The organism is Tenacibaculum sp. AWR4_210 (assembly GCF_056160945.1).
In genome coordinates, this window is the sequence record NZ_JBSWYF010000001.1 from 576,713 (window position 1) to 634,383 (window position 57,671).

General features: G+C 39.0%; 55 protein-coding genes (1 of these 55 cut by a window edge). 26 read left to right on the forward strand and 29 right to left on the reverse strand.

What is annotated here, in order from left to right; all coding sequences use genetic code 11:
* The first annotated feature begins 21 nt into the window (after positions 1-21).
* From pyrR to ACXAG7_RS02565, 5 genes are read left to right on the forward strand one after another with little or no spacing between them, the layout of a single operon-like run.
* Entirely contained in the window at positions 22-561 is a 540-nt protein-coding gene (gene pyrR, locus ACXAG7_RS02545; protein ID WP_408043959.1) for a bifunctional pyr operon transcriptional regulator/uracil phosphoribosyltransferase PyrR, read from the forward strand.
* A 41-nt stretch (positions 562-602) separates the two neighbouring features.
* On the forward strand, positions 603-1,535 hold the full coding sequence (locus tag ACXAG7_RS02550) for an aspartate carbamoyltransferase catalytic subunit (RefSeq protein ID WP_408043960.1): 933 nt from the start codon (positions 603-605) through the stop codon (positions 1,533-1,535).
* A gap of 4 nt (positions 1,536-1,539) precedes the next feature.
* Positions 1,540-1,872 carry a hypothetical protein gene (locus ACXAG7_RS02555; protein WP_408043961.1) on the forward strand — a complete coding sequence of 111 codons (333 nt, stop codon included), beginning with the start codon at positions 1,540-1,542 and terminating at the stop codon, positions 1,870-1,872.
* A 32-nt stretch (positions 1,873-1,904) separates the two neighbouring features.
* Positions 1,905-2,225 (forward strand): T9SS type A sorting domain-containing protein, encoded by a 321-nt coding sequence (locus ACXAG7_RS02560; protein ID WP_408043962.1) that lies wholly within the window; start codon positions 1,905-1,907, stop codon positions 2,223-2,225.
* Positions 2,225-3,166: a ribonuclease Z gene (locus ACXAG7_RS02565; RefSeq protein ID WP_476665853.1), complete on the forward strand. Its 942-nt coding sequence runs from the start codon at positions 2,225-2,227 to the stop codon at positions 3,164-3,166. The genes ACXAG7_RS02560 and ACXAG7_RS02565 overlap by 1 nt, the downstream gene beginning before the upstream one ends.
* On the opposite strand, the gene ACXAG7_RS02570 is transcribed toward ACXAG7_RS02565, so the two are convergent.
* Entirely contained in the window at positions 3,163-3,525 is a 363-nt protein-coding gene (locus tag ACXAG7_RS02570) for a CoA-binding protein (protein ID WP_408043964.1), read from the reverse strand. The two genes, ACXAG7_RS02565 and ACXAG7_RS02570, sit on opposite strands and share 4 nt — an antisense overlap.
* 95 nt (positions 3,526-3,620) lie before the next feature.
* Between ACXAG7_RS02570 and ACXAG7_RS02575 the strand changes: the two genes are divergently transcribed.
* On the forward strand, positions 3,621-6,089 hold the full coding sequence (locus ACXAG7_RS02575; protein ID WP_476665854.1) for a TonB-dependent receptor: 2,469 nt from the start codon (positions 3,621-3,623) through the stop codon (positions 6,087-6,089).
* Between the two features lie 188 nt (positions 6,090-6,277).
* Entirely contained in the window at positions 6,278-8,668 is a 2,391-nt protein-coding gene (locus tag ACXAG7_RS02580; RefSeq protein WP_476665855.1) for a TonB-dependent receptor domain-containing protein, read from the forward strand.
* Positions 8,669-8,731: 63 nt separating this feature from the next.
* Here ACXAG7_RS02580 and ACXAG7_RS02585 read toward each other — a convergent pair whose 3' ends face one another.
* Positions 8,732-9,739, reverse strand: coding sequence for a 3-oxoacyl-ACP synthase III family protein (locus ACXAG7_RS02585; protein ID WP_408043967.1), 1,008 nt, complete (start codon positions 9,737-9,739; stop codon positions 8,732-8,734).
* Positions 9,740-9,927: 188 nt separating this feature from the next.
* Here ACXAG7_RS02585 and htpG point away from each other — a divergent pair, with 188 nt between their 5' ends.
* The 3 genes from htpG to ACXAG7_RS02600 all read left to right on the forward strand — a co-directional run bounded on the left by htpG (position 9,928) and on the right by ACXAG7_RS02600 (position 13,513).
* Complete coding sequence (gene htpG, locus ACXAG7_RS02590) at positions 9,928-11,838, forward strand: molecular chaperone HtpG (protein ID WP_476665856.1); 1,911 nt, start codon at positions 9,928-9,930, stop codon at positions 11,836-11,838.
* Positions 11,839-12,052: 214 nt separating this feature from the next.
* On the forward strand, positions 12,053-13,006 hold the full coding sequence (locus tag ACXAG7_RS02595; RefSeq protein WP_476665857.1) for an OmpA family protein: 954 nt from the start codon (positions 12,053-12,055) through the stop codon (positions 13,004-13,006).
* 18 nt (positions 13,007-13,024) lie between these two features.
* The gene (locus ACXAG7_RS02600) at positions 13,025-13,513 is read left to right on the forward strand and encodes a hypothetical protein (protein ID WP_408043970.1); all 489 of its coding nucleotides are present in this window, start codon (positions 13,025-13,027) and stop codon (positions 13,511-13,513) included.
* 29 nt (positions 13,514-13,542) lie between these two features.
* On the opposite strand, the gene ACXAG7_RS02605 is transcribed toward ACXAG7_RS02600, so the two are convergent.
* On the reverse strand, positions 13,543-13,767 hold the full coding sequence (locus ACXAG7_RS02605) for a hypothetical protein (protein ID WP_408043971.1): 225 nt from the start codon (positions 13,765-13,767) through the stop codon (positions 13,543-13,545).
* The gene (locus ACXAG7_RS02610) at positions 13,754-15,151 is read right to left on the reverse strand and encodes an MATE family efflux transporter (RefSeq protein WP_408043972.1); all 1,398 of its coding nucleotides are present in this window, start codon (positions 15,149-15,151) and stop codon (positions 13,754-13,756) included. The genes ACXAG7_RS02605 and ACXAG7_RS02610 overlap by 14 nt, the downstream gene beginning before the upstream one ends.
* A 225-nt stretch (positions 15,152-15,376) precedes the next feature.
* Between ACXAG7_RS02610 and tpx the strand changes: the two genes are divergently transcribed.
* From tpx to ribB, 6 genes are all read left to right on the forward strand, one after another.
* Positions 15,377-15,874, forward strand: a complete 498-nt coding sequence (gene tpx, locus ACXAG7_RS02615) for a thiol peroxidase (RefSeq protein ID WP_476665858.1) — start codon at positions 15,377-15,379, stop codon at positions 15,872-15,874.
* An 8-nt stretch (positions 15,875-15,882) separates the two neighbouring features.
* A complete protein-coding gene (locus ACXAG7_RS02620; protein ID WP_476665859.1) occupies positions 15,883-16,263 on the forward strand; it encodes a diacylglycerol kinase family protein in 381 nt (126 codons plus the stop codon).
* Between the two features lie 27 nt (positions 16,264-16,290).
* A complete protein-coding gene (locus ACXAG7_RS02625; RefSeq protein WP_476665860.1) occupies positions 16,291-18,798 on the forward strand; it encodes an FtsK/SpoIIIE family DNA translocase in 2,508 nt (835 codons plus the stop codon).
* A 34-nt stretch (positions 18,799-18,832) separates the two neighbouring features.
* A complete protein-coding gene (lolA1, locus tag ACXAG7_RS02630) occupies positions 18,833-19,486 on the forward strand; it encodes an outer membrane lipoprotein periplasmic chaperone LolA1 (protein WP_408043976.1) in 654 nt (217 codons plus the stop codon).
* Positions 19,487-19,568: 82 nt separating this feature from the next.
* Positions 19,569-21,014: an LptF/LptG family permease gene (locus ACXAG7_RS02635; RefSeq protein WP_476665861.1), complete on the forward strand. Its 1,446-nt coding sequence runs from the start codon at positions 19,569-19,571 to the stop codon at positions 21,012-21,014.
* Between the two features lie 3 nt (positions 21,015-21,017).
* On the forward strand, positions 21,018-22,160 hold the full coding sequence (ribB, locus tag ACXAG7_RS02640; RefSeq protein WP_408043978.1) for a 3,4-dihydroxy-2-butanone-4-phosphate synthase: 1,143 nt from the start codon (positions 21,018-21,020) through the stop codon (positions 22,158-22,160).
* A gap of 47 nt (positions 22,161-22,207) precedes the next feature.
* Here the strand turns inward: ribB and ACXAG7_RS02645 are convergent, their stop codons facing one another.
* Entirely contained in the window at positions 22,208-24,652 is a 2,445-nt protein-coding gene (locus tag ACXAG7_RS02645; protein WP_476665862.1) for a CHAT domain-containing protein, read from the reverse strand.
* A 25-nt stretch (positions 24,653-24,677) separates the two neighbouring features.
* A complete protein-coding gene (locus ACXAG7_RS02650) occupies positions 24,678-25,907 on the reverse strand; it encodes a S8 family peptidase (protein WP_476665863.1) in 1,230 nt (409 codons plus the stop codon).
* A gap of 130 nt (positions 25,908-26,037) precedes the next feature.
* Here ACXAG7_RS02650 and ACXAG7_RS02655 point away from each other — a divergent pair, with 130 nt between their 5' ends.
* Together ACXAG7_RS02655 and ACXAG7_RS02660 are read left to right on the forward strand one after the other, a co-directional pair.
* On the forward strand, positions 26,038-26,577 hold the full coding sequence (locus ACXAG7_RS02655) for an RNA polymerase sigma factor (protein WP_476665864.1): 540 nt from the start codon (positions 26,038-26,040) through the stop codon (positions 26,575-26,577).
* Between the two features lie 13 nt (positions 26,578-26,590).
* A complete protein-coding gene (locus ACXAG7_RS02660; protein WP_476665865.1) occupies positions 26,591-27,370 on the forward strand; it encodes a hypothetical protein in 780 nt (259 codons plus the stop codon).
* A gap of 41 nt (positions 27,371-27,411) precedes the next feature.
* Here ACXAG7_RS02660 and ACXAG7_RS02665 read toward each other — a convergent pair whose 3' ends face one another.
* The 4 genes from ACXAG7_RS02665 to ACXAG7_RS02680 form a co-directional block, all read right to left on the reverse strand.
* Positions 27,412-28,347, reverse strand: a complete 936-nt coding sequence (locus ACXAG7_RS02665) for an NAD(P)H-dependent flavin oxidoreductase (RefSeq protein ID WP_476665866.1) — start codon at positions 28,345-28,347, stop codon at positions 27,412-27,414.
* 85 nt (positions 28,348-28,432) lie between these two features.
* Positions 28,433-30,049: a S8 family serine peptidase gene (locus ACXAG7_RS02670; protein WP_408043984.1), complete on the reverse strand. Its 1,617-nt coding sequence runs from the start codon at positions 30,047-30,049 to the stop codon at positions 28,433-28,435.
* A gap of 44 nt (positions 30,050-30,093) precedes the next feature.
* Complete coding sequence (gene mnmA, locus ACXAG7_RS02675) at positions 30,094-31,290, reverse strand: tRNA 2-thiouridine(34) synthase MnmA (RefSeq protein WP_408044636.1); 1,197 nt, start codon at positions 31,288-31,290, stop codon at positions 30,094-30,096.
* Between the two features lie 180 nt (positions 31,291-31,470).
* Positions 31,471-32,166, reverse strand: coding sequence for a toxin-antitoxin system YwqK family antitoxin (locus ACXAG7_RS02680; RefSeq protein ID WP_408043985.1), 696 nt, complete (start codon positions 32,164-32,166; stop codon positions 31,471-31,473).
* A 45-nt stretch (positions 32,167-32,211) separates the two neighbouring features.
* Here ACXAG7_RS02680 and ACXAG7_RS02685 point away from each other — a divergent pair, with 45 nt between their 5' ends.
* Positions 32,212-32,781, forward strand: a complete 570-nt coding sequence (locus ACXAG7_RS02685) for an adenylosuccinate lyase (RefSeq protein ID WP_476665867.1) — start codon at positions 32,212-32,214, stop codon at positions 32,779-32,781.
* On the opposite strand, the gene ACXAG7_RS02690 is transcribed toward ACXAG7_RS02685, so the two are convergent.
* Positions 32,778-33,629 carry a sterol desaturase family protein gene (locus tag ACXAG7_RS02690; protein ID WP_476665868.1) on the reverse strand — a complete coding sequence of 284 codons (852 nt, stop codon included), beginning with the start codon at positions 33,627-33,629 and terminating at the stop codon, positions 32,778-32,780. The genes ACXAG7_RS02685 and ACXAG7_RS02690 overlap by 4 nt on opposite strands.
* A gap of 73 nt (positions 33,630-33,702) precedes the next feature.
* Complete coding sequence (locus tag ACXAG7_RS02695; protein WP_476665869.1) at positions 33,703-34,203, reverse strand: YkgJ family cysteine cluster protein; 501 nt, start codon at positions 34,201-34,203, stop codon at positions 33,703-33,705.
* A 180-nt stretch (positions 34,204-34,383) separates the two neighbouring features.
* Between ACXAG7_RS02695 and argS the strand changes: the two genes are divergently transcribed.
* Both argS and lpdA read left to right on the forward strand, forming a co-directional pair.
* The gene (argS, locus tag ACXAG7_RS02700) at positions 34,384-36,159 is read left to right on the forward strand and encodes an arginine--tRNA ligase (RefSeq protein WP_476665870.1); all 1,776 of its coding nucleotides are present in this window, start codon (positions 34,384-34,386) and stop codon (positions 36,157-36,159) included.
* Positions 36,160-36,187: 28 nt separating this feature from the next.
* Entirely contained in the window at positions 36,188-37,576 is a 1,389-nt protein-coding gene (gene lpdA, locus ACXAG7_RS02705) for a dihydrolipoyl dehydrogenase (RefSeq protein WP_408043990.1), read from the forward strand.
* A gap of 33 nt (positions 37,577-37,609) precedes the next feature.
* On the opposite strand, the gene ACXAG7_RS02710 is transcribed toward lpdA, so the two are convergent.
* A complete protein-coding gene (locus ACXAG7_RS02710; protein ID WP_476665871.1) occupies positions 37,610-38,488 on the reverse strand; it encodes a DUF5694 domain-containing protein in 879 nt (292 codons plus the stop codon).
* A gap of 209 nt (positions 38,489-38,697) precedes the next feature.
* On the opposite strand from ACXAG7_RS02710, the gene ACXAG7_RS02715 reads away from it, so the two are divergent.
* Together ACXAG7_RS02715 and ACXAG7_RS02720 are read left to right on the forward strand one after the other, a co-directional pair.
* On the forward strand, positions 38,698-39,744 hold the full coding sequence (locus ACXAG7_RS02715) for a sensor histidine kinase (protein WP_476665872.1): 1,047 nt from the start codon (positions 38,698-38,700) through the stop codon (positions 39,742-39,744).
* The gene (locus ACXAG7_RS02720; protein WP_476665873.1) at positions 39,741-40,451 is read left to right on the forward strand and encodes a LytR/AlgR family response regulator transcription factor; all 711 of its coding nucleotides are present in this window, start codon (positions 39,741-39,743) and stop codon (positions 40,449-40,451) included. Before ACXAG7_RS02715 ends, ACXAG7_RS02720 begins: the two co-directional genes overlap by 4 nt.
* Here ACXAG7_RS02720 and ACXAG7_RS02725 read toward each other — a convergent pair.
* Genes ACXAG7_RS02725 through ACXAG7_RS02735 form a run of 3 tightly spaced genes read right to left on the reverse strand, consistent with a single transcriptional unit; the run spans position 40,448 to position 44,324 of the window.
* The gene (locus ACXAG7_RS02725) at positions 40,448-40,972 is read right to left on the reverse strand and encodes a hypothetical protein (protein ID WP_476665874.1); all 525 of its coding nucleotides are present in this window, start codon (positions 40,970-40,972) and stop codon (positions 40,448-40,450) included. The two genes, ACXAG7_RS02720 and ACXAG7_RS02725, sit on opposite strands and share 4 nt — an antisense overlap.
* A 2-nt stretch (positions 40,973-40,974) precedes the next feature.
* Positions 40,975-42,150, reverse strand: coding sequence for a PilN domain-containing protein (locus ACXAG7_RS02730; protein ID WP_476665875.1), 1,176 nt, complete (start codon positions 42,148-42,150; stop codon positions 40,975-40,977).
* The gene (locus tag ACXAG7_RS02735; protein WP_476665876.1) at positions 42,150-44,324 is read right to left on the reverse strand and encodes a type II secretion system protein GspD; all 2,175 of its coding nucleotides are present in this window, start codon (positions 44,322-44,324) and stop codon (positions 42,150-42,152) included. Before ACXAG7_RS02735 ends, ACXAG7_RS02730 begins: the two co-directional genes overlap by 1 nt.
* 166 nt (positions 44,325-44,490) lie before the next feature.
* Between ACXAG7_RS02735 and ACXAG7_RS02740 the strand changes: the two genes are divergently transcribed.
* A complete protein-coding gene (locus ACXAG7_RS02740) occupies positions 44,491-44,901 on the forward strand; it encodes a type IV pilin protein (RefSeq protein ID WP_408043997.1) in 411 nt (136 codons plus the stop codon).
* On the opposite strand, the gene ACXAG7_RS02745 is transcribed toward ACXAG7_RS02740, so the two are convergent.
* Genes ACXAG7_RS02745 through ACXAG7_RS02775 form a run of 7 tightly spaced genes read right to left on the reverse strand, consistent with a single transcriptional unit; the run spans position 44,902 to position 50,408 of the window.
* Positions 44,902-46,035, reverse strand: coding sequence for a type II secretion system F family protein (locus ACXAG7_RS02745; protein ID WP_476665877.1), 1,134 nt, complete (start codon positions 46,033-46,035; stop codon positions 44,902-44,904). It abuts the gene before it with no gap.
* 3 nt (positions 46,036-46,038) lie between these two features.
* Entirely contained in the window at positions 46,039-46,503 is a 465-nt protein-coding gene (locus ACXAG7_RS02750) for a prepilin-type N-terminal cleavage/methylation domain-containing protein (protein WP_476665878.1), read from the reverse strand.
* On the reverse strand, positions 46,490-46,831 hold the full coding sequence (locus ACXAG7_RS02755) for a hypothetical protein (protein WP_476665879.1): 342 nt from the start codon (positions 46,829-46,831) through the stop codon (positions 46,490-46,492). The genes ACXAG7_RS02750 and ACXAG7_RS02755 overlap by 14 nt, the downstream gene beginning before the upstream one ends.
* Positions 46,819-48,066 (reverse strand): hypothetical protein, encoded by a 1,248-nt coding sequence (locus ACXAG7_RS02760; RefSeq protein WP_476665880.1) that lies wholly within the window; start codon positions 48,064-48,066, stop codon positions 46,819-46,821. Before ACXAG7_RS02760 ends, ACXAG7_RS02755 begins: the two co-directional genes overlap by 13 nt.
* Positions 48,066-48,521 carry a hypothetical protein gene (locus tag ACXAG7_RS02765; RefSeq protein WP_476665881.1) on the reverse strand — a complete coding sequence of 152 codons (456 nt, stop codon included), beginning with the start codon at positions 48,519-48,521 and terminating at the stop codon, positions 48,066-48,068. Before ACXAG7_RS02765 ends, ACXAG7_RS02760 begins: the two co-directional genes overlap by 1 nt.
* Positions 48,522-48,525: 4 nt before the next feature.
* Positions 48,526-49,938, reverse strand: a complete 1,413-nt coding sequence (locus ACXAG7_RS02770; RefSeq protein WP_476665882.1) for a GspE/PulE family protein — start codon at positions 49,936-49,938, stop codon at positions 48,526-48,528.
* Entirely contained in the window at positions 49,938-50,408 is a 471-nt protein-coding gene (locus tag ACXAG7_RS02775; RefSeq protein ID WP_476665883.1) for a prepilin peptidase, read from the reverse strand. The genes ACXAG7_RS02770 and ACXAG7_RS02775 overlap by 1 nt, the downstream gene beginning before the upstream one ends.
* Before the next feature lie 126 nt (positions 50,409-50,534).
* On the opposite strand from ACXAG7_RS02775, the gene ACXAG7_RS02780 reads away from it, so the two are divergent.
* Entirely contained in the window at positions 50,535-51,578 is a 1,044-nt protein-coding gene (locus tag ACXAG7_RS02780; protein WP_476665884.1) for a hypothetical protein, read from the forward strand.
* 73 nt (positions 51,579-51,651) lie between these two features.
* Here the strand turns inward: ACXAG7_RS02780 and ACXAG7_RS02785 are convergent, their stop codons facing one another.
* The 4 genes from ACXAG7_RS02785 to ACXAG7_RS02800 form a co-directional block, all read right to left on the reverse strand.
* On the reverse strand, positions 51,652-52,518 hold the full coding sequence (locus tag ACXAG7_RS02785; protein ID WP_476665885.1) for a pirin family protein: 867 nt from the start codon (positions 52,516-52,518) through the stop codon (positions 51,652-51,654).
* Between the two features lie 74 nt (positions 52,519-52,592).
* A complete protein-coding gene (locus tag ACXAG7_RS02790) occupies positions 52,593-53,030 on the reverse strand; it encodes a MarR family winged helix-turn-helix transcriptional regulator (RefSeq protein WP_408044007.1) in 438 nt (145 codons plus the stop codon).
* 150 nt (positions 53,031-53,180) lie between these two features.
* Positions 53,181-53,726, reverse strand: a complete 546-nt coding sequence (locus ACXAG7_RS02795) for an NADPH-dependent FMN reductase (RefSeq protein ID WP_476665886.1) — start codon at positions 53,724-53,726, stop codon at positions 53,181-53,183.
* A 34-nt stretch (positions 53,727-53,760) separates the two neighbouring features.
* The gene (locus ACXAG7_RS02800) at positions 53,761-54,117 is read right to left on the reverse strand and encodes a DoxX family protein (RefSeq protein ID WP_408044009.1); all 357 of its coding nucleotides are present in this window, start codon (positions 54,115-54,117) and stop codon (positions 53,761-53,763) included.
* A 157-nt stretch (positions 54,118-54,274) separates the two neighbouring features.
* On the opposite strand from ACXAG7_RS02800, the gene ACXAG7_RS02805 reads away from it, so the two are divergent.
* Positions 54,275-55,225, forward strand: a complete 951-nt coding sequence (locus ACXAG7_RS02805; RefSeq protein WP_476665887.1) for a bifunctional helix-turn-helix transcriptional regulator/GNAT family N-acetyltransferase — start codon at positions 54,275-54,277, stop codon at positions 55,223-55,225.
* An 86-nt stretch (positions 55,226-55,311) separates the two neighbouring features.
* Here the strand turns inward: ACXAG7_RS02805 and aceA are convergent, their stop codons facing one another.
* Both aceA and aceB read right to left on the reverse strand, forming a co-directional pair.
* A complete protein-coding gene (gene aceA, locus ACXAG7_RS02810; protein ID WP_408044011.1) occupies positions 55,312-56,589 on the reverse strand; it encodes an isocitrate lyase in 1,278 nt (425 codons plus the stop codon).
* A gap of 86 nt (positions 56,590-56,675) precedes the next feature.
* A protein-coding gene (aceB, locus tag ACXAG7_RS02815) for a malate synthase A (RefSeq protein WP_408044012.1) crosses the window boundary here: on the reverse strand, positions 56,676-57,671 show its 3' portion. 600 nt of this gene lie beyond the right edge of the window; 996 of the gene's 1,596 nt are visible here — the last part of the coding sequence; its start codon lies off the right edge, out of view; it ends in the stop codon at positions 56,676-56,678.

Here is a 57,671-nt window from a genome sequence, read left to right on the forward strand (position 1 = left end):
TCAAACAAACTTGGTAGCAACATGAGCAGAAAAATATTACTTACTTCCAAAGAAATTGAAATCATTCTGCATCGATTAGCGTGTCAGTTAATCGAAAATCACAACGATTTTTCAAATACTGTATTGATAGGACTACAACCTAGAGGTTCGTACTTGGCAAAGCGCTTGGCTGATTTATTGCAGAACACGTACCAGATAAACGAGGTACAACTAGGACTACTCGACATTACATTTTACAGAGACGATTTTCGAAGACGTGAGGAGCCTCTCGAGGCCACCACTACTGAAATTGACTTTCTCATCGAAGGGAAACAAGTCGTTTTTATTGACGATGTTTTATTTTCGGGTAGAAGCGTTCGTTCAGCACTCACAGCAATTCAATCGTACGGGCGTCCAGAAAACATCGAATTACTCGTTCTTATCGACAGACGATTTAGCAGGCATCTTCCCATTCAACCCGATTATCGCGGTAGACAAGTAGACGCCATTAATCAAGAAAAAGTTGTAGTACACTGGCGTGAAACCCACGAACAGGACACCATTTACATAGAAACCAAGTAAGCAGACTTGAAGTTAATTATGATTCAACCAAATTATCAAAAATGAAGCAGTTAAGCGCAGAACATTTATTAGGAATTAAATATCTAAAAAAGGAAGACTTAGATCTTATTTTCGAAACTGCTACTCATTTTAAAGAGGTCATCAACAGACCGATTAAAAAAGTTCCTTCTTTACGAGACATCACCATTGCCAATTTATTTTTTGAAAATAGTACCCGAACAAAATTATCGTTCGAACTTGCTGAAAAAAGACTTTCTGCCGATGTCATTAATTTTTCAGCAGGGCAATCATCTGTAAAAAAAGGGGAAACACTCATCGACACCGTTAACAACATTTTATCGATGAAAGTCGATATTGTGGTTATGCGACATTCTAATGTAGGCGCAGGTATATTTTTATCAAAACACGTAGATGCGAAAATAATCAATGCTGGTGATGGTACTCATGAACACCCTACCCAAGCGCTATTAGATAGTTTTTCTATGCGTCAGGCTTTAAATAGTGAATTGAAAGGCAAAAAAATTGTCATTGTCGGTGATGTATTGCACTCACGAGTAGCACTGTCAAACATTTTTGCTTTGCAATTGCAAGGAGCCGAAGTAAAAGTTTGTGGTCCGACCACCTTAATACCAAGGTATATAAGCTCACTAGGGGTAACGGTAGAGACCGATTTAAAGAAAGCTTTGGAATGGTGTGATGTAGCCAACGTACTTCGCGTACAGCACGAGCGTATGGACATCAAGTACTTCCCTTCTACCAGAGAGTACACACAACTCTTCGGGATCAATAAACAACTACTCGACAGCATGGATAAAAAAATCGTTATCATGCACCCGGGACCTATCAATAGAGGTGTTGAATTGACAAGTGATGTAGCAGATAGCAACCAATCAATCATACTCGACCAAGTAGAAAATGGAGTCGCTGTCCGCATGGCGGTTATTTATCTACTAGCGCAACAAATTAAACGCTAAGACCATGACTATTGACTTAAAAGACAATTATCAACTCATTCGTACCGAGGCGAAAGATTTTGACAATTTCATAACACTTTTCAGAAAAAACTACGAGAATATCAAGGATTCGCACATTATCCTTGATATTTCTCATGAAAATAATTTTACCGAACAGAATATTTTAGTATTTTTGGAATACGCTGATTTACAAAGAGAAAATGGCATGTCTTTTGTAGTAATTACTACGAAAGTAGATGTTGACCATTTTCCGGAACGCTTTAACATCGTTCCCACTCTCGTCGAAGCAGAGGATGTTATTGAAATGGAAGACATACAGCGTGACCTAGGTTTTTAACCTAGAATTCATAACCCCTAATGAATGTATATATGGCAAAAAAATTACTCATAATTCTATTTTTTCTGATTGGAACAACGGCATTTGCACAGTTGAAATCTGTCGACCAATTGAAAGCGTCACCCAACCCGTTTTCGAATCAGACTACTATTTATTTTCAATCACAACTCGACCAACCGGTATTAGTAACCGTGCGCAATGTTCTCGGTAAAACTGTTTACAACGAAAAACTACAAGTTAAAAAAGGCCAAAATACCTTCTTGTTTAAACGCAATGACCTTGCGGCAGGAATGTATATTTACGCTATCCAAACCAACAAAGAAGTGGTATCAAAACGATTTGTAATTAAATAATGAGTTTGAAACTTACGATTTTAGGATGTCATTCCGCTACTCCACGCGTGAATGCCCACCCTACTGCACAGTACTTAGAAATAAACAACCGTCATTTCTTAATTGATTGTGGGGAGGGAACACAACGCCAAATGCGAAAATACAAAGTTGGTTTTTCAAAAATCAACCATATCTTTATATCCCACCTTCACGGAGATCATTTTTTTGGATTAATCGGACTGATAGCTACATTCGGCATTCTAAACCGAGAAAAAGAATTACATATATACGGTCCTAAAGGAATTAAAGAAGTAACTGTACTACAATTAAAGCTCTCGAAATCTTGGACCAAGTACCCCATTCGATTTCACGAGTTAGAATCAAAAGAAAGTGAGCTTATCTTTGAAGATGACAAGGTTAGTGTCCGCACAATACCGCTAGATCACCGCGTGTATACCAACGGTTTTTTATTTACGGAAAAAGCCCAACCTAGAAAGCTCAATATTGACGCCATACGTCAGTACAATGAAATAGATATTTGCGATTACCAGAACTTAAAGTCGGGCAAAGACTACCGACTGGAAAACGGTGAAATCTTACCTAATGAAGTACTCACCTTCCCTCCACCTCCTGCAAAGAGCTATGCCTTTTGCAGTGACACCACGTACAAACCTGACATCGTACCGATAATAAAAGACGTAGACCTGCTATACCACGAGGCTACCTTTTTGAAAGACAGAGAACACCTCTGTGAAAAAACAAAACATTCGACAGCAGAACAAGCAGCGCGCATTGCTGCACAAGCAAATGCCAACAAGTTAATTGTCGGACATTATTCGAGCAGGTACAACGACATAACGGCCTTTAAAAAAGAAGCTCAGGAAATATTTGAGTGTGTTGAACTCGCTGAGGCGGGCAAACAATACTCCCTAAACTCCTATCCTATTGAAGTACTTAATTAGTATTGTTTCGTAGTTAAAAGTACCAGCGTACAAGCTAAAGTTGTTTCAATTCCATGTTCGTTTAGTTTCGTTTCTAACGAACTGTTTTCTGTTCCCGGATTGAATATGACACGTCTGGGTTTGAGCTCGAGTAAATAGGTTTCAAAAGAAGCCTGTAAACTAGGTCGTAAATACAAGGTAACGGTATCTACATCTGAATACTTTACCCGTTCCGTTTCGATACTGATTCCTGCAACTTCCCCAGCTGTTCTTCCATGTGCTAAGGTCGGTACCCCGTTCGCGACTAGGCGCTTAATTGCTTTGTTAGAGTAACGTTCAGCATTCAAAGAAGCACCAAGAACTAAGGTTTTATTTTTCATATTTGTTAATTATAAGTTAAAGAAAGTTAATTGGGGTAACAAAGTCACCCTTTGATGAGTCTACTAATTATCAAAGACAATTCAAAAATAACAAAATGAAAAAAATACTACTGTTACTATTAACCATCATTAGCGTAAACACCTACGCACAGATGTCCAAAAGCTACCTTCCTAAACCTGGCTCCATTACAGGAAAAGTCATAGATCAAGGTACTAAAGAGCCCTTACCCTATGTAAACATTGTAGTAAAAGATGCTGCAAACAAACTTATTACAGGAGGGATTACTAACGACGCAGGAACCTTTAAAATTTCGAATCTTCCATTGGGAAAGAGCATCGTTGAAATTCAATTTATCGGCTACAAAACGATTAACCGACCTATAAACATCGCTCGTAAGAATAAAAAAATTAACCTAGGGACTATTGAGCTAGCAGAAGATTCATCAGTGTTAGAAGAAGTAGAAGTTAGAGCAGAAACCTCTTCCGTAACTCAAAAAGTAGATCGTAAGGTAATTAATGTAGGAAAAGACTTAACCTCTGCAGGAGCTACAGCCTCTGAATTATTAAACAACGTACAGTCTGTAAGTGTAGACAGCCAATCGGGGAACATCAGTTTACGAGGAAATGAAAATGTACGTGTCTTAGTAGATGGAAAACCAACCAACATTCCAGCTGCTCAGTTATTAAAGCAACTTCCATCATCTGCTATTAAAAGTGTAGAATTAATCACGAACCCTTCCGCTAAATACAATCCAGAAGGGATGAGTGGTATTATCAATATCATCTTAAACAAGAACGCCAACATGGGCTTTAACGGATCTCTTAATACAGGTGTTGAAGCCGGACATTACGTTCGTTACAACGCTTCGACCAACATGAACTACAAAACGGGGAAGGTGAACTTCTTTATGAACTACGGGTTCAACGGAGGAGATCGTTACAACTTCGGTTTTGTTAACAGACCGGGATCAAGTTTTCAAGATTTTGTATTCAAAAATGACAACGAATCTCACTTAGTAAAGTTTGGTGCAGACATCTATTTAGATGATAAGAACACCATTTCATTGTATACTACTCAAAACTGGTTTAACAGCTTAGCCACCGGTAGAACATTGATTAAAGACACGTCTGGAACCATCACGAGCAATGCTCCTAACTCTCAAGATTCAGAAAGTAAAAACCAAGTGTACAACTTTAACTATAAGCACGATTTTGATAAAGACGGGCACAACATCGAATTGGAAGCTACTTATTCGCAAAACAAGGCTCCAAACTTCTTGCGCAATCAAGATCTTACCTTAGCGAGTACAGATAGAGACTATAAACTATTGAACTATTTTAACGATATTAATAACGACGGTAAAAACCTATTGTTAAACCTCGATTATACGAACCCAATTAGTGAAAACGGAAAATTAGAGTTAGGGTTAGAATACCGAACTAACCGCACGGATAACACCAACATTACCGATCAAGAGCGTCATACTTTTACAGGAACTACTATTACGGGTACTACCCCTATTGGAAACTCTCAATTCGATTACGATAGAAAAATCTATTCAGGGTACGCCAACTACGGACACAAATTTGGAAAAGTGACTATGCAACTTGGGGCGCGTATAGAGCAATACAACATCGAAGGAAATTTCACAGGTAAAAACGACAATGGTGTGGTAGAGACCAAAAAAGTGACTGATGATATTTTCACAATCTATCCTTCAGCATTCTTTACCTTTAACCCGAATGACAAGGATCAATTTCAATTGAGTTATAGCAAGCGTGTAGACAGACCTAACATCCAACAAGTAAATCCAATTAGAGAGTGGAGTACTCCGTTAATCACCTCAGTAGGAAACGAAAACTTAGTTCCTCAGTTCACCAACTCTATCGAGTTTAACTACACTAGAAAAATTAAAGGAGGATCGATAACTTTTGGAAGTTTCTACAGAAACATCACGGATGTAATTTCAAGGGTAACCTACAAAGATCCTACAGATGTGAGTAATACGAGACAAATTTTAACCTTCCAAAACTTCGACGATACCAATGCCTACGGTTTAGAGCTTTCTGCTAGCTACCGAATTGCAAAGTGGTGGAGAGCGAATGCAAGTATGGATGTATACGCACAAAAACAGTTTGGAACTACCGATTTAAGCAATCCAAATGCACCTAAAATTGAAGTAAAGAACGAAGTTTTTAACGCGCGTATTAGTAATAGCTTTACCCTTTCGAAAAAACTTCGCCTTCAATTATTTGCGATGTATCGCGGTGGTAACCAAGACATTCAATGGAAAGTTGACCCAATGGCGATGGTTAACTTAGGCGCGAACTACAGCGTATTAAAAGGAAAAGGAAATATTACATTCCGTGTCAATGACATTTTCAATACGATGAAGTTCCAGTTTGACTCATCAAATCCATTTACTCAAAATGGACGATTCAGATGGGAAAGCCGTACGAGTTATATCGGGTTTAACTACCGATTTGGAGGTGGTAAAAACCGAGCGAAATCGAGAAGAAGACGCGATGACAATGAAAAACAAGGTGGTGGCGGATTTATGTAATCTTTAACACCTAAAATGTGAAAAGTCTAGATATTTTTTTAATATCTAGACTTTTTTTTTATACTTGCACTTGCATACTACTGCAATTTAAAATGAATCGGCTATTTTACCAATAAATACATTTGCTATTTGTTCGTATTTACAACTACCCAACTTGTCCCAACAACCCCAGAATTAATTAACCATTGATGAAAAAATTATATTTTTTCTTAGTCCTTTTATTCCCCATAATTACCTACAGCCAAACTTCTGGCTTCTCTTTGCGTGGAAACGTTACAGCTGTGAGCACAAAGCAAGCGATTCCCGATGCAGAGGTATTGATCATTAATAAAAAGAATGCCGTGATAGCAAAAGGATTGACAGACGTCAACGGTCAATTTGTTATTCACAAACTTCCATTGAACCAAAATTTACAAATTAGCATTCATCATTTAAGCTTTCAGTCAACACTTTTGAAGCTAGCAGCGGCAACGACCAAAACAACCAAAGAATTACACATCAAGCTCACTGCCAACAATACGGTTTTAAACGATGTGAGCATCACGGCTCAAAAAAAAGTAAGTACGTATAGCACAAAGCAGCACAAACACATTATTAATGTCACCGATGATCTCTTGGCAAACGGTGGAAACTCGCTTCAATTATTGCAAAATTTGCCCGGAATCGATGTGAACTTGCAAAGTGGTGCTGTAAGCCTTCGAGGTAGTGCTAATGTCACAGTACTCATCAACGGAAAACCGAGTAACCTCAGTACCCAACAATTGCTTCGTCAAACGCCGGCGAACATGATTAAACAGGTGGAAATAATCACTTCACCATCTGCTAAATACATTGCTGATGGTACCAGCGGACTCGTCAATCTCATTTTAAAAAAACAGGAAGCCAAAGGATTTAATAGCTCCCTTGTATTAGGTGTTGAACATTCAAAAAACACACGACCAAGCTCTTATATCGATGTAAATTACCGCAAAGGCAATACGAATATCTACGGAAATTTTAATTTTGATTTTGGTAAAACGGCTACCTTACAAGAACTGAATAGAAGCGACCAGAGTATCCGACAACAATTCGATTTTCTACACGACTACAAGAATTACAGTTTTAAACTAGGTAGTGATTTTGTGTTGGATGCCGACAATACCATTTCACTGTACACCTATCAAAGTATCTCAAATTCCACGCTTACTACTAATGGGACCACTGAAATGCAGCCCACTAATTTAGTTGTCATCAACAACTCGCATTACAGAGAATCAGAACAAGTATACAATTTTGACTACCTCGTAAAACTTCCGAAAGAAGGTGCTGAGTTTGAAATGGAAATGAACTACAGTATCAGTAAGAACCCCGAAGATTCATTTAACCGCTTCCCTCAAAATCCATCAGATAAGCGCTATGAATACACGAATGATATAGCTGGGACTACCCAAGCTTGGCTTGCAAACGCCGATCTTACGTATCCCCTAACCAATACGTCGACCCTGGAATACGGAATTGAATTTCGATCACAAAACAACAGTAGCTCCATAGTTACCGACCAACAAGTATTACAAGGAACTCCTCCTGTAATCAGAGACCGAGGAACTACAGAGTTCGATTATTTTAGATCTATGACTTCCATGTATCTCAATTATCAGTACGAATTACGAGACGTTTACATTGAAGCGGGAGCCCGTATCGAGTATTTCCACTCCAAAGGAACTTTTAGCAATAGCCTTGAAGGAAAAAGACATACTAAAGACGATCTTTTTAGTGTGTATCCCTCGCTCTCAGTAAACTGGGACCTCGACAAAAAGAACAGCCTCCAAATGGCTTTTAGTCGAAGAATTGACCGTCCTTCTATGTATCAATTGAGCCCGATTCAAGAATGGGTTTCTCCTTTGACGACCTCTGAAGGAAATACTGCTTTAAAACCTCAGTTTAGCAATTCTATTGAGGCCAATTACACCCGCTCTATAAAAAAAGGGAATCTTAGAATTGGAAGTTTTTATCGTCGCATTGACGATTTAATCGGTCGCAGTATGACCTTAGACCCCAACAACTCGCTGCGTCAGTTGTTTTCCTTTGTCAATTATGACTATAGTGAAAACTACGGATTGGAAGTACAGCTAGGCTATCGCCCTTACAAATGGATACAATTACAATCGCGTGCTGAAGCATACATCCAAGAAACCAAGGGCCTCATCAATCAGCGTTTAGAAAACATTCAAAATACGCTGTATAAATTCATGATCAACAGCAACGTAACGTTGAGTGAAAAGCTCAGTGGGCAACTGGGAATATATTACCGTGCCAGAAGTAAAAACATCCAATTTACGGTAGCACCTTTTACCAATATAAGCGCCGGCTTAAACCTCTCTGTATTAAAAGACCAGGGTTCGATATCACTGCGATTCGTAGACCTCTTAAACGACATCAATTACGATTACAGTACCGAAAATCCCTTTCCTCAAGTTGGGAATTACAACCTGGAGTTAAACAGCGTTTACCTCGGATTCAATTACACTTTTGGAAGCGAATACGAAACGAGAGCTCGAAAAGAAAGAGCCTTACGAGAAACGGAAAAGGCCATGTTTTAAAAAATAAAATCGGGAGTGATAATTATCACTCCCGATTTTTTATTTTATACTAGCTGTTGTTTATTACCAGCGAATAACTACAGATCCCCAAGTAAATCCACTACCGAAAGCAGCCAATACTACTAGGTCACCCTCGTTAATTTTTCCTTTCTCCCAAGCTTCAGTCAATGCTATAATTACAGATGCCGCTGTAGTATTACCGTACTTCTGAATATTATTATACACCTTATCATCTGCCAATTGGAATTTCTTTTGAATAAACTGCGCAATTCTGAGGTTCGCCTGATGAGGAATTAACATATCGATATCCTCTTTTTGAAGGTTGTTTGCCTGTAACCCTTCTACGATCGCCTCTGAAAAACGCACCACAGCGTGTTTAAAAACAAACTGACCATTCATATATGGGAAATACGAAACATCGTCCGGATCATTTGCTTCTAAAATCTCCGGTACCCATCTACTTGTAGACGGTCCTACCAAGGCCAACTCCTTCGCGTGTTTTCCTTCAGAATGCAAGTGTGATGAAAGAATTCCTTTCCCTTCTTCTTCGCAACGCGACAATACGGCAGCTCCAGCTCCATCACCAAAGATTACGGTTACCCCTCTTCCTCTCGTCGATTTTTCCAATCCTCCTGAATGATTTTCAGAACCGATAACCAAGATGTTTTTATACATACCCGTTTTGATAAACTGGTCTGCTACTGACATAGAGTAGATAAAACCAGAACACTGATTACGTACGTCTAAGGCACCAATCGTAGGCATGTCTAATAAATCCTGTACACGCACTCCTCCACCTGGGAAATACATGTCTGGACTCAAAGTAGCAAAAATAATGAAATCGATATCATCTTTCGTCAATCCAGCTCTTTCAATAGCAATCTCAGCAGCTTTTGCTCCCATAGTAGAAGTATCTTCTCCTGATTTAGGATCAATCCAACGACGTTCTTTAATCCCTGTTCTCTCCTGAATCCATTCATCACTAGTATCCATAAACTGGGTTAGATCATCATTAGTAACCACGTTGTCAGGCACATAATACCCTAATCCTGTAATTTTTGAACTATACATAATTTTTTATGTTATTTTTTTACTTGTCTGCAAATTTTGAGCCTCCAAAACTACTAATTTTTAACTTTTTATACAAAACTAATGTAGCGTCGCTTGAAAGTATGCCATCTTGTCACAATATCAAATTTGGTATTTTTTTTGACCTACAAGGGCAAATACAATATAAGACAAAAAAACACAATAATATTATGAGTAAAGGAAACATTAATGTATCGGTAGAAAACATTTTCCCTCTGATTAAAAAATTCTTGTATTCTGATCACGAAATCTTTTTACGTGAGCTTATTTCAAATGCCACAGATGCTACCACGAAGTTGAAGCATCTTATTTCAATTGGAGAGGCACAAGTAGAACTTGGAAATCCAAAAATTGAAATCGCCATTAACAAAGACGACAAAACTCTTAGCATCAAAGACCAAGGTTTGGGTATGACTGCTGAAGAAGTAGAAAAATACATCAACCAAATCGCCTTTTCTGGAGCAGAAGAGTTTTTAGAAAAGTACAAAGACGACAAGAACGAAACTGGTGTTATCGGACACTTCGGACTTGGGTTCTACTCTGCATTTATGGTTGCCGACAAGGTTGAAATCATCACCAAGTCATTTAAAGAAGAAGCAGCTGCGCATTGGACCTGCGACGGATCACCACAGTATACCTTAGAGGCTCATGACAAAACCGACAGAGGAACAGAAATTATTTTACACATCGCAGAAGATTCATTAGAATTTTTAGAAGAAGGTAAAATTCGAGGATTGCTTACCAAGTACAACCGTTTTAATCAGGTGCCTATCAAATTTGGTACTAAGCAAGTAAACGACCCTGATTTCACACCACAAACTATCACTGACGAGGAAGGAAAAGAAACCAAGGAACCACACAGACAGATAGAAATTGATGACATCATCAACAACACCGATCCGGCTTGGACCAAAAAACCTAGCGAATTGGAAGCGGAAGATTACAGTAACTTCTACCGTGAATTGTACCCAACGCAATTTGAGGAATCTCTATTCCACATCCATTTGAATGTCGACTATCCATTTAACTTAACAGGAATCTTATTCTTTCCGAAGTTAAGTCAGAACTTAGACATGCAAAAAGACAAAATCCAATTGTATCAAAACCAAGTTTTTGTTACGGATAATGTTGAAGGAATAGTTCCTGATTTCTTACAAATGCTAAAAGGGGTAATCGATTCTCCAGACATTCCTTTAAATGTATCGAGATCGTATTTGCAAGCTGATGGTGCAGTAAAAAAGATTTCTGGATACATTACTAAAAAGGTAGCCGACAAACTCAGTTCCTTATTCAAAAATAACCGTGAAGACTTTGAACAAAAGTGGAATGACATCAAGGTAATTATTGAGTACGGTATGCTTTCAGAAGAGAAGTTCTTCGATAAAGCAAAGAAATTTGCCCTGTACCCTACCGTAGATAACAGCTACTTCACTTTCGATGAATTAGTTGAAAAGACGAAAGACGCGCAAACAGATAAAGACGGTAACCACATTATTTTATACGCTGCCAATAAGGACGCACAGCACCCTTATATCGAAGCAGCGAAAGCAAAAGGATATGAAGTATTACTTTTAGATTCTCCAATAGTTTCGCATTTAATGCAAAAACTAGAGACTTCTGGAGGAGATACTAAGGTGCAGTTCACACGTGTTGACGCAGACCATGTTGACAATTTAATTAAGAAAGACGATACTGTAATTTCTAAATTGAGCGATGAGGAAAAAGAAACCTTAAAGCCAATCATCGAAGGAGCTATCAAAAAAGAGAGCTATACAGTACAATTGGAAGCAATGGACTCATCAGCTTCGCCATTTTTAATCACTGTTCCGGAATTCATGAGAAGAATGAAAGAAATGAGTGCTACCGGTGGCGGTATGATGGGAATGGGTAATTTACCAGAAATGTACAATCTCGTGGTAAACACCAACCACCAATTAATCACTGATATTTTAGCAGCAGATGCTGAAAAACAAGAACAATTAGTATCTCAGGCATTTGATTTAGCCAAGTTATCGCAAAACCTACTTCACGGTGAAGAGCTGACGAACTTTATCAAGCGTAGTTACGAATTAATCAAATAACATTTTTCTAAAAGTCCATCCATAGCGATGGACTTTTTTTTACCCTCTCTACTCACAACACAAAGCTCGCAGCTTACTTCTGGCAATAGGCATTATCAGTACGCTCCCAGCGTTATCCTATACTTTCTTTTTCAAATTCTGTTCACTCTGAATTTGTTTTCCAAAAAGAAATTCCTATTTTTAGAGCTTTAACCAATCTACTACCCCCTTAAGTATGAGAAACTTTCTACAAGCTTTTCTCGTTTTTCTATGTTGGGCAGCACTTGCCTACTTTATGAATTCGACTTCTGACAAAGAAGTAATGAACGAGTCCCCTACTCTTAAAATGAAACCAACAAGTACCGTTTCAACGACAACTGTTGACAATACCAAGATCAAAACCGACACCGACAGTACCAAAATGACAGCTGGGCAATCGGAAAAAAAAGCGGAAGTCAAAATTTCGAACAAAGAGACGAGCTCCTCTCCGAAACCTTTTCGCTTTAAACACAAGTTTATAACGCACAACGAACACGGTAGAGTTTTATTCCCCAAAGAATTTTCGTATTTTAAGGATAGCATTTATCAATTCTTAAATACACATCAAGATCGTGAAATTCTTATCGAAACACTGTATTTAACCGATGGTCGCTATAAGGAAACAGAAGGTTTAGGAATGGCACGCGCTCAGTACCTCAAAGAAAAACTCATAAGAAACGGCGTAAATCCACTTCGCATCAAAACGCAAACTAAAGGAGCTGTTTTCGAATATGACCCAGAAGGATATTACGCAGAAGGAGTTCAAGTACTTCACAGAGGATATTCCTCTAAAACGCGAACTGAGCTAAGTAACAACTTGCAAAAACAAGTATGGCAACCCACAGTATCAAAAGATAAAATCATTGCCGACAATGCTTTGAACGCCTATGTATGTGAAGTTGCAGCGTACCTAAAACAACACCCGGAAAAACAACTGATCATTACAGGACACACTTTTTCTTCTGGCATAGCAGAAGCAGATATGGAAAAAGGACTGAAACTCGCCAATGCAATGGCTGATGTTTTTAAAAGCCGAGGAGTGCAACCCTCTCAAATAAAAACTCTTACTAAAGGTGCTTCCGAACCTCTAGTTGCTAATAATAAAAGAACTAAAAAGAAAAACAAACGTATTGAAATAGTAATCAACTAATAAACCCCCTTAAGTATTATGACACTCTTAATAAGCAGCAGCATTTCTGGTTTCCTCAATCTCTTTATTTGGATGCTAGGCTCGTTTTTAATCGGTTACTTTTTTGCTTGGAACTACTACAAGAGCAAGTACAAGCATCAACTGCACGAACGAACGGAAACCATACAAGAACTCCGTACTGAAATGCAATCGACCATTAGAGCTAAAAAGACAGTAGAACGCGGAGGTATTGAAATCAAACAACCCAAAGAACTCAATTTCGAAACCCTTGGAAACGCCAGCGAAGAACAGAAAGACGATTTAACGCAAATTAATGGCATCGGAAGTTTTATAGAAAAAAAGCTGAACAGTATTGGTATATACACCTATGAACAGCTCAGCAAACTGAATACCAATGAAATTGAAACCATTACCGACCTCATTCAGTTTTTTCCAGGTAGAATTGTTCGTGATCAATGGAAAGAGCAAGCTATCGCGCTATTGAAAACAAAAGAAAACGAGGCATAAAAAAAAGAGTACTGTATTGTACCCTTTTGCTATTCGTATCCCTCCATCTCAGCGTCGTAGAAGCTGCCTGCAGCTTCTATAAGCTTTTCCATCTCGTTGGCTAGCTCCTGCTCATTTTCTCCCGACACATCTTCAAACCACTCAATTTCATCGTCTTTTAAGTTAATGAGAAATCGAGGGTACTCCGTGTGTAGTACAAAAATATCTTCTGGATGACTGCTATTATCAGCTAGTAAAAATTTAGGTAAGTTCATGATGTTTTATTTTGATCAATTTTTTTGTTAGTATATTAAAGCGAATGTAAAGTAATACGGCTGCTGTTGAAAGTCCTCCTAGGAGTCCTAACCAAATTCCAAAACTTCCCAAGCGATCTGCATTCCCAAAATAGTAACTTATAGGGAATCCGATAAACCAATAAGAAATAAAGGTTATCAACGTAGGTATTAATACATCTTGTAAGCCGCGTAAGGCTCCCAGTACCATTACCTGAATACTGTCACTAATTTGGAAAATCGCCGCTGCAATTAACAATTTTGAGGCTATTTCAACCACCTCTAAGTTGTCGGCATAATTCACCTGATCCTTAAAATCGACATATAAATTCGGAAGTATTTCATTGAGTGCGAAAAACAGTATGGCAAAGCCCAACGCCAGCAACAAGCCCATCAAGAAAATAGAGTACGCTATTCTTCTCAACTCGACAAATGCTTGAAGCCCTCTTTGATTTCCAATTCTAATCATGGCGGTTACACTTAATCCGGTTGCAACCATAAAGGTCATAGATGACAAATTCAGGGCTATTTGATTGGCAGCTTGGGGGTTTTTACCCAGTAATCCACTCAACCAAATGGCCGCAGTAAAGATCCCTACTTCAAAGAGCATTTGCATGGCACTTGGTGCTCCTAAACTAATTATTTTGCTAACGTGATTCGCTTCTAGTTTCCAAATATTGATGTTCGTGACAATTCTTTGAGAGCGTTCCTTTTTCGCCAAGATCCACCAAATAAATGCCACCATTACTACACGTGATACTAAGGTACCATAGGCTGCTCCAACAATTCCCATTTCCGGAAATCCAAACTTCCCAAATATGAGTAAATAATTGAGCAATACATTGGTTACATTCGCCAACAACGTCGCATACATCGGGTACTTAGTCATCGACATCCCGTCACTAAACTGCTTAAACGCCTGAAATACAATCATCGGAATCAGTGAAAATGCCACTAAATCTAAATACGGTAAAGCCAAGCGAACCACTTCTTCGGGTTGTCCCATGCTGTACAGTGCAGATTTCGAAAAATACACGGTTAAAAACATCACCAATCCTAAGGTCAAACACAACACTAGTCCGTGTTTAAAAGTGGCTTTGGCTTTATCAAACTCGTTAGCAGCATCGGCTTCAGCTATTAACGGAGTAATTGCTGTAGAAAAACCAATTCCTAAAGACATGGCAATAAAAATAAAACTGTTCCCCAAGGAAACTGCGGCAAGCTCAGCAGTCCCCAGCTGTCCTACCATAATATTATCGATAAAGCTCACAAAGGTATGTCCCAACATCCCGAGCATAACAGGTGCTGCCAACTTCCAATTATAGGCAAACTCCTTGGTGTATTGATGTAAATTTAATGCAGTCATGGTACTTCTCTTAGGAACTGCGAAGATACTCCTTTTTTACCGAGTCCACTTCATTTTGGGAGATGTCTTGGAATACAAGCTAGGAAATTCATCCTTAGGACTTCTGCCTATTTCACTCCGAAGAGACTCCTCTTTTTTCCCTAGCATTTTCACTCCTTCCTCCTTTTCCCCCTTCATTTTCTTAAAATTTTAACTACCTTTGAATTCGACTAAAATCTAAAAAAAATGGCAAAAATAACTTTACAAGGAAATCCTTTTGAAACGCTAGGGACACTTCCGAATACAAATCAAAAAGCTCCTGATTTCGCACTTACTGCTGGAGATTTAAGCGTAAAATCACTCACAGATTTTTCTGGATCTCGATTGATTTTAAACATCTTCCCAAGTGTGGATACCGGTACTTGTGCTACTTCAGTGCGCGAATTCAACAAAAAAGCTGCAGCTTTGGACAACACCAAAGTATTGTGTATTTCAAGAGATTTACCTTTTGCTCAAAGTAGATTTTGCGGTGCCGAAGGAATCGAAAATGTGCTTATGTTATCTGATTTCAACGAAGGTCAATTCGGAAAAGATTACGGATTAGAAATTAACGACGGGCCTTTAAAAGGATTGCACTCTCGTTGTATCGTTGTCATTGATGAAAACGGAACGGTTACCTATACAGAACAGGTGCCAGAAATCGCTGACGAACCAAATTACGAAGCAGCTTTACAAGCCTTATAATTTACTGTATGAAGAACCCAAATGATGGTTTTATAAAGGGTAGACTACGAAGTGTTAAGTTCGCCCTCAAAGGAATGTGGCTACTAATCACCACAGAAGATAGTATAAAAGTTCAGACCAGTATTGCACTCATTGTGACGGCCATGGGTTTCTATTTTGAAATTTCATCGGTTGAATGGATGTTGCAATTGCTAATAATTGGTCTCGTGTTGGTTGCAGAAGCAATGAATACGGCTATTGAAAAGGTAGCAGATTTTATACACCCAGACTATCATGAAAAAATAGGGTTCATCAAAGATATTGCAGCAGGTGCTCCGGCATTTGCTGCTCTCGTTTCAATAATTATTGCAAGTATTATCTACGTTCCTAAAATTATCCTTTTATTTTAGCGTTTAGAGTATTGTTAATTTATTTTTATGGCAAAAAAGAAAACTACCGTTAAGAAAACTAAAAAACCATCACCCCTACTCCCCAAGCTTAAAGATTTTTTTAAGAATCGACAGAATCAAACGATTTTTGGTGCTTTTTTAATTTTATTTTCAGTCTTTTTAACCGTTGCCTTTATCTCTTTCTTTTTTACATGGCAAGCAGATCAAAGTATACTCAATCACTATAGTGACCGCAGCGAACAAGCGTCAAATTTACTAGGTAAATTGGGTGCAGAGCTCAGTCATGTTTTTGTGTATCGCGGATTCGGAATTGGTGCATTTTCACTGAATTTAGTGCTGTTTTTAACCGGTGCTCGAATCGTTTTACAAACCAATTTAAAAAAGGTGATCAGTTCGTGGAACTGGGGATTGTTAAGCATGCTATGGCTGTCTACAAGTTTGGGATTTGTAAACAGTAAGTACGCAGTACTTTCTGGTACTGTTGGTTTTGAAATTAACGAATACCTTCAGACGTTTATAGGAAAAACAGGATTGATAATACTCCTTCTCTTCTTTTTGATATCCTTTTTGATCATCCGATTTAGTATCGATCCCGATAGTATAGTCGAAAACTTAGAGACTAAAAAACAAGAAAAACTCGCTGCCCAAGAACGCGCTGCTGTTGCGGAAGCTGAACGTGCTGCTGCCCAAACGGCGGAAGAAGACTCGGTAGTACCGGATGAACAACCGGTAGACATGACTACCTCTTCGACAACGAATACCCCTGAAATGGAGCCTACGACGGTAACTGAGTCGCCATCTTATTCAAGCACAGTAGAAAACTTACAGCCTACCATTACCCACCACTCCGAGGTAACTCCTCAAGAACAGCAACAAACGACTAAAGATATACCTCTTGACAACGTGGTAACTCCTGAACAGGAAGGACCTTCAAAAGAAACAATTCAAGAAGTAGAAGTAGCCATCGAAAAAATTAATGAAGAAAAGAGTGTTGGCGAAAATCTTTCAGACCAATTACTGAAAGACTTCGGGGAGTTTGACCCAAAACTCGAATTGGGCAACTTTAAATTCCCAACATTTAACCTACTAAAGGAGTACAACGAAAGTATTTCTGTTGATCCAACAGAACTCGAGGCCAACAAAAATCAAATTGTTGAAACCCTCAAACATTACAAAATCGGAATTTCTCAAATCAAAGCAACCGTCGGTCCTACCATCACCCTCTATGAGATTATACCTGAGGCCGGTGTGAGAATTTCGAAAATTAAAAACTTAGAGGATGACATTGCGCTCTCATTAGCAGCCTTAGGAATCCGTATTATCGCTCCTATTCCAGGAAAAGGAACCATCGGTATTGAAGTGCCGAACAAAAAAGCGACCATCGTATCGATGCACTCGGTAATTTCTTCGAAAAAATTCCAAGAATCACCGATGCAATTACCTATTGCCTTGGGTAAAACTATTTCTAATGAAACCTTTGTGGTCGATTTAGCAAAGATGCCTCACCTTCTGATGGCTGGTGCCACAGGACAAGGAAAATCTGTTGGTTTAAATGCTATTTTGACCTCTTTACTCTATAAAAAACATCCGGCAGAAGTCAAATTTGTATTGGTAGACCCTAAGAAGGTTGAATTGACCCTGTTTAATAAAATTGAACGTCATTATTTAGCGAAACTTCCCGATGCTGAAGAGGCTATCATCACAGACACCACCAAAGTTGTCAACACGTTAAATTCCTTGTGTATTGAAATGGACAATCGCTATGAGCTCTTAAAAAACGCAATGGTTCGTAACATTAAGGAATACAATGCCAAATTCAAAGCTCGTAAACTTAATCCTGAAAACGGACATCAATTTTTACCGTATATCGTTTTAGTCATTGATGAATTTGCCGACTTAATTATGACCGCCGGTAAAGAAGTTGAAACTCCTATTGCCCGTTTGGCGCAATTGGCACGTGCTATTGGTATCCATTTGATCGTCGCAACACAAAGACCTTCGGTAAACGTTATTACTGGTATCATCAAGGCCAATTTCCCTTCGCGTATAGCCTTTAGGGTTACCTCAAAAATTGATAGTAGAACCATCCTCGATGCTCCAGGAGCAGACCAATTAATTGGTCGAGGTGATTTACTCTATTCAGGAGGAAATGATATCACTCGTATACAGTGTGCTTTTGTCGATACTCCCGAAGTAGAAAAAATCACGGATTACATCGGATCACAGCGCGCATATCCCGAAGCACATATCCTACCGGAATACGTTGGTGAAGAAGCTGGCACAGATATTGATGTAGCAATCGAAGATCGCGATAAATTATTCAAAGAAGCCGCTGAAGTTATTGTCACAGCACAACAAGGATCGGCCTCTTTACTCCAGCGAAAACTTAAATTGGGATACAACAGAGCAGGACGCTTAATTGACCAACTCGAAGCCGCAGGAATTGTAGGTCCTTTCGAAGGCAGTAAGGCCCGACAAGTATTAGTCCCTGATTTAGTAGCGCTGGAACAATTATTAGAAAACGAACGAAAATAAATATAAATTTCACCCTTAATTGACATACAAACAAATGAAAAAAATCGGATTATTTTTTATAGGATTAATGATTACAGCAAATTGCTTTGCGCAGAATTCTTCTGCACAAGCCAAGCAATTGTTAGATGAAGTATCATCAAAAATGGGTGCGTATAAAAACATGGTGATAGGCTTTACCTCAACGCTAGAAAACAAAGAGGCTGGTATCACCAATGACCCCCCAATTAGAGGACATATTACCCTATCGGGAGAAAGGTACAACTTGGAATACCTAGGTAACAATTTTTTATTCGATGGTAAACGATTGGCGGTAATCAATCACGAAGAAAAAGAAATCAACCTTACAGAAGGAGATTTAGATGAAGAGGACGGATTTATCTATCCATCGAAATTGTTGACTTTTTATAACGAGGGCTACAACTATACCATGGGAAAACTCGTTAACAACCGTGGAAGAAAAGTACAGTACATCGATTTAACTCCTATCGACAGTAATTCTGACATTGTAAAAGTACAATTGGGAATCGATGCAAAAACCAAGCATATTTACAAGCTAATACAAATTGGGAGTAACGGTGCAAAGACGACTTTTACCATTACCAAATTTAAAAGTAACCAGCCTATTTCAGCAAAGTTTTTCACCTTCAATAAAGAAAAATACGTAAATCAAGGCTACTTGATAGACTAGACATACAAAGTTTTGTTAATCTCCTTTTATGATTAACAAAACTTTTATGCTTTTTTCAAACTAACCCACTACCTTTGCATCTGTGAAGAAACTAGACAGATATATACTAAAGAGCTTTTTAATTCCCTTCCTAACTACTTTTTTAATCATACTATTTGTATTGATTATGCAAATGCTTTGGTTAGCCTTTGACAACTTTGCCGGAAAGGGAATCGGTGTTGTAATTATTCTTAAATTTTTGTGGTATTCTGCCCTCATGGCCACACCACAAGCACTGCCCATCGGTGTGCTGTTATCATCGATTATGACACTCGGTAGCCTCTCGGAAAAGTACGAATTCGCAGCGGCAAAATCAGCCGGGGTATCGCTACCACGACTCATGCGTTCAACAGTAGTGTTAGTATGTATGCTGAGTATACTCAGTTTTTTCTTTTACGACCACGTGTATCCCTACGCAGTTCTTAAACAACTCAACCTCAAGCACAACATCAAAAAGAAACAACCGGCACTCGCTTTGGTTCCTGGAAGTTTCAATACTGAAATCCCAAATTATCAGATTAAGTTTGATGAGAAATACGGAGAAGAACAAAACTTATTAAAAAAAGTATTGATTTATGACTTGTCTTCACGCAGAGGTAACAATAAAATCATCACCGCGGAGCGCGGAAAAATTCTTTCTGAAGAAGGCAGTCGTTATATGACTTTAGAACTCTATGATGGTTATTATTTTGAACATCATAAAAAAAATGGAGCCTCGTACAGCGAACGCTTGCGAATGCCAGCATCACATGCCGATTTTAAAGAATACACTATCAACATAGACATGTCGTCATTCGATACTGATGTGGAACGACTCCAGTACACCAAAAACTTCAATATGCTCAGCTTAAAACAACTTAGCGACACTATTCCTACGCTTAAAAAAACCTATGACGAATACATCGTTAGCCGAGCGAAGAACTTGTTTTTAGTATTGGATATTGAAGATTTACACCAATACCCCGACTCTTTGGTCAACAAAGAATTATCGACTGATATTTTGACTAATTTTGAACTCAAAGAGCAGAACGAAATTATGAGTACTGCAGTTTCGAAAATTGAACGAACACTCAACAATAATAAATCGTATAAAGACAATTTAAAAAACCGTCGTAAATGGTTAAATTTACACGATATTGAGTATTACAATCGCATTGCCTTTTCAATGTCTTGTTTGTTGCTGTTTTTTATCGGTGCTCCGCTAGGATCCATTATTCGCAAAGGAGGAATGGGGCTACCTATGATTTTAGCGATAGCCATTTACGTATTGTACTTTTTTAGTAATACTTTTGGTAAAAACATGGCAGAAGAGAGCTCGGTTACGGCACTACTCGGTTCTTGGATTGCTGTAATGCTCATGTTGCCTTTAGCAATTACATTAACTTGGAGAGCCACACGAGACAAAGGGTTGTTTGACATTAAAACGTTCTTTTCTCCACTAGTTCAACTAATAAAAACACTATTCTCTAAAAATAGAGAAAACACATAAAAAATGACAACACACACACAACCAAAAATCCAACTCAACGCTATTGAAGAGGCTATTGAAGATATTAAAAATGGGAAAGTAATCATCGTAGTTGATGATGAAGATCGAGAAAATGAAGGAGACTTTGTAGCCGCAGCTGAAAAAATCACACCGGAGCTGGTCAACTTTATGGCAACGCATGGAAGGGGACTAATTTGTACTCCACTTACAGAAAACCGCTGTAAAGAACTAGAATTAGGGATGATGGTTAGTAACAATACTGACCCCATGGAAACGGCATTTACGGTTTCTGTAGATTTGCGAGGAAATGGTGTAACTACCGGAATTTCTGCTTCTGATAGAGCTAAAACTATCGAAGCCTTAATCGATCCAAACACCAAACCATTCGAACTGGCTCGTCCTGGTCATATTTTTCCACTAAAAGCGAAAAACGGTGGGGTTTTAAGAAGGACTGGTCATACTGAAGCTGCCATAGATTTTGCGCGTTTAGCAGGATTACAACCCGCTGGAGTTATCGTTGAAATCATGAACGAAGACGGAACCATGGCGCGTTTGCCTCAACTCGTAGAAGTGGCTAAAAAATTCGATTTAAAAATAGTATCTATCGAAGACTTGGTTGCTTACAGAATGGAACACGATTCACTCATTGAGAAAAAAGAAGATTTCTCCATAGAAACTCGATTTGGTGATTTCCGTTTACGCGCCTACAAGCAAACGACAAACAATCAAATTCACATTGCCTTAACCAAGGGAACCTGGACCAAAGAAGAGCCTATTTTAACCCGTATTAACTCAACGTTAGTAAACAACGATATTTTAGGAACCTTAACCAACAACGCCGACAAAAAGCTCGATCAAATGTTTAAGGTAATTAACGAAGAAGGAAAGGGAGCAATTGTATTCATCAATCAGCAACCACAAGCACTGAATTTGTTAAACAGACTGAGAATATTGAAGGAAAATCAGACCAATGGAGTCATGAAAGCCCCTAGTGTGGTTATGGATTCTAAAGATTTCGGAATTGGAGCACAAATCTTACACGACTTACACATTAGTAAGCTTCGATTAGTGTCGAACAGCGAACAAACAAAACGCGTAGGAATGATTGGTTACGGATTGGAAATTGTAGATTACGTAAACTATTAAAAATCACTTCTAAGTAGATAATATATCGGCTCAAGTAACACTGTGTGTTAGCTTGAGCTTTTTTTATACCCCACTCCTATCCCTATGAGTGCAAAAATAACGGCGAGCCACCACCATGAACGCAAAGAATTTTTCGTAGAGTTAAAGTATTGATTTCTTCCTATTGCTATAAAAGACGCCCAATAGTACGGAGACTTCTCCGCCAATTGATGTTTTTCTAAATAGCGCAATTTAGCCGTTCTCAACGCTTTGCTTACCGTCTTACCTTTTGCGAGTTCTCGATAGAAGTTTTGAAAGATGAACTGGGAGGCGCGTTCATTCACATTCCATTGAGAAGCGATGACACAGCTCGTACCTGCATGCATAAATGCTTTGGCTAAACTCTGCGCTCCTTCGCCTATATCCATGCGTCCACTGGCTCCCTGACAAGCATCTAGCACCAACAAGTTTATGGGCAAATCTAATTCGGCAATTTGTTGTAATTCCAGAACCTGATCGTAGAATGCCAACCATGAATTACCCTTAAGCAAGTCCGTGCCTGCGTGCGTATTCAAATGTAGCGCATTAACAGTTGGCAAGGCATCTCGTAGCCTGTTGAGCGTTGCTCGGTCTCTAAAAAGTGCTTTTACGGGTAGCATGGTATCCAACCTGCGCAAGGCCTCTTCACTTTGACTCAGGTCATCGAAATTAAATTTACCAAACTCGGTTGGTGCCATGGTCAACAGCTGTAATTCATTGACTGATGTCTCTAAGGCATGGTAAACGGACATGGACGGCGAATAACTAACCGCAGTTTGGCTTATCAAGTACTTTTTTGAAGGTAAATACAGGGTTTCGAAGTTCAACTGTTGCTCTAAAACGTCTGGTAGCACGAGTAACTCTTTGTTTTCTAATTTTTTCTCGGCCTCCTGTACTGGCAATAGCGCCTTAAACAAACGACTGTTCAACTCGTAAAAGTCTCGAAACTCTTTTTCAGAACTCAAAGGCCCTTTTTGAAAATCCTTTAATTTTTTTACCTCAAACAAAACCTGTTCAGCATCGGCTACCTTAAAAAGTGTTGCATGTTCCTGGGTAAACCAGAGTCCGTACAATTCTCGATGATTACCAATATAACTCACCACCACTTGATTAGAGGTCATCAGTGCTTTAGCCTCGAGAAATGCAATGGTTTTAGGTGTTTTTTTTACCACTAAATCTTCAAGTAAAAGAAGTGCCTTGTTATTTTCCATATACCTAAAAGCCGCCTCTACATTATTTGTCAAATAGCAAAATCTCACTGCCAAGGTGTAAAAACTACTCGCTTTACGAAGCCAAAACAATTTGGATTGCCGTTTAAAATCAGTTGTTCTTAGCGCGTTAAAAACACGGTCAATTAATGTAATATAAAAAGCGATACGATTATCAACAGTTTCCTGATTACGCGCGTGTTGATCAATAAGTAGTGTTAAGTTTTCCAGTAAAAAATCTACGATATCCAAACCTCGCTCACAGGCCAATACCTCGGCGGCCTTCAAACTGTCAATGTTCCAAGTAGTTCCCAATAACAATTGAATAGCTCGATTGTTGTACCGCAACTTTTCTTCATCTGTCCCACAATCACCTTTATTATTTAAGATATAGGCTGCTACTACCGGAGAATCGGAATACTCTTTCGCTGATTCGTAATACCTCGTGGCTAATTTCTCTTTACCCAGTTTGGCATAAATTCTACCCAAGTTTGTGCTTACCCATGCTGTATTTAACGAATCACCTTCGGCCTCATAGGCTTCCAATGCCGCTCGATACAATTGCACCACCTCTTCAGAAGGACGGATGCGCTCCCGTATATTTGCTAAATTGTTAGCTACACTGGGTAAAAATCCGACAGATGCTAACGCGCGTTCATGACTGGTAATTTCAGCCTCATAGCGTTCTACTTCATCCATGGAACTATAGACCCAAATAGCTGCTTCATGTGCCTTTTGATGCGTCAATACATCTCCATGACTAGCGTAGCCCTTTACAACGGTATCCAATACTTCTAAAGCTTTAAAATAATCACCTCGTTCCCCTAAAATATAAGCGAACTCTATCATGGCCTTATAACTAAACTTCGTCTTCACTTCCGCATTGATAAGTGCTCTCAATACCTCTTGTCGTTTGTCGAACTCGCCGAGTTTCCCGTAATAAAAAAGTAGGTTATAACGACAATTCGAAACTAAATAAGCAGCTTCTACTTCCGACTCTTGAAGCATTTTCAACGCTTTTTGTGTAACTGTAACCGCGTCGGAAATACGGCCTGCCTGATACCATAAGAGCCCCATCTTTCGAAAACCGATGGCCTTGTCCTTCAAACTGCACTTCGATTTATTTAAAAAATCCTCAAATACACGAAGTTTTTCATCCAACGGCAATGCCAATTTGTACAACGAGTCTATCTGTTGCCTTGTTTGAGATTGTTGAGCAAACACTGAATTTATACAGATAACCATCATCAAAAAACTCCATTTCATAGATATGTAACTTAGTAGTTTACTACTAATGTAGCAATTTATTGTATTTTACTGGCACACTGAACACTACAGAATCTCCAATATTACACAATCGCTTTATAAGCTCATGGGGTGTTATTTTTAGTTTCCTAGCGTGCAATTCTCTGGCGGCAACAGCCGTTACCAAAGGTGCTGCAAAGGAGGTTCCTGATATTTCAAGTACTGCTCCTTCTGAATTATAATATCCGATCCTTTCACCTTTAGCAAAGAAATCAACACTCGATGAACCAAAATTGGTAAAACTAGCGCTATCAGCGCTTTCCGTATTGGCAGCAGCGACACTGATTACATTGCTCGACTGAAATCCTGAAGGATAATGCCCCACTTGATCTGCATTTTTCGACTGATTCCCTGCAGAACATATGACTGTTACTTCTTCTTTGTAAGCCGAAAGTAAATTCTCAAAAATACTCATATCCAACTTTTTATTCGAATCATACCAGCCCATACTAATATTTACCAACTGTACCTTAGGAAGCGCGTAATACAAACCACAAAGCAAATTAAAATAGCTCGCCGTTCCTTTGGCATCGCAAATCTTAACCGGCAGTATTTGAAACGGAATGCGTTCTTTTAAATGGGTATATAAAAGATAAGTCACCATTGTACCGTGGCGGTATTCATGGTCATCAAAACAATTCTCATCGTTGTTGACAAAATCCCAACCGGCAATATCTTGCAGTCCTAAATGACTTGTATTGTACAAAAAGGCTTCTGTAAATGCAGGATGATCTGCATAGATTCCCGTATCTAGCACTGCAATAGAGACTCCTTTGTTTTGTTCGACAACTTTTGTTCTAAAATCAGCTTGTTGCACTAGGGGTAAACTTACCGGACTCACCGTTTTTGTCTCGAATTTAAAATCTGTATTCACGGCTACAATTTCTCCTTCTGGGCCGCCACTACCCGCCTTAATTGAGGCCTTTTTATCCTCGATATCCACTCCTTCTCCAAATAACCAAAGCTCTAACACACCATCAGGACAATTGGCACAAACATCAAATGCTGTAACTTGATATTTCAAACGCAGCGCCTTCTTTTTCCAATCGGGGACAAAATCTTTGAATTGAACAATCAAACGCTTTGTGTCCTCTGTGAGTTTTGATGCGGTATATACCTTTATTTCATCTTTTGACAAACGCAATACCTCCTCTTTGCTACAGCCGATACACGTGTAAAAAAAGCCTATAATGACAAATAGTTCCTTGTACTTCATATTTCTTATTTTGGTTAGTAATTTGACTCTTAAAGTGCGATCCTCAATGAAGTTCGCTCACTTTATAGAGTAAAAAACTACTGGGTATTACCCAATTATTTTTTACTTTAGGGAGACTAGCCAACTACCTATGACAGAAAGTGAAAAATACATACATGCCCTCAAAACAGGGAATGAAAAAGTAACACTAGAGATTTACGAACGATACCATAAAAAAATCCGCCGTTACATACTTAAAAATGGCGGGAATACAAACGAAGTTGACGATGTTTTTCACGACGCCTTGTTATACCTTATCGTTCTCTTTAAAAATAAACCCGTTCGTATTGTTTCCTTCGAGGGATACTTTTTCACTGTTTGTAAAAACATTTGGAAAAAATCAAAGAAAATAAGTAAAAAGGAGGTAATAAATGAACTTCCTGATACACTAGTCCATACACAGGAAGCTCTCAGTAATGCCTTGTTAGAGCACCAACGAAAAGAATTGTACATAGAAGCATTCCAACAACTATCAGACAATTGTCGCAACCTGTTGGGCTGTTACTTTAGTGGTTCTAGCTACGAACAGTTACTAGTGGAATTCAATTACAGCACCGTCAATACGGTGCGGCAACGAATTTTTAAATGCAAAACGAAACTCATGGAGATACTCAAAAAAAATCGACACTAACCCCCTTAAAGGCATGAAAGAAACACCAACAGAAAATATACACCGCTACCTCTTTTCAGAGATGAGTCCCTCAGAAATGAGTACTTTTGAGGTACACTGTAAGCGTCAACCAGACTTGTGGCTTGAGCTCCTGGACACCTATGAGTTCCACCGCAGTTTTAACAATCCTAATTTGGGAAGTCATACCCATATCCTCGAGCTAGAAGCTCAAAAAAACATCCATAAGCTATTACATTCAGCCGAGCTACAAAAATCTTCTAAGTCGATCAAAAAAACAGCACAAAGGTATCATCAAAGGAAGAAAAGAAAACAACTTAAACTATGGGGTTTCACCACTGCAGCTGCCGCAACGATTGCCTTGCTCATTACCCTTACGGTACTTCCAAACAAGTACGAAGCTATTTACAATCAACACAGTGATTGGCACGACCTACCCTCTTTTATAGAAAAAGGAACTACTCAAAATCAACTCATTAGTATAGAAAAGCTTTACCAAAATCAATTGTATCAACAGGTAATTGATCTCAGTAGGCAAAACACTTCTGTTTACAGTTTAATGTACGAGGGTGCCGCAGAAGTACAACTTAAAAACTACCCCGCTGCGCTCCTTTGTTTTAAGCGCTTAGCGGCCATGGAACACCTGGAAAGTTCCAGAGGTTATTGGTATCAATTACTCGTTTATATAACAACTGAAGATCGTGAAAACACCCAACGAATGCTCCGCAAAATTCTGTCGAGTAGTGACCACTACAATTACCACAAAGCAATCGCTATTCAACAACAATTGCACTAAAAGAAAAACACTAGTCAATGACTAGTGTTTTTTATTTTCTATTACAAAAAGTTTTGCATTTGAACCGCTTTAAATTCCTCTATCAATTCCCTTACCACCTGTCCGGCTGGCTTTATCTCATTGATGATTCCTGCTATTTGTCCAATTTCTAACTCTCCTTCATCCAAATCTCCTTCAAACATTCCGCGTTTAGCACGCGCACGTCCTAGAAGCGTTTTCAAATCATCTACGCTCGGATTTTGGGTGTACAGCATTTGTACATCCTGAAAAAATTTGTTTTTGACCAAACGTACGGGAGCCAATTCTTTGAGTGTTAATTGTGTATCTCCATCCTTTACTTCAACAATGGTATTTTTAAAATTCTCATGTGCTGAAGACTCTATTGTCGCCGCAAATCTACTTCCTATTTGAACACCGTCGGCTCCTAGCACCATGGCAGCCATCATCCCTTTACCAGAACCTATACCTCCAGCAGCAATAACGGGAATTTTCACCTGAGCTTTTACCATAGGTATCAATGTAAACGTAGTCGTTTCTTCGCGTCCGTTGTGTCCTCCGGCTTCAAAACCTTCACAAACCACGGCATCGACACCTGCAGCTTCTGCCTTTAAAGCAAACTTTACCGAACTCACCACATGTACAACCGTAATACCTTTTTCTTTTAAGAATTGTGTCCATGTTTTCGGATTACCAGCAGAGGTAAAAACAATTTTCACTCCTTCCTCCACGATGATGTCCATTATTTTTTCAATATCAGGATACAACATTGGTACATTCACCCCAAAAGGTTTATCTGTTGCTTTTTTACATTTTTGAATATGGGTACGTAATACGTCCGGATACATCGATCCTGCACCAATCAACCCCAGTCCACCGGCATTAGAAACGGCTGCTGCCAATTTCCATCCCGAAACCCAAATCATCCCTCCTTGAACTATGGGATACTCGGTATTAAATAAAGATGTAATTCTGTTCATATGTAGCTATCTATACTAGTTAGAGCTTTTCTCAACAAAAAAATTACTGAGAAAAGCTCCAAGTTATAGGGTAAAAATACAATTTTTATTCTTTAACGAATCGAATACTTTGGGTATTATTTTTACTCGTCAATTCCAAAATATACACTCCAGTCTGGAGTTCTTCTATACCGATAGACTCATTTTTCAACACTCCTTTTTGCACAAGTGCTCCAAGCACATTTCGTATGCTGTAATCGACATTAACTTGCTTGCTTTTTACAAATAACTGCGTAGTTACAGGATTGGGGTATACTAGCAATGCATCTCTGTCTTGTACTGAAGTAACCCCTAAGGTCGTTTTATAAGCCTTTTCTAAATCCGGTATTCCATACCCGTACTGTGCAGTAGGATTGGTATAGCGATCGGCAGATTTACGGATGATATCCATAATTTCCATATTCGTTCTGTTCGGAAAAGCTTGCCACATACAGGCTACCGCTCCTGCCATAATCGGTGATGAAAAGGACGTTCCGTTAATTGTTCTGGTATTTCCTGAAATATAGTCCAGCACATATACACTGAGACCATGAGCTAAAACATCGGGTTTTACGCGATTATCAGCCGTAGGACCAAAAGAACTAAACGAGGCAATACTTTTAGAAGCACTTACTGCTCCGATGGTAAATACTGATTTTGCATCGGCAGGCGCCGAAACATACTTCCATCTTTTATTTCCGTCATTTCCTGCAGAGGTTACTAAAATCATTCCTCTAGAAACTCCTATTTCCGCTCCTCGTGAAATAAAGGCTGTTTTCCCATCCATATCACTATAGGTGTGATTGTAGGCTGTATTGTCAAATTCCGTGTATCCTAATGAAGTATTGATCACATCGACTCCTAAACTGTCTGCTCGTTCTGCGGCCTCTACCCATAAACTCTCTTCATGAGGACCTTCATTGGCGATATCTTCAGTGATAAACAAATAAAAAGAAGCGTCAGGAGCTGTCCCGACAAACGACTTGTCGACATATCCGGCAATATCCGACAATACGTGCGTACCATGACTGTGTCCAGTATAAAAATTGTTACTTCTATTCACAAAGTCATAGCCTCCTAAAATTTTATTGGCATCGCGTAACCTCTTAAATCCTGCAAGTGTATTTACATTAGGGAAACCGGCATCGATGACAGCCATATGTACCCCTTCGCCCGTAAAACCTTCTTTGTGTAGAAAGTTCGCTTTAATCATACTCACTTGGGTATTGGCTATTCCGTAATCAAAATCTACTTGTATCTCCGAAAACTTGTTCGGACGCTTTACATGCTTTACCGTTCTCGATTTTCCTCCAGGCTTATTCAGCGACTTATTGGCAAACTCAATGCTTTGCACAAAATTTAAACTGGTTTTCACACCATCGATAACGGCTTTGGTACCGCGAACATGAACCGCGTTTAACCATCTCGATTTGGCGACTAAGGTCAGTCCGCTTACATTTTTAAGTTGGCTGTAATAATTGGCATCGACAGGTACGTCTTTTTCGTCCAAAGCAATTTTTTGCTTGGTTCTTCGATCGAGCGATCGCTGGGTTAACATGGTTGTTGGGTTGGCTAAAAAAGTTGCCGACTGAGGTTTGTCTTTAAAATAAACCCAAGCATCTTCTTCTTGAGCGACTCCAATGACAGATTGAAGTAATGCGTAAACTAGTAGTAATTTTTTCATAACCACTAAATTACTACTTTTTACGCATTATTTATTAACACAGGTTAACTTATGACTCCTGAGCCTAAAAGTTCTTCATTTTTGTACCAAGCTACAAATTGTCCTTCCTGAATAGCCGATTGATTGTTATCAAAAGCCACGTACAGTCCTTCGTTTGTTTGGTATAGTGTTGCCTTCTCTAAAGCTTGGCGGTAGCGAATTCTGGCCATGACTTCCATGGTTTCTCCTACGGCTAACTTTAAATCCTCTCGAACCCAATGTACTTCCTCATCTTTAACGAGCAATACTTTTCGATACAATCCTTGATGATTTTTTCCTTCACCGGTATAAATCACATTATCCTCAACATCAGTCTCAATGACAAATAAAGGCTCCTTAGTTCCACCTACGGCAAGGCCTTTGCGTTGTCCTTTGGTAAAATAATGCGCACCTTGATGCTCTCCTACCACCTTACCATCAGTTGGCTTGTACACGTATTTTTGTGCTTTAAATGCCAACTCTTCAGCTTTGGAATCAAAGTTGGGTTCAGGAATTTGGTAGCCTAAATGATCGGCTGGAACCTGTATGATTTTTCCTTTTTTAGGTTGTAATTTCTGTTGTAAAAAGTCAGGCAAACGAACCTTACCAATAAAGCACAGACCTTGCGAGTCTTTTTTATCGGCTGTTATTAAATCGGCTTCCTTGGCAATTGCTCTCACTTCTGGCTTTAAGAGCTCTCCCACCGGAAACAGTGCTTTTGACAGTTGTTCTTGTGACAGTTGACACAAGAAATAAGACTGATCTTTATTGCCGTCTTTTCCTGCCAATAATTTGTACACCTTTTTACCGTCTATCACTTCTTCTGATTTTCGACAATAATGTCCTGTAGCTACATAATCTGCTCCTAAACTCAACGCGATATCCATAAATACGTCGAATTTAATTTCGCGATTACACAGCACATCCGGATTTGGAGTTCTCCCTTTTTCGTATTCGTTAAACATATAGTCCACAATGCGCTCCTTGTATTGCGCACTCAAATCTACTGTCTGAAATGGGATTCCTAATTTTTCCGCCACAATCATGGCATCGTTGCTGTCTTCTAACCAAGGACATTCATCCGAAATAGTCACAGAGTCATCGTGCCAGTTTTTCATAAACAAACCGATTACTTCATATCCCTGTTCTTTGAGTAAATAAGCGGTAACACTGCTATCTACTCCTCCAGAAAGTCCTACTACTACTCTTTTCATTTTACTAATTTGAACTGCAAAATTACGAATAACTTTTCGTTCTTACTATGGAAAGTACTAATGTGCCTATAAAGGAAATTGATAACCATTTTACCACCTGTGACATCAGGCGAGAAATCGTATAAAGAGTATTGTCCTTGTTTCAAAAAAAAAAGCTACTTAAAAAGTAGCTTATACATCGATCATCGTTTATTTTCCGTAGTCAGACAAACGTTCTTTTTTCTTCTTGGATAGCTCTCCATCCATATAAAATTCCCATTTTCCAATGCGTTTCCCTTCTTTGTAATTTCCTCGTTCCTTGAGTTGCCCTTTTAAATTGTAATAGGTTCCTTTACCGTCGAGTTTACCATTGCGGTAATTCACATCTTCTAAAAGGACTCCAGCATCGGTATAAATTTTAGAATTCCCGTGCTTCTGTCCTGCTTTATAAAAGGTTTTTTCAGTTACCTTCCCATTGGGATAAAAAATAACTGTAGGTCCATCAAGCTGGCCATCACGGTACTGTTCTTCTGAAACTTTTCTGCCATCAGCAGCGTAAAAAGTCCATTTTCCGACGCGCTTTTTTCCCAAAAGAAACCCTTTGCTAGTCAGCTTCCCTGTTCCGTTGAAAAAAGAAACCTTAGCCGTGTCGTTTGCCACAGTATACTCTTTAATAGCCGCAGGGATTTTTGGCGCAGTTCTGCTATAAAATTTAAAAACACCTACTTCCTTTCCATTTTTAAACTGTCCTGTATATCGAACAGTGCCATTTTCATAGGTCTTTTTCCATATTCCTGTACGTTTTCCATTCTGATCAAACTGATTGATCTTTTGTCCCATCCCCTCCGTGATAAAAAACACTGTAAACAAGGATGATACTAATAGTATCCTTCTTATATTTATCATATTTATTTTATCGTTATAAATTCAAAGTTACACAAACCATACCAAATGAGTACTAATTTTTTAACTTCTGTACTTGATGACATACAGAATGCTGCAAGAGTAAATCGAAATAAAGCTGCAAATATTGTGCTGGAATCACCAGAACTCTTAGAGGAATTGATTGCGATGACTTTTGAAGTCAACCATAAACGCTCCATAAAAGCGGCTTGGGTGTTAGAATGGATTTGTACTCATCACGACCTTGATTACTTACTTCCGCATTTAGATATCTTCTGTACGCAACTCCATCAATTACAGTTTGACAGTGCGGTAAGACCCTGCGCAAAAATCTGCGAGCAACTAGCAAAAGCCTACAATGCAAAAAAACAGAACCTCACAAAGACAAGCCTGAAAGATTCACATATAGACCTTATCATTACTACGGGATTTGATTGGTTACTGGGCCAACACAAGGCCGCTGTAAAAGCCTATACCATGACCAGCCTGTACGAACTAGGAAAACACAGAGCATGGGTACATCCTGAATTAAAGCATTTAATTGCTAGTTCTTTAATTCACGAAAACAAGGCTTGTATGGCTAGAGGCAGACACTTGCTTGCCCTACTTAACAGTTAATTGTTCACTTTTCTGAGCTCCTCTAAATTTGTTGGAGATCGGTATCCTTGAAAGGGTTGCTTCAATAGTTCTTTTAAATCACTATTTTTGACTTCATCGGGAAAGGTATCAACTCCGTACACAATTTTTTCTCTGTCCAGCTCCATATAGGTACCAAACATCCTATCCCAGATAGAAAAGATGTTTCCGAAATTGCTGTCGGTATAGGGCAATAAATTGTGATGATGTACCTTGTGCATATCGGGTGACACCAATACATAACTCATCAATTTATCAAGTTTTTTAGGCATTTTGACATTGGCATGAGTCAACTGCGTAAATACGAGTGACATGGACTGATACAACATAATGATTCCTATAGGAGTTCCTACCAAAAAAACTCCGACTAAAGTAAATGTAAATCGGATCACGCTTTCTATAGGATGATGCCTATTGGCTGTAGTCGTGTCGACTTTATGATCTGAATGGTGTACTAAATGCACCATCCAAAGCGGTTTAATTCTATGTTCTACGAGATGTGCCAAATAGGCTCCAAAAAAATCTAACAACAACAAACCTAACAATACATATAGCCACAAAGGCATTGCTGGTAACCAATTAATAAGTCCGAAATCGTTGGCAACGACCCATCTGGAAGTTTGTAAAAGCAAGAATGCGAGCACGAAATTGATGATTACCGTAGTACCTGTAAAAAACAAATTGGGCCAAGCGTGTTTCCATTTATTGTACTTGAACTTAAAGAGAGGTACTGCACTTTCCAAGAGCCAGAAAAAAGTAATCCCTCCTACCAATATAAGACTTCTATGCGTAGAAGGAATCGTTTCGAAATAATTGATGAGTGTTTCCAAGAGTTAAAATTTTGCTTAAATATAGAAAAAAATTATCTCAATAAAAACACTATCATTATTATATATATTACAATTACTTTGTTGGTAATCGTTTCTTTAGCTCTTCAATCATACGGTAGGTAGCTGGGCACACTTCCGTATTTTTTAAGGTTATGTTGGTCAACTGAATAAACTTCTTTCGGTTGGTGTGAGGGTACTCGGCACAGGCCTTCGGGCGTACGTCATAAATATAACACGAATTATCACGCTCGTCTAAAAAAGGACAAGGAGCTGACTGCAGCACGTGATAATCATCTTCATCAATACGCAAATACTGGGCAACAAAGTCTGCGACCTTCATTTTTAAAAATTTAGCAATGCGTTCAATATCTTTGTACGTGAACATAGGACTCGTCGTTTTACAGCAATTGCCACAGCTCAAACAATCCGTTCGATCAAACTCTTCCTCATGAATCTCCTGCATTACCAAATCCAAGCGTTTTGGGGTTCTCTTTTTTAGTTTTTGAAAATACTTCTTATTTTCTGGGTATGCCTCTTTGGCCAATTTCTTTAAATTCTCTAAATCCTTATCCACCGTACATTCTTTACAAATTCACTAAAAGCCAAACGGTTACTACAGTTCTACAACTCGCTTTTTTAATCGTTAAAAAAACGCGTTTGGCAACACTGCAAAAGTAGCTAACTAAAATGTTAGAATCAGTTTAAATATCATCCAAATAATTTATGTAATTTTGCGGCTCAATTTACTCAACTAATGAATATTCAAACCATACTAGAAGCCAAAGTAAAAGAAGGATTTTTAGCCTTGTACAACGTTGAAATTCCAAGCGTTGAATTCCAAGCAACCCGTAAAGATTTTGAAGGAGATGTAACCATCGTAGTTTTTCCTATGTTGCGGTACAAAAAAGGAAATCCCGTTCAGATTGGTGAAGAGCTGGGAGCATATTTAGTTGAACAACTCGACGAAATCACCAGTTACAACGTAGTAAAAGGATTTTTAAACCTCGTTGTTTCAGACGCGTTTTATTTGCGTTCATTTAATGCTATTGCAGCAAACGATACCTTCGGTTACGATGCCCCAGATAGCTTGGATGCTCGTATGGTCGAGTACTCATCACCAAATACCAACAAACCGTTACACTTAGGACACGTTCGAAATGTGCTTTTGGGATATGCTGTATCTGAAATTTTAAAAGCCGCTGGTCATAAGGTATACAAAACTCAAATCATCAACGACCGTGGAATCCACATCTGTAAGTCGATGTTGGCATGGAAGCGATTTGGAAATGGTGAAACTCCTGAGTCTACCGGACTAAAAGGAGATAAATTAGTAGGAAACTACTACGTAAAATTCGACAAAGAATACAAAAAAGAAATCGAAGCCTTATGTGCTCAAGGTAGCACCGAAGAAGACGCCAAAAAACAGGCTCCCCTATTTTTAGAAGCTCAAGAAATGCTTCGTAAGTGGGAAGCTGGTGACAGTGAAGTTGTGGCACTTTGGGAAATGATGAACAATTGGGTTTACGAAGGATTCGATGTAACCTATAAAAATATCGGGGTAGATTTCGACAAACTCTATTACGAGAGCAATACGTATTTGCTCGGTAAGGACGTCATTGAAGAAGGCCTAAAAAATGGTGTATTTTTCAAAAAAGACGACGGATCTGTTTGGTGTGACCTCACTGAAGATGGACTTGATGAAAAACTCGTTTTGCGTTCTGACGGAACCGCCGTTTATATGACTCAAGACATCGGTACAGCCATTCAACGTTCCAAAGATTTTACCGATCTGAACGGAATGGTATATACCGTAGGAAACGAACAAGATTACCACTTTAAAGTACTTTTCCTCATCCTTAAAAAATTAGGCTATGCTTGGGCTGACCAATTGTATCACTTGAGCTACGGGATGGTTGACCTTCCTTCTGGGAAAATGAAATCACGTGAAGGAACTGTTGTAGATGCTGACGACCTTATGGATGAAATGGCAAGTACTGCTGGTGAGATTTCTCAAGAATTAGGAAAATTAGAAGGCTATAGCCAAGAAGAAAAGAACGAGCTGTACAAAATTATTGGTTTAGGAGCTTTAAAATACTTTATCTTAAAGGTAGACCCTAAAAAACGAATCTTATTCGATCCACAAGCATCTGTTGATTTCCAAGGAAACACCGGACCGTTTGTACAGTATACCTATGCTCGTATCCAATCAATACTGCGCAAGGCTGATTTTGATCACAGTAGCCCTGTGAGCGCTATCGATATGCACAGCAAAGAAAAGGAATTGGTTAAGCAAATGGAAAACTTCCCTGAGGTCATTAAACAAGCTGCGCAAAACTATTCACCTGCCGTCGTTGCGAATTACACCTACGACTTGGTAAAAGAATTTAATTCGTTTTATCAGAATGTTTCGATCTTAGGAGAAGAGGATTTAAACAAAAAAATATTTAGAGTTCAGTTATCTAAAAAGGTAGCCGAAATTATCAAATCAGCATTCAGTTTACTTGGTATCCAAGTTCCCGAACGCATGTAATATTAACACAAGAATAAACAACTAAAACATGAAATACGACGTACTAGTAATTGGAAGTGGTCCTGGAGGATATGTAACTGCTATTAGAGCCTCTCAGTTAGGTTTTAAAACGGCGGTAGTTGAAAAGGAAAGCTTAGGAGGTATTTGCTTGAACTGGGGATGTATCCCAACCAAAGCATTATTAAAATCTGCCCAAGTTTACGATTATTTAAAGCATGTTGATGAGTACGGTTTAAAAGCTGAGGCTATTGACAAAGATTTTGACGCGGTTATCAAGCGTAGTCGTGGTGTTGCTGAAGGAATGAGCAAAGGTGTTCAGTTTTTGATGAAGAAGAATAAAATTGATATCATTGACGGATACGGTACCATTAAAACAGGTAAAAAAGTAGCGGTTGCTGATAAAGACGGAAAGGTTACTGAATACAGTGCTGATCATATTATTATTGCTACTGGTGCTCGCTCACGCGAATTGCCAAACTTACCACAAGACGGTAAAAAAGTAATTGGTTACCGCGAGGCTATGACCTTACCAAGTCAACCAAAATCGATGATTGTAGTAGGTTCTGGAGCTATTGGAGTGGAATTCGCTCACTTCTACAATTCTATGGGAACGGATGTTACCATCGTAGAATACATGCCAAACATCGTACCTGTTGAAGACAAAGATGTTTCAAAACAAATGGAGCGTTCTTTCAAAAAGGCAGGAATCAAAGTGATGACAAACTCTGCTGTTGAATCTGTTGATACCTCAGGTGAAGGAGTGAAAGCTACTGTAAAGACTAAAAAAGGTGTGGAAGTACTCGAAGCTGACATCGTGTTGTCAGCAGTAGGGATCAAAACCAATATCGAAAATATTGGATTAGAAGATGTAGGTATCATTACGGATCGTGATAAGATCCTCGTTAACGATTACTACCAAACAAATATCCCAGGTTATTACGCTATTGGAGATGTTACTCCTGGTCCAGCTTTAGCACACGTAGCTTCTGCTGAAGGAATTACCTGTGTAGAGAAAATTGCAGGAGTACACACGGAAACCATCGACTACGGTAATATTCCAGGATGTACTTATGCAACTCCTGAGATTGCTTCTGTTGGATTGACAGAAGAAAAGGCTAAAGAGCAAGGTTACGATATCAAAGTAGGTAAGTTCCCATTCTCTGCTTCTGGTAAAGCAAAGGCAGCAGGAACTCCTGATGGATTTGTAAAAGTTATTTTTGACGCAAAGTACGGTGAGTGGTTAGGATGCCATATGATCGGTGCCGGTGTAACAGATATGATTGCAGAAGCAGTTGTTGCCCGTAAGTTAGAAACTACAGGTCACGAAGTATTAAAAGCAATTCACCCTCACCCAACCATGAGTGAGGCAGTAATGGAAGCCGTTGCTGATGCTTACGACGAAGTGATTCACTTATAAGATTTAAAAAAACCACGCTGAGCGTGGTTTTTTTTATCGCTGTATTTGCGCTTCTAAGCTAGTACATCGGAAATCGACGGACGAACTTGCTAAAAAGTTGAGTATGGGAAGATGCCCTGCTCCTATCAAAACAAACACTTTGTCTTTTCCCGGTTCGTGAAGGCGAAGTATGTTTTGAAAAATACGCAGGTTTCTACTGTACCACCAAATAGCCTGATCCGCACCGTAGTACTCCTTTTTTTCAGGATTTCCCATCTTAAAATTACCGATTAAATAATGCCCATGACTATTCTGGACAACTGCAGGGTGATTCATTATTCGAAAATACTTTAGTAAGCTCGTACTTGCTTTTAAACGATCACCGTGGTCGTACAAGCTATAATACGCCTTGTTAAGTGCTAACTCTCGCGCTAATGCTTCCTTTCCCGCCGCTGCAACATAGGCCTCCTTCTTTTTTCGGTGTTCTTCATCGGTCAAGCCTGATTTAAATCCACGTGCAGGAGCATCAATCGCGTATATTTTTGTATGTTTCAATCGCTTAGCTAAGCGAAAACCAATTTGAAAAACTTCGTTCGATTTTAACTCAAATTCTCCTTTTAGATAAGCTGTATACAACGAATCGAGCTTTGACTGCCTGTGCGCTGGCCACTCAACGGCAATCTTCGTAGGGGCGTAGTGTTCAATAACCATCAGCAAGGAATCGAGCTCCTTTTGCCTCTTTTCTGAAAAAATATCTACGGTGTGCTTGGGCTTGTAACTGTCGAGCCCTGGATTCGCAAAATGAAAAGTCCCTAACATAAACAAACGCGACGTTTTCACGTTTTTAAAATGGTTTTCTATTTCTTTTTCTTGTCCGAAACAGCAAACTACTTGGAACAAAAAAAATAACACAGTACTTATTAAAACTCTCATAACTTAATTGGATTTATGGTTCGGCTCAAAACTACGGGCTTCGTTCCTGGCTTTCGTGCCTATTACACCAACGGTCATAGTAAAAAGACCAGTCATTAGAAACTCAGTATCCTTCATTTTTGTTGTACGAAATCCCTAGTTCGTCCTATAAAATGCCTCGTTGCTACAGAAATTTCCCGCTAACACCCCATTTTACCTACCTTTGAGGTATGAATTTCAAAAAAAGTACCGCCCCCTACCACCTGGGCTTTGCCCTACTAATAATGACTATGGATTTCTTTAGGATGTACGTCACTGGCGGGCCCAATTTTTTCCAACGTATCGAGCCTGTAGGAGTTTTGTACAAGGTTACTTTCTACCTTAGCTTTTTCAGTGTTTACTGGATTAATGTCGGATTTATTTGTCCCAATACACTTAAGAAAAAGAACATTCCTTTGTTTGTTGTTGGTCAGCTTTCTCTTTTTATCATCTTTGCAGGGGTACGCTACCTACTTGAAGAGGTTATCATTTATCAAATAGGAGGATTCCACAATTACTCTGAACGATCGAGAGCCTTTTGGTACTATATTTTTGACAATTCCTATTTCAGTTTAAAAATTGTATTGTTCAGTACCTTTATTTATTTGTTATTTGTTTATTTAAAAAACACCCAAAAAATACACGAACTGCAATTAGAAAAGCAAAAAGCCAACTTAGACGCATTAAAAATGCAACTCGAACCTCATTTCCTTTTCAATACGCTACATGTATTTTACGCCGAATTAGCTGACAAACAACCCGAAACCGCTAAAGGTATTTACAAACTTTCGGAATTCCTTCGTTACGTCACCTATGAAGCTCAGGAAGACTATATGCCGCTACACAAAGAGCTCAAATTTATTCAAGATTATATTTATTTTTACGAAAAGCGATTTGAAGACAATTTTTACCTGACGCTAGACATCACTGGAACTGTTGGCGACCAACTTGTACCGAGTCTTTGCTTAATTCACTTTGTAGAAAACATGGCCAAACACGGAATTTTAAATGATCCTCATCATCCTGCCAGCATATCGATTGCTATTTCAGCCAGTGAACTCGTAGTGCGAACGCGTAATAAGATCGCGGAAGTTGACCATTACTCCAGTAAGGGAATTGGCCGTCAGAACCTAGAAACACGCTTGTCACTGTTGTACGACCAGTACACATTTACCCATAGCAATGACGGGCAAATTTTCAGCGCTTACCTAAAAATACCTCTTAAAACCTACCGATGATGAAAACTTTACGCTGTTTGCTAATCGATGATGAAGCTCCGGCTTTGCGATTACTTCAATCTTATGTGCAAAAAGTACCCTTTTTGGAAACTGCGGCTAGTACCACCAATCCAATCGAAGCACTGACTTATTTGGAAAGAGAATTTTTCGATATCGTGTTACTCGATATTCAAATGCCGACCATCACCGGTATTCAGCTCTCAAAACTAATGCCCTCAGAAACTGCTGTAATTTTCACTACTGCATATCCTCAGTTCGCCATTGAAAGCTACGAACTCAACGCTACCGATTACCTCTTAAAGCCATTTGAATTTGAACGTTTTTATCAAGCGGTATTAAAAGTTAAAACACCGGCAAGGTCAAAAATGGCAGCGCAAGATACGCGTCGTATTTTTGTTAAAACCGACGGTAAAAACAATTTTGAGCAGGTCAATATTCAAGATATCCACTATATCGAAAGTCTAAAAAACTACGTTGCCATCGGTTTAGAGCAGCATCAAATTATTACTTATAACACACTAAAACACTACGAGCAACAATTGCCCAATAATCAGTTTATAAAAGTGCACAAATCGTATATCGTAAGTATGGCACACATCGCTAAAACTGACAGTCAAACTGTGTATTTACAGAATGGCAAAAATTTCCCTATTGGAGACACCTATAAAAAACATTTTTTCCAAGCAATTCAAAACTCGTTGCTCTAATTGTTTTTTACTAATTTTTTGAGGTACAATTTAAGGTAAAGATAGTCTTTACGCGTGCTGTAGTTCTTCTTCTTATAAAACGAAAAATGTACTATCTCAGCCAATCCTTGCGACTCTACGTAATCCAAAACACCTAGCAGTTGATTAAAATCACCTTGAACGGTAAGCGGGTATAACATTACGGCTACCTCCCCCTGCTTTACGGATAAAGGAACGTCCATTGCCACAATTTGAAAAGCATTGCCAGCTTTCTTATACTGCGTAACTTTTTTTAAAACAATTTGCTGGAATGAATTGTTTAATGAAATGTTCTGTTTTGCCAATAGTGAATCGATAGTAATCGATTTTACTTGTTGAAATCGAAACTCTTCTGACACTCTATCAACCGCATTTTTCTCTTTGCGCAGCACTTGTAGCTCGCTGCGTAAATCGATAGTTTTCTTAATGCTTAAGAAATAAACCAATACCAGCGTCACGATCGACACACCTAGTAATACCGCTGTTTTCTTTTTGTAATTCATAATTAGTGCAGTACTATTGATAATGAAAATTTAGAGCCGCGTCCCTTTTTCTCTTTTTTCGTTTCCAAGGCTGTTACGCGCACTATCCATTCTTTGCGCTCCAAGTGATCTATCCAAGCATTAAAAGCGGTGTAATCTGTAAATAGCCCCTTTACTTCTATTCTATTTGCATCGAGCGTAAATGCCTTGCCTTCTTTTAAGGAGCTTGTGAAATTTTGATAATTCACTTTGCTCAGTAACAATGAATTCGGAACTGCTGCTGCAATTTCGTCGACAAATTTAGATAAAGTATTCGTAGCGGAGTTCTGAATTTGCTCGAGTAACTGCTCTTTCTTGACAACTTCTTCTTGTAAGGCTGCCAATTCTTTGCTCGCTGCCCTTTTTATTTGAATGCGTTGCTTTAAAGCGGTAACCTCTTCATAATACTCATTAAAATAAAATAGATTGGCCAAGAGCACGGCAAAGACAAAACCTAGAACAACCTTGATTCCTATATGGAAACCGCGCTTATACTTGAAATCCTCAACGGTTTCTGTATCAAACACTATCGTTCCTTTGAGGTAGAAACTCACCACTATCCCAAGGTTGAGCAGCTGGGTATTTTCTAAAGTCAATCCGTTGACATCATAGGTCGTCTTGTAAAACCGTTTCCCTACGAGCTCAGTTACCTCATCCTTATCTACGTTCATCGCTGTATTGGATGTGAAAACTTGTTCTTGTTCTGTAAAAAAGGATTGTATTTCAAATAACGATCGGTTTCCTAAATGAACATCCAATACAGTGACCTGTAACTCCTCATAAAACTTGAGAAGCTCATCAATGTAGGCTTTGCGGGCAAAAGCTACGTAATGATGGCCTGATACTCGATGCGATTGCCTATAAAAATCATTTTTTGACAAACTCGGGTAGGCCGTTACAAACTCAGCCCCCTCCTTTACCGCCCGCATCCATTTTGTCAATACCTGTTGGTTATTGACAACCAGCACTACTTGCTTTATTTTACGTTCTTTTAAAAAGGAAGTTACCTCCTCTTCAGAATGCTTCGTTTCTTGTGTAACGAGTTCCAACTCCTTCTTACTTTGGCGAAGGAGTAATAGGTAAAAAACAACGGTTCCTTCAGCAGTGATGCCGTGTTCAATTGCACAGTACTCCGAACCGTAAACTAGTTTTCTAAGCATTAGTTAAGAATGGTAGGTTTGATTAATACTGACAATTTCTTCTTCGATTTCGTACGCGTTTTTTTACTAAAAAACCATTTGATAATCGGTACTCTCGCTAAAAAGGGAACTCCCGAACCCGAGTCGTTCTTTACATTTTCTTCAAGTCCACCCAAAATCACTAAGTCCTGATTTTTTACTCGGACGATGGAATTAAACTCTCTTGTATTCATTCCTGGAGGAGCTTCTTCGTCTATGCGTTTGCTGTTAAAACTAGACTGCACCACGTTGATGCTCAAGGTAATTTGATTGTCTCCTGAAACCATCGGCTTAATGGCAATTGACAAATCAGCATTGATAGGAATATAATTTTTAATTTCTGTCGTTTGTGGATTCTGCGAACCGATGATATCTCTTCGGGTTATCGCGTAATACGAACGTTCTCCGTTCGATAAAATCGCCTCATGTCCGTTGAGCGTAGACAATTTTGGTGTCGAGCGAATTTTAATATTTCCATTCGCTTCCATCGCGTGGATTTTCGCATAAAAATTAGGAACTACACGCCCGATATTTTTAGACCCGAATCCATTAAATCCTCCGATTATTTTATTGATGGTTGCCGCGCCGAGTGTCACTTGCCCCGAAGGAAATAACTGACCACTGTCAGTAGTAGGAGTTTTTCCGAGCCCCAGTTCAACTCCTGATTGTACAGTAGCGGATTTACTCACTTCTAAGATCATCACCTCGATTAAAATCACTGGGATGGCCACATCAATTTTTCGCAAGGCTTTTCTAAAATTATCAATATTGTGCTGAGTGCCGGTAACAATAAAGCTATTGCGTTCATTATCCACCACCACAGAAACCTTCTCTTTAATGTGTTTCGGTACCAAGCCCATCAGCGATTTACCTGAACTTCCAGTAGTTCCTGAACGTCGATTTACCCCATTTCCATACGAGGGGTTTCTTCCATTCTGATAACTCCCATTATTATATGCGTTATTCGAATAATTTTGAGTTCCGTTGTTACTCCCATATTGACTGTAGCCATTATTAAAACCGCCGCTATTTGTTGGGAAATTACCAAAGGTATTAAAGCTTCCTCCCCCAAAAGACTGATTTGCCCTTCCAGAACCCGCAGGTGCCTCCATTAACTCAATAGAACGATGCATGACTGGCACGATCTCTGTAATGGTTTGATTACTGCTTTTATTTTTCCCAAAAATATACATCCCTTGCTCCTTTCTATAAGTCAATTCGGTATTTTGTAATAGGGTAAACAACAACCAATCATAGGTGATATCATCGGCTTTCACAGTGGCCTTTCCAATGTTTTGCAAAGGAGTATCCGTATACATTTTTATATGTAAATCATGACCGATATCACGTATCACCGAAGCTATTTCCGTATTTTCAAAATCCACTTCCAAAGTCTTGGCTATGGTGTCTTTCACTTTGTAGTAAAAATTAGCATTGCTATAGGTTCTTGGTCTAATTTTTTTTCGGCTTCCATTCACGTCTAAATTACCTCCCGCTGTTCCATTCCAAGTTTGAAATAAGTAATAACCATCTTTCGTTTTAATAAACTCCAGATTATTCGTGAAAGCGATTTTATTTAAGGCGCTCTCCAGCGGTTTATTTTTGATATAGCCACTCAACTTCACTGTTCCCATGCTAGGGGCATACAACAAATTCTTTCCGGTAACATCGGCAATTTTTCTGAAAGCTACTGCCAACTCATCCTGCATTAGATCTATACTAAAGCTGTCAGAAGCGGCATCGTAAGATACCGGAATTTCACGTTGTTTAGGAGTTGTTGCGATCTGGGGAGCCTGTGCGCGTTTAAACGACAAAATGTTTCCGGTAACTTCAAAAGTTAAATCGTATTCTTTACACAAAAACAGCAAAACATTCATGACTGATGTATTGGTAAAATTGTTGGAAAACGATATTTGTGAAAGTTCATTAGCCACATTGATATTCACCTTATGCGTATTGGCCAGCGAACTCAAAAAGATATTTAATTTCGTATCGGTAATATTGAAATCAACCTTTTGCGAAAGCCCCGGAATTCCCTCTGATAAATGTTCTAATTTTGATTGCAATTCTGCTATTCTACTAGGGTTGTTTCCCTGAGCCAAAGCATTTGTAACCACAATCAACCAAGTGATTACAAGTAGTATTCTCTTTTTCAAACTAATTAATTAAAGACATTTTTTTAATTACTGGTTAGTCCCAATGATTAAAAAAATTAATTTAAACTTCCTTTTTTTTCGTATTCCCTTTTCATAAAAAATAGGGTGTAAAGGTAAAAAATAATTTGATTTTATTTAATTTTGAAACCTCTTAAATAAAATTCTTATGAAATTGAAATTCACAAAAAAAGCGAAAGCATACAACCTACAGGAATTACTGATTGTATTGGTAATCATTGGGATTCTCGTCCTTATTGCCTTGCCAAACTTATTGCCATTGATTGCCAACACCAGAAGTATTGAGGCTAAAAATCAATTAGATCACTTACATTCCTTAGAAAAGACCCATTTTGCCATGTACGGGAAGTATTCCAACGATTTTAATAAAATTGGATTTATCCCGCCAAAATCTTTATCCAACGGAGGTACAGCCTATTACAACTACGAAATTATAGAAGCTAGTAATACGAGTTTTAAGGCACGTGCTACAGGAGCGCAAGATTTTGACAGTGATGGCATGGTGAGTATTTGGGAAATAGACCAAGAAAAAAATCTCGTTGAAGTACAACGAGAGTAATTACGAACCTATAACGGTACTCAGCTTAAACATCGGTATATACATGGCCACTAAAATGGTCCCTACTACTAAGCCTAAAAAGAGCACGATAAACGGCTCGAGTGCCGTGCTTAGCATTTTTGATTTGTACTCCAAGTCTTTCGTGTATTGATCTGTGAGACGTTTAAAAATCACTTCGTTTTGATTGGTTTCCTCTGCAACTTTTATCATAGAGGCCATTCGCTTGTCAAAAATCGAGTGCTCTTTAATACTGCTCGACAAACTCTGTCCTTGAAGTACCGAAGCTCTAACACTCTTCAGTGCCTTTTGCAAGGGATAAAAATCAATCATTCGTTCGGTGAGCTCAATCCCTTGTAAAACGGGAACTTTGGCCCCAATTAACAAAGACAATGCCTGGGTAAATTGGGCAATCTTCACCTTGCGAACAAATTCTCCTACAAAGGGGATTTTCAATAGTAAACGAGCTTTAATAGCCTTGTAGTTATCGTTATTCTTTAAAAATTTCGTTGCTCCGACCACTATTAATAAGGTCACTATAATCCAAGCTATATTTGCATTCATAAAAGAGGAAAAACCGATAATTTTCAAGGTAATCCAAGGCAATTCCACATTGTTTTGCTTAAAAATATCCGCGAACATCGGAACTACAAAATTCATCATAAACCAAATGGCCAACATCGCTGTTGACAAAATAATGGCTGGATACGACAATGCGCTCATCACAAGGCGTTTTTGGTCGTTTCGTTTTTTGTAAAAATTACTCAACTCTAACACCACCGCTTGTAATACTCCTGATTGTTCACCTATTTCAACAGAGTAATATTCGTAATTCGTAAACTGTTTGCTCTGCTCAAGAGCTTTGTAAAATGAAGTTCCGTTGACCAGCGCTGCACTCAGTTGACTTATCAATTGCTGATCGGCAGTTTTCTTTTGTTCCTGAGCAATCAAATCCAAGGCATCTTTTAGCTCCAGTCCGGCATTCAGAAGCACGTATAATTCTGCGTAAAAAGCCTCTTTCTTTTTGTCGTTAAACGAATTGCCAAAAATCGATATTTCTGTTTCCAGTACGCTGTTGATCGTACTTTTATCGGTTTTCTGCTTTTTGTTATTTATTTTTTCAACTTGAAATCCCATACATTACAATTCTTTATTGGCATAAAAGTCAGCTGCCTTGGTTCCATAAACAAAGAGTGACTTCCTTTCAAACGGTGTTTCAAAAACAATTTCAATGGCATCGGTAGCTTTTGCAGTAACCTCCTTACCGTCCAATTTAAACCCCAGGTCATACTTTGGCAATGGAATTGAATCATTATTTCTTAGCACTAGGCTCGCATTAAAGATATACACTACGGTATCCTGCTCCCCTAACACGGTTAGTTTATTGTTTGACTTATCGTACGTAGCCCATCCTTTTTTTGCATAATCCATCCATAGCAAGCGATCTAAGTAATCGATATTTTTCCTGAGTTCATAATGCGATTGAATAGATTTCATTTGACTTTTCAGCATCCGAATCGTCGTAAATGCCATGGCTACTACTATAGTCGAAATAATCATAACTACCATGAGTTCGGTCAATGAATAGGCTTTAACTTTTTTCATAGGCTACAATTTTTCGTTTTAGCTGTTGTCGATTACCCGCAGTTTCAATTTCAAAAATAACCCAGCGATTCGCATCAACTTCTTCTTCCGTAACATGAATGGTCCAATAGGTATCCTTTTGCCTGTAGGGTAGTTTTAGCAGTTGATGTTCGTACTCATAAATGAGCTTGTTCAGGGTTTGTTCCATTTCTCCTCTGCGGTTGTGCGCCATCGATGTCAACACATTTACCAAAATGGCCGACCCAATTGCAAATACCATTACTATAATGACCGTAGCTATAACTACCTCGTTAAGTGAAGATGCCTTTAGTTTTTTTAATCTACCCATTTTACTACTTGTTTGGTACCCTTTGTAAAAGAACAGCCGGCAAAGTTAGCAGGCATTAATGGCCTGTTTATCGTTCCGTTATACAGGTGGTTTATATAGGTACTCCCGAATTGTAAGGTAATAAAGCGCTCGGTAATTACCGCTCCTCTAACCTCACCTAGCAACTCTAAATTTCCTTGGCAATACACCTGGCCTATACAAGTACTCCCCGACTCCATTTTGATTTGAGGTTTGTAAAATACTCGTTCGTTTTTATCTATTAAATACACTAAACTTCCTCGAACTTCACTGTCTTTAGCAATAATAATACTGTTGTCTTCGTGTTGTTCTTCATTGTACAACACTAAAGCTGAAGGATATTGCAGTTGCACTTTGCTGCCCACTTTAATGTTCTCAGTCGCAAAGACCTGAAAGTTTCCTGTTACTCCTGCCAGTAGCTCTACTTCAGGAGCCTGTATAAGTACGTCGTGTAAGTCTGCAGAAGGATGCACAATTATTTTGCGATCCGATTTAATCAGGACATGACCCGATATGGAAATAGCTTCCAAGTGTAGCAATCCGTTAACCTCAATGAGCTTCGGCGCTTTGGTAAAGGAATTACGCAGGCGTGCCCCCTGCTCCAGCTCTAAATCGTCAGAAGAATTATCTCGAGTACCACGACAGTCGTTTTTAAGCCTGATTACTCCTTCCAAACTGGGCAATTCGGCAGTGCTTTTTAAGGTGTTACCATATATCAATCGGCTATTGTAATACGACTGTCCTCCAATATTTCCGGATTTAATACCGGATTCAGGAAGTCTTGCATTGCCGACAATTTTGGAATTTCCAACAACGACCAGTGGCGTAAAGTTATCGCGTAAATACAAGGCCTCTTTTTCGGGTGTTAACATCCCTACAAAAGCTGTTTTTTCAAAAGATGCTCCCGGGTAGTTCGACTGAACTTGCAGCAACTCAAAAAGCCCCCAAAAACTCCGTTTCCATTGGGTTACTTCACCCGCATACTCCGAAATCTTGACAGTGCCTTGCGTTCCTTCTAAGTATGGTGAACGCAAAACATAAGAAAAACCTGCTTCTACATTAAAAATAGCTGTCTTATACAAACTATTTTTTGCACTGAGCTGTTGTTGTAAACGCACAAACATCAAAAAGGACAATAGTAAAATAGCAATCAGCACCGAAATTACCAGCACGTATTGCAAGGCCCCTGCTTGTATTTTAGCTTTTAATCTCAGCATTACTCGGGCAAGGTAAATACTTTAGTTACTCCTTTATAGCGCAGACGAACAGTATTGTTAGTACCAGAGGTGAGCTTGATACCTCTCTTTAGCTCTCCACGCATAAACAACTCTTGACTTCCATTGACAGTAATAATATAGGCTCTTTTCTTACCGTGCTTTACTACGCCGTTAAATCGAATGTTTGGAAATTCCACTGAGCTCACAGCCTTTTTGGCTCGCGGTACCTTCACAGGATTCGCCGTGGTCACCGTTCCTAAAAACGGATCTCTTTCGTGTTTTCGAATGCTGTACTGCGCTTTATTATGAATGGTTTTAGGCTGATAACTTTGCTGTTGTTGTTGCTGAAAGTTGAATTCTTTGGTCGTAAACTTCGAATAAATTTGGTACCCTATCATTCCCCAAACTACTACCACTCCAGCAATCAGCACATAGGTTTTTAATTGTTTATCCATGGTCCTAAGATATTAATATAGCGTACACCTCATCAATGGAGGTTACCCCTTGTTCTACCAAAGTCAAGGCATTGCTTTTCAACGTTTTTATCTTTTTCTCCTCCAAATACGCATCGACTGACAACACCTCTTGTTTAATAGCACGGATCATTTCCTGATCGATGGGGATAATTTCATAAATCGCTTTACGGCCCTTATATCCCGTTTGGTAACAATGTTCACAGCCAACTGCTTTGTAATGCTTGTGGACGAGACCTTGAAAATCGCCGTATTCCTCAGTTTCTTCATCAGATATCACGGTCTCTTCTTTACAAGAATCACATAGTTTTCGCACCAATCGCTGTGCTACACTGACATTTAACGTACTGGCAATCAAAAACGAAGGAACTCCCATATCTATCAGTCTCGACACCGTACCCCAAGCAGAATTGGTGTGGATGGTCGACAATACCAAGTGCCCAGTTAAGGCCGCTCTAATTGCCATATTTGCTGTAGCCACATCACGTATCTCTCCAACCATAATCACATCGGGATCTTGACGTAAAAACGTTTTTAAGGTACTCGCAAAATCTAGGCCTATACTCTCTTTTAGTTGCACCTGGTTGACTCCTTCTAAGGTATATTCAATAGGATCTTCTATGGTCAAAATATTGGTATCTTCCTTGTTCAACTCTTTCAGCGTTGCATAGAGCGTTGTTGTTTTTCCCGATCCAGTAGGTCCTGATATTAAAATAATGCCATTCGGTTTTTTTACCGATCGACGGTAGGTTTTGAGCTCATCGGTAGTAAATCCGAGTTTGGTTAACTGTATCGCTACATTGTTTTTGGAAAGTATACGCAGTACCATCTTTTCACCGTGCAAAGTAGGTAAGGAAGAAACGCGAATATCAAAATCCTCCAACTCAGTGCTGATATTGATACGCCCATCTTGAGGAAGTCTCTTTTCCGAGATATCCATACCTCCCATAATTTTTAATCGATTTACGATTTTAGGGTATTCGTGAGCGGGTATGATATATTTTTCGATGAGCTTGCCATCAATTCTAAAGCGCACTCTTTTTTGATGTTCAAAGGCTTCGAAATGAATATCACTACTCCCAATTTCTTTGGCTTCGTGAATCATACTCAATAAAAAATCATCGCTGTACTGCAAGGTTGTAGCTCCTTTGCTCACGCGCTTTCGATAATTTCGCTGAAGTAGTTGGTCCATTACGGCGGTTTCCTCTTTACGCACGTGAACCCGTTTACCAAGAACCACTGCAAGCTCTTCTTCTAAGCTTAAAACATCACTTGCATCCGTGTAAAATTCATAGCTATTTTCTTCAACATTAAAAGGTACAATACGATATTCATAAGCCAATTCAGAAGTCACTACCTGCAATACTTCGGTAGGTATTTCAAAAATTTTCTCTTTCATTAATTAGCGTATACATTAATTATATCAAAGGCCAAATTTACACATAAAAAAATAAACAAAAACCCTGCTTGTAATCCGGCTAAGGGTACCCTGTTATCCGTAAGTGATGGTTTTAATACTAGGAAAACGAGTAAGGAAAAAAGTGTTGAGAATACAAACAAAGGCAAAAACGAACTGTTCGGAAAACTGACTGCCATCATAACAAAAAACAGTACATCCCCTTTACCGAGCCCTTCAGCTAATTCAATTTCCATTCTCCATTTCGAATACCCCCACAATATGCCCATAATGAATAAAAGTACGGAGGCATTAATTAAAATATTCCAACCATAGACAATCCAGGAAGTTCTTTGCAAATACCCTAAGGCACCAATACCTATTAAGGCGTACAACACCCACTCGTATACCATGCGTTCTTTAAAATCCTGATAACACACCAGCAATAACAATAAGAGAAAAATAAAAATCAATTTTTTTTGCGGTAAAGGTACAGAATTTATTGATTTTCAATTTCACCATTATCCATGCATGATCAAGCTACAACAACCAAGACAATACAACGGTACAATTTTTGTGTTTTTTTTTATAAAAACGCTATGAAGCATTCGTATCAATATGGCAGTATCGCTTTAATGTTAGTTTTTGGACTTAGTTTGATCTCTTTAAAAAATATGCAATTCACTGCTTTTTATAGGACGTATCCTTGCATTCAAAAACAAACGCAAAAATTAGCGGATCACATCGCTGCTAACGATATTATAGTCTATGGGAGGGCCAACAACCCGAAACAATGGCAATACTTCACAACATTAAAAAAAATTGCCAATTCCACTGAACTCTTAGCACTTACCAATCACCCCAACTCCACAGTCCGCTGTTATGCCTATACATTACTAAAAAACAAAAAATACGAAGGGATATTTGAGATTGTCAAATCACACCTTAAGGATACTTCAAAAGTCACTATTGATCATGGTTGCCTCTTAGAAAAAGTACAGGTCAGTGACTATATGCTCTTCCGAGCAGCTTCCTTTTCGTTCGCTAGTTTATCTAAGCCGCAACAAGAAACTATTGACAGTATCGTACTCTTTGACGATGCCATTCATAACGACTACAAAAAGAACTTACTTGCTACGCGCACTCCAAAGCCCACACACTATTCCAAAATTAGAGCTTTGACCTTGAAAGGATACCCAAGCGCACTTATCGGCTTGGCCAAATTTCGCAAAGCAACGGACGTATATTTAATTAAAAACTCACTACAAAGTTCCAATTTTGAACAACGTATTACTGGACTCTCAGCTATCATTAATTTTCCCTCTCCTGAATTATACCCCTTGATTATCGATATTTACAACGAACAATCAACCCCAGACAAACAGGTTAATCCCATAATGTTAAGACGCTTATACGCTTCACTAGCCCAATATCCCAATGAGCAAACACGACAACTCTTTACAAATCGAATAGAGCTATATACATCCACCAACCATCAGCATCGAGAACTCATATGGTTGGCCTTAACCAAATACCCCCATCTCCAATTTAATGGACTTATAGCAGCACTTTCGCTTAGCAAACAGGAACAGTCAGCATTACAAAACCGTTGGTTTTTTGAACTACAAGCAGGAGTGCCATAATACAATTACAAAAAGGCACAGTGATCTCACTGTGCCTCAATAGTCTTTATTTATTAAAATCCCTGGAATGGGCCTAATACAAAAAGCCCATCTTTCCTTGCTGGTAATCGCGTAAAGCTTCCATAATTTCCGTCTGAGAATTCATCACATAAGGCCCCCATGACGCCACCTTTTCATTAATTGGAGCTCCGGATAACACTAGAAACACACTATTCTCCGTTGCTTCCAATCCAATGGCATTTCCATCAGTATCAAAAGTCGCCAACTGATGCGCGCCTTTTTTGAGTACAGTACTGTCGTGTACCTTGACCTCTCCTTCCAATACATATACCAAAGACTGATGGTTTTGAGGGATATCAATTGTCATGGTTCCACTAGAAGCGTACCCTAAAAAAACATTCACTGCTGTCTGTGTGGTAATAGGACCTTGCACCCCCTTTTGTTCCCCTGCAATTACACGCAATTCAATTGACTTGTCATCATTGAAAACGAGTGGAATCAACTCTTTCTTCAAAAACTGGTACTTTGCCGGCATCATCTTCTTTACTGCTGGTAAGTTTAACCAGAGCTGAATTCCTTCCAACTCCCCTCCTTTTTCCACAAACTCTTTTGACGGTCCTTCGGCATGTACTATGCCCCTACCCGCGGTTGTCCATTGAACATCTCCTGCTTTAACGAGCATTTCATTCCCTAACGAATCCCGATGTAACTGTTCTCCTTTAAGTAATAAGGTAATCGGTTCAAATCCACGGTGTGGATGCGGCCCTAGATCGAAAGGATTGTTAAAAGGGCTAATGGCATATGGCCCGTAATGATGCAATAGCAAAAATGGATCGACCATTGGGATGTTTTCACTAGGTACCGGTTGACGTAAACGCACCTCCCCCATAGACACTAATGGACTCGTTGCTATTTGTTGTATACTCTTTAATGTTTGCATAATGATTTAATTGCATTATTTTCCTAGGAAAATAATATGGTTAATAAAAAGCCCTTTGTCTCGGGCCCCTCTAATTATCTGATTTTATCGAGTAAATTACTCAGCGTCTCCGCTTCTTCTTCAGTTAAATTATCGATAAAATCAAAATGGAGTTTGTCATCAATGGTAGCTAGGAGCTCCAACCCTTTGTCTGTAATATTGATAAACACTACACGTCTATCGTGATCACAGCGGATGCGTTCAATATACGATTTATCGCACAACTTATCCATTAAACGAGTAGCATTCGGAGCGCGTTCGACCATGCGATCTTTAATCACCTGCACCTTAATAGGCTGTTTTGCTCCCCTCAGTATACGCAATATATTGTATTGCTGCGGAGAAATACCATAGGTTTTAAAAAACTCATTCTCCCTACTACTAATCCAATTTGCTGTGTATTTTATATTGATAAACGCTTTCACTCTGTTATTTGGAAAGGTTGAATTAATATCTTTTGAAATATCTCCCATACATTAAATCTTAACCATTGTTTGTTATTGCTTTTCCCTATTTTTCTCTAAAAGTTCACAAAAATACAAAGTCTGCTTATACTTCCTAAGTAAACCTTTTAATATTCGACGAATTCGCACTTCATAGTGGTCGCAATCTAATTGAGGGCCTTACTCGACTTCACTTAAAATTGCTGACTCCAACTCCGAAACTAACTTTTGCAAGTCGTCCTTTTTAGAAAGCTCAACTAGTTCCCCATCCTTGAAATTATCGTAAAAAGAAGGCAGTGAATACGATCCTACTATTTCGGCTCCCAGATGCGGAAAAGTCGCCGTTCCGGCAGCTAATACTGTAGCTCCACCTCTCGCTCCTGGTGAAGTTGCTAACACCAACGTCGGTTTGTTTCTAAACACCATACGATCTTTTCGGGATGCCCAATCAAATAAATTTTTAAAGGCTGCAGTATACGAACCGTTGTGTTCCGCCAACGACACGATAAATCCATCGTATTTATCTAACTCTTCGTTAAAAGCCTTTGCTCCTGCCGGATACGCTTCTCTCTTTTCCAAATCTTCACTATATACGGGAACTTCAAAATCGTTTAAATCGATGACTTCATAAGCTACTCCTGCTAACTGACTCGCGGCATAGCCGGCTAATTGTTTGTTGATAGAGGTACTGCTTGTACTCGCTCCAAATGCTAAAATTTTTTTCATCTGTATGTCCTATTTTATATTTTGTTATGAACTATTAGGCTTGTAATTTTTTACTTGTGATGTAAGAACCGATGAGAAGAATCAATGCAACTAAGGCTGCCCATTGCTCGTTATCACCAATCATAAAATGCGCAAAGAAGGCTAAAATGAAGGCAAAAAAGAATCCGGCATAGGCCCATTCGTTCAGCCACTTCCCTCTAAAAAACCACAGTGCTACTAGTCCTAAAATTTTAGCTATTCCGTAAGGGTAAATAATGTATGATGGATATCCAAATTTTGCAAACATTTGCGACACTCCTTCATGATTAAAAAAATACATGTTTGCTGAAAATAACATCAACACAGTTAACAATCCTGTGGTAACGTAAAAAATGATTTTGTTGGTTTTCATAATTGTTCTTGATTAAATTCTTTACAAAGATATACAAATTTATTTACCATGGAAAATAAATTCATGGAAAATATTTAATTTGCATTTAATGAGGATCCTTTTAAAATAACTTTTTATATTTGCATAAGCACTTATATAAATACATATATTAATAATTATGGATGATGGATTAAAAGGTATTGGCGAATTAGGCATGGGCTCAAGACTGAAGCGTATGAGTGAGTACATGATGCGAGAAACCCAAGTGGTTTACGATCATTTTAACATCGATTTTGACCCCTATCTCTTTCCTACCTTTAAAATTATAAAGAACAAAAAGGGCGTGACCAACTCAGAAATAAGAAAAAGCCTAAAAACGTCACAACCCGCAACCACTCAAACTTTAAATAAATTAGAAAAGAGAGGACTGATAGCCATTGCAGAAGATCCTAAAGACAAACGAAGAAAAATCGTGTACCTATCAGAAAAAGGAGAGCAATTGGTTACTCAAATTAGTCCTATTTGGGAGGGTATAGAACAAGTAATCATCGACTATACCACAATGAACTCACATTCACTTATAGACCACATGAATCAATTGGAGCAGAAATTCAATCGCATGGATTTTAGCACCGCAATAATAACACATCTTACTATGAATACAGCAATTTCACCTTTGCAAATACGCAACTACGAAGCTGCGTATGCACCTGCCTTTTACGAACTCAATATCGAATGGTTACGCAGTTTCTTTTATGTAGAGCCCTACGATGAAGAAGTATTGAGTAATCCACAAAAATACATTTTGGATCAAGGTGGAAGTATTTTCTTTGCGCAGCTAGAGGGTACCATCGTTGGCACGGTCGCACTAATGCCTCGTGGGGAGGAAATGGAATTGAGCAAAATGGCCGTTTCTCCAAAGCATAGAGGTCACAAAATTGGTCAACAGCTCATGCAGCACTGTATCGACTTCGCCCGTGATCAAGGATTGGAAAAGTTAATTTTATATTCGAATAGAACCCTAGAAAACGCCATTTACATCTATAAAAAGTACGGATTTGTCGAAATCCCAGTTGAAGCGAATAGCCCTTACCAACGGTCTGACATCAAAATGGAATTAGCGCTATAGCAAAAAACTCCACTACTGTGTAGTGGAGTTCAACTTCAAAATATAAAACTTACTTCTCACGAATAAATTCTATATGCCTATAACTATTAAAATTGTGCAACTTCAGTAGAATCTTTCATCGCTACCGTGCTCGACGCTCCTGCAGTCACAGTATTTTGAATGGCATCAAAATAAGTAGTTCCTACAAATCCTTGATGTTTTACAGCGTTAAATCCTTTTTGCTGTAGCGCAAATTCTCGTTCTTGTAATTCTGAATATCCCGCCATACCTCTTTCTTTGTAGGCTTTTGACAATTCAAACATTGATGTGTTCAACGCGTGGAATCCGGCCAAAGTAATGAATTGGAAACGGTAGCCCATCGCTGCTAGCTCTTCTCTAAAAACTTCCATCTCTTGAACAGACAATTTCGCAGCCCAGTTAAAAGATGGCGAGCAGTTGTAAGCCAATAGTTTTCCTGGATACTTTGCGTGTATCGCTTCTGCAAACAAACGCGCCTGTTCCAAATCGGGTGTCGATGTTTCCATCCAAATTAAATCGGCATAGGGTGCATAGCTCAAACCTCTTGCAATTCCTTGCTGTAATCCGTTGTTTACATGATAAAACCCTTCCGAAGTTCGTTCACCGGTAATAAACTCGTGATCGCGAGCATCGATATCGCTGGTTAATAAATTGGCAGCATCAGCATCAGTACGAGCAATTAATAAGGTCGGCACTCCCATTACATCAGCAGCCAAACGAGCCGCGACCAGTTTATTTATGGCTTCTTGGGTAGGAACGAGTACTTTTCCTCCGAGGTGACCACATTTTTTTGCTGAACTCAACTGATCTTCAAAATGCACCCCAGATGCTCCGGCAGCAATCATCCCTTTCATCAATTCAAAGGCGTTCAAATTCCCTCCAAATCCAGCTTCTGCATCGGCAACTATCGGCACCAAATAGTCGATGGGTTGTTCCGCTCCGTTTACCGACTGAATTTGATCGCGACGCAAAAGTGCATTGTTAATGCGTTGCACTACCATGGGCACACTGTTTGCTGGATACAAGGACTGATCTGGATACATTTCGCCAGCAATATTAGCATCGGCTGCCACCTGCCAACCACTGAGGTAAATAGCTTCTAAGCCTGCTTCGACCTCTTGAACTGCTTGGTTTCCTGTCAGGGCTCCTAAACCAGCCACCCAATCTTGAGAATTCAATTTTTTCCACAATTTCTCTGCTCCTAATTTTGCAATGCTGTATTCTATTTTATACTGACCTTGCAACTTCACCACTTCTTCTGCGGTATAAGGTCTTTCTATTCCCTTCCATCTAGGGTTCGTAGTCCATTCTGTAATTAACTCTTGAATTCTTTGCTGAGTTTCCATAATTTTGCGGTTCTTTAAAACGTTATTGATTTTTTATAATTGATACGTTGCCCTAAAATGTTGCCGCATTTCAGGGCTTTTTTTTATTAAATTTTTTGATAAGCTCCCAGGGTTAAAAACTCCTGGAACTCGTCTTGTAACACCAAGCTATCAAACAGTACTTCTGCCTCTTTAAATCGTCCTTTATCATAGGCTTCTTTTCCTAATAGTTGAGTGATTTTATGCACTTCTTCTCGCTTGTATTCGCGATAGAGTTCGGTATCAAACCAACGACCATTGTCGAGCTGTACTCCTTCTTTTCTCCATTGCCAAAGTTGTGTTCTCGAAATCTCGGCAGTCGCAGCATCTTCCATCAGGTTGTAAATGGCTGCAGCTCCATGACCTCGTAGCCAACTTTCGACATACAAGATTCCGACGTTGATATTTTCACGTACACCTCGCTCTGTGATACTGCCTTTAGGTAAGGCGACTAAAGCTTCCTCAGTAATCTCTAATTCGGCGCGTTTTCTGTCAATTTGATTGGCTTCAGGCATGCCTTTGTCAAAGACCTCCATCGCAATTGACACCAAGCCAGGGTGCGCTACCCAAGTACCGTCATGACCGTTGGTTACTTCTTGCTCTTTATCTGCCCTCACTTTAGCAAAAGCTTTCGCATTTGCTGCTTCGTCATTTTTAACCGGAATCTGAGCTGCCATCCCTCCCATCGCGTGGACACCTCGTTTGTGACAACGCTGAATTACTCGCAACGAATAGGCATTCATAAAGGGTGTTTGCATGGTCACTTGCGCCCGATCGGGTACCAAAAAGTTTTTGTGATTTCTAAACTTCTTGATGTATGAGAAAATATAATCCCAACGTCCACAATTCAACCCAGCCATGTGGTCGCGCAGTTCATAGATGATTTCATCGAGCTGAAAACTCGCCGTTATGGTTTCAATCAACACCGTTGCCTTGATTGTCTTTTGTGCGATGTTCAAATAGTCTTGAGCGAAAACAAACACTTCATTCCACCAACGTGCCTCGAGGTAATGTTCGAGCTTAGGCAGGTAAAAGTAACACGCCGAGCCACGTTCTAACAAAGC

Excerpts from the sequence above, each read along its gene's own strand:
- pyrR (WP_408043959.1), top strand. The coding sequence starts at position 22 with ATGAGCAGAAAAATATTACTTACTTCCAAAGAAATTGAAATCATTCTG.
- ACXAG7_RS02550 (WP_408043960.1), top strand. The coding sequence starts at position 603 with ATGAAGCAGTTAAGCGCAGAACATTTATTAGGAATTAAATATCTAAAA.
- ACXAG7_RS02555 (WP_408043961.1), top strand. The coding sequence starts at position 1,540 with ATGACTATTGACTTAAAAGACAATTATCAACTCATTCGTACCGAGGCG.
- ACXAG7_RS02560 (WP_408043962.1), top strand. The coding sequence starts at position 1,905 with ATGGCAAAAAAATTACTCATAATTCTATTTTTTCTGATTGGAACAACG.
- ACXAG7_RS02565 (WP_476665853.1), top strand. The coding sequence starts at position 2,225 with ATGAGTTTGAAACTTACGATTTTAGGATGTCATTCCGCTACTCCACGC.
- ACXAG7_RS02570 (WP_408043964.1), bottom strand. The coding sequence starts at position 3,525 with ATGAAAAATAAAACCTTAGTTCTTGGTGCTTCTTTGAATGCTGAACGT.
- ACXAG7_RS02575 (WP_476665854.1), top strand. The coding sequence starts at position 3,621 with ATGAAAAAAATACTACTGTTACTATTAACCATCATTAGCGTAAACACC.
- ACXAG7_RS02580 (WP_476665855.1), top strand. The coding sequence starts at position 6,278 with ATGAAAAAATTATATTTTTTCTTAGTCCTTTTATTCCCCATAATTACC.
- ACXAG7_RS02585 (WP_408043967.1), bottom strand. The coding sequence starts at position 9,739 with ATGTATAGTTCAAAAATTACAGGATTAGGGTATTATGTGCCTGACAAC.
- htpG (WP_476665856.1), top strand. The coding sequence starts at position 9,928 with ATGAGTAAAGGAAACATTAATGTATCGGTAGAAAACATTTTCCCTCTG.
- ACXAG7_RS02595 (WP_476665857.1), top strand. The coding sequence starts at position 12,053 with ATGAGAAACTTTCTACAAGCTTTTCTCGTTTTTCTATGTTGGGCAGCA.
- ACXAG7_RS02600 (WP_408043970.1), top strand. The coding sequence starts at position 13,025 with ATGACACTCTTAATAAGCAGCAGCATTTCTGGTTTCCTCAATCTCTTT.
- ACXAG7_RS02605 (WP_408043971.1), bottom strand. The coding sequence starts at position 13,767 with ATGAACTTACCTAAATTTTTACTAGCTGATAATAGCAGTCATCCAGAA.
- ACXAG7_RS02610 (WP_408043972.1), bottom strand. The coding sequence starts at position 15,151 with ATGACTGCATTAAATTTACATCAATACACCAAGGAGTTTGCCTATAAT.
- tpx (WP_476665858.1), top strand. The coding sequence starts at position 15,377 with ATGGCAAAAATAACTTTACAAGGAAATCCTTTTGAAACGCTAGGGACA.
- ACXAG7_RS02620 (WP_476665859.1), top strand. The coding sequence starts at position 15,883 with ATGAAGAACCCAAATGATGGTTTTATAAAGGGTAGACTACGAAGTGTT.
- ACXAG7_RS02625 (WP_476665860.1), top strand. The coding sequence starts at position 16,291 with ATGGCAAAAAAGAAAACTACCGTTAAGAAAACTAAAAAACCATCACCC.
- lolA1 (WP_408043976.1), top strand. The coding sequence starts at position 18,833 with ATGAAAAAAATCGGATTATTTTTTATAGGATTAATGATTACAGCAAAT.
- ribB (WP_408043978.1), top strand. The coding sequence starts at position 21,018 with ATGACAACACACACACAACCAAAAATCCAACTCAACGCTATTGAAGAG.
- ACXAG7_RS02645 (WP_476665862.1), bottom strand. The coding sequence starts at position 24,652 with ATGAAATGGAGTTTTTTGATGATGGTTATCTGTATAAATTCAGTGTTT.
- ACXAG7_RS02650 (WP_476665863.1), bottom strand. The coding sequence starts at position 25,907 with ATGAAGTACAAGGAACTATTTGTCATTATAGGCTTTTTTTACACGTGT.
- ACXAG7_RS02655 (WP_476665864.1), top strand. The coding sequence starts at position 26,038 with ATGACAGAAAGTGAAAAATACATACATGCCCTCAAAACAGGGAATGAA.
- ACXAG7_RS02660 (WP_476665865.1), top strand. The coding sequence starts at position 26,591 with ATGAAAGAAACACCAACAGAAAATATACACCGCTACCTCTTTTCAGAG.
- ACXAG7_RS02665 (WP_476665866.1), bottom strand. The coding sequence starts at position 28,347 with ATGAACAGAATTACATCTTTATTTAATACCGAGTATCCCATAGTTCAA.
- ACXAG7_RS02670 (WP_408043984.1), bottom strand. The coding sequence starts at position 30,049 with ATGAAAAAATTACTACTAGTTTACGCATTACTTCAATCTGTCATTGGA.
- ACXAG7_RS02680 (WP_408043985.1), bottom strand. The coding sequence starts at position 32,166 with ATGATAAATATAAGAAGGATACTATTAGTATCATCCTTGTTTACAGTG.
- ACXAG7_RS02685 (WP_476665867.1), top strand. The coding sequence starts at position 32,212 with ATGAGTACTAATTTTTTAACTTCTGTACTTGATGACATACAGAATGCT.
- argS (WP_476665870.1), top strand. The coding sequence starts at position 34,384 with ATGAATATTCAAACCATACTAGAAGCCAAAGTAAAAGAAGGATTTTTA.
- lpdA (WP_408043990.1), top strand. The coding sequence starts at position 36,188 with ATGAAATACGACGTACTAGTAATTGGAAGTGGTCCTGGAGGATATGTA.
- ACXAG7_RS02710 (WP_476665871.1), bottom strand. The coding sequence starts at position 38,488 with ATGAGAGTTTTAATAAGTACTGTGTTATTTTTTTTGTTCCAAGTAGTT.
- ACXAG7_RS02715 (WP_476665872.1), top strand. The coding sequence starts at position 38,698 with ATGAATTTCAAAAAAAGTACCGCCCCCTACCACCTGGGCTTTGCCCTA.
- ACXAG7_RS02720 (WP_476665873.1), top strand. The coding sequence starts at position 39,741 with ATGATGAAAACTTTACGCTGTTTGCTAATCGATGATGAAGCTCCGGCT.
- ACXAG7_RS02725 (WP_476665874.1), bottom strand. The coding sequence starts at position 40,972 with ATGAATTACAAAAAGAAAACAGCGGTATTACTAGGTGTGTCGATCGTG.
- ACXAG7_RS02730 (WP_476665875.1), bottom strand. The coding sequence starts at position 42,150 with ATGCTTAGAAAACTAGTTTACGGTTCGGAGTACTGTGCAATTGAACAC.
- ACXAG7_RS02740 (WP_408043997.1), top strand. The coding sequence starts at position 44,491 with ATGAAATTGAAATTCACAAAAAAAGCGAAAGCATACAACCTACAGGAA.
- ACXAG7_RS02745 (WP_476665877.1), bottom strand. The coding sequence starts at position 46,035 with ATGGGATTTCAAGTTGAAAAAATAAATAACAAAAAGCAGAAAACCGAT.
- ACXAG7_RS02750 (WP_476665878.1), bottom strand. The coding sequence starts at position 46,503 with ATGAAAAAAGTTAAAGCCTATTCATTGACCGAACTCATGGTAGTTATG.
- ACXAG7_RS02755 (WP_476665879.1), bottom strand. The coding sequence starts at position 46,831 with ATGGGTAGATTAAAAAAACTAAAGGCATCTTCACTTAACGAGGTAGTT.
- ACXAG7_RS02760 (WP_476665880.1), bottom strand. The coding sequence starts at position 48,066 with ATGCTGAGATTAAAAGCTAAAATACAAGCAGGGGCCTTGCAATACGTG.
- ACXAG7_RS02765 (WP_476665881.1), bottom strand. The coding sequence starts at position 48,521 with ATGGATAAACAATTAAAAACCTATGTGCTGATTGCTGGAGTGGTAGTA.
- ACXAG7_RS02770 (WP_476665882.1), bottom strand. The coding sequence starts at position 49,938 with ATGAAAGAGAAAATTTTTGAAATACCTACCGAAGTATTGCAGGTAGTG.
- ACXAG7_RS02780 (WP_476665884.1), top strand. The coding sequence starts at position 50,535 with ATGAAGCATTCGTATCAATATGGCAGTATCGCTTTAATGTTAGTTTTT.
- ACXAG7_RS02785 (WP_476665885.1), bottom strand. The coding sequence starts at position 52,518 with ATGCAAACATTAAAGAGTATACAACAAATAGCAACGAGTCCATTAGTG.
- ACXAG7_RS02790 (WP_408044007.1), bottom strand. The coding sequence starts at position 53,030 with ATGGGAGATATTTCAAAAGATATTAATTCAACCTTTCCAAATAACAGA.
- ACXAG7_RS02795 (WP_476665886.1), bottom strand. The coding sequence starts at position 53,726 with ATGAAAAAAATTTTAGCATTTGGAGCGAGTACAAGCAGTACCTCTATC.
- ACXAG7_RS02800 (WP_408044009.1), bottom strand. The coding sequence starts at position 54,117 with ATGAAAACCAACAAAATCATTTTTTACGTTACCACAGGATTGTTAACT.
- ACXAG7_RS02805 (WP_476665887.1), top strand. The coding sequence starts at position 54,275 with ATGGATGATGGATTAAAAGGTATTGGCGAATTAGGCATGGGCTCAAGA.
- aceA (WP_408044011.1), bottom strand. The coding sequence starts at position 56,589 with ATGGAAACTCAGCAAAGAATTCAAGAGTTAATTACAGAATGGACTACG.